At 67.1% G+C, this 56353-nt stretch carries 47 protein-coding genes and 2 riboswitches (1 of these 49 cut by a window edge); of the genes, 31 read left to right on the top strand and 16 right to left on the bottom strand.

The window, feature by feature from the left end; genetic code table 11:
* Positions 1–315, bottom strand: partial view of a GNAT family N-acetyltransferase gene (locus tag ACIPXZ_RS07990; RefSeq protein WP_400592119.1) — the 5' portion only. The gene continues 231 nt to the left of window position 1, outside the view; only the first 315 of its 546 coding nucleotides appear in the window; its start codon is at positions 313–315; its stop codon lies off the left edge, out of view.
* A 239-nt stretch (positions 316–554) separates the two neighbouring features.
* Between ACIPXZ_RS07990 and gatC the strand changes: the two genes are divergently transcribed.
* Genes gatC through gatB form a run of 3 tightly spaced genes read left to right on the top strand, consistent with a single transcriptional unit; the run spans position 555 to position 3904 of the window.
* A complete protein-coding gene (gene gatC / locus ACIPXZ_RS07985; protein ID WP_400592116.1) occupies positions 555–851 on the top strand; it encodes an Asp-tRNA(Asn)/Glu-tRNA(Gln) amidotransferase subunit GatC in 297 nt (98 codons plus the stop codon).
* Between the two features lie 3 nt (positions 852–854).
* Positions 855–2396 (top strand): Asp-tRNA(Asn)/Glu-tRNA(Gln) amidotransferase subunit GatA, encoded by a 1542-nt coding sequence (gene gatA, locus ACIPXZ_RS07980; protein ID WP_400592113.1) that lies wholly within the window; start codon positions 855–857, stop codon positions 2394–2396.
* Entirely contained in the window at positions 2396–3904 is a 1509-nt protein-coding gene (gene gatB / locus ACIPXZ_RS07975; RefSeq protein WP_400592111.1) for an Asp-tRNA(Asn)/Glu-tRNA(Gln) amidotransferase subunit GatB, read from the top strand. The genes gatA and gatB overlap by 1 nt, the downstream gene beginning before the upstream one ends.
* A 96-nt stretch (positions 3905–4000) precedes the next feature.
* Here gatB and ACIPXZ_RS07970 read toward each other — a convergent pair whose 3' ends face one another.
* Positions 4001–4759 (bottom strand): DUF3472 domain-containing protein, encoded by a 759-nt coding sequence (locus tag ACIPXZ_RS07970; RefSeq protein WP_400592108.1) that lies wholly within the window; start codon positions 4757–4759, stop codon positions 4001–4003.
* 237 nt (positions 4760–4996) lie between these two features.
* On the opposite strand from ACIPXZ_RS07970, the gene ACIPXZ_RS07965 reads away from it, so the two are divergent.
* Positions 4997–6010 carry an isopenicillin N synthase family dioxygenase gene (locus tag ACIPXZ_RS07965; RefSeq protein WP_400592105.1) on the top strand — a complete coding sequence of 338 codons (1014 nt, stop codon included), beginning with the start codon at positions 4997–4999 and terminating at the stop codon, positions 6008–6010.
* 16 nt (positions 6011–6026) lie between these two features.
* Here ACIPXZ_RS07965 and ACIPXZ_RS07960 read toward each other — a convergent pair whose 3' ends face one another.
* The gene (locus tag ACIPXZ_RS07960; RefSeq protein ID WP_400592102.1) at positions 6027–6893 is read right to left on the bottom strand and encodes a helix-turn-helix domain-containing protein; all 867 of its coding nucleotides are present in this window, start codon (positions 6891–6893) and stop codon (positions 6027–6029) included.
* Positions 6894–6939: 46 nt separating this feature from the next.
* Here ACIPXZ_RS07960 and ACIPXZ_RS07955 point away from each other — a divergent pair, with 46 nt between their 5' ends.
* The 7 genes from ACIPXZ_RS07955 (at position 6940) to ACIPXZ_RS07925 (ending at position 15840) form a co-directional block, all read left to right on the top strand.
* Entirely contained in the window at positions 6940–7746 is an 807-nt protein-coding gene (locus ACIPXZ_RS07955) for a hypothetical protein (RefSeq protein WP_400592100.1), read from the top strand.
* A gap of 108 nt (positions 7747–7854) precedes the next feature.
* Positions 7855–9540 carry an FAD-binding dehydrogenase gene (locus ACIPXZ_RS07950; RefSeq protein WP_400592097.1) on the top strand — a complete coding sequence of 562 codons (1686 nt, stop codon included), beginning with the start codon at positions 7855–7857 and terminating at the stop codon, positions 9538–9540.
* Positions 9541–9757: 217 nt separating this feature from the next.
* Positions 9758–10735 (top strand): ABC transporter permease, encoded by a 978-nt coding sequence (locus tag ACIPXZ_RS07945; protein WP_400592094.1) that lies wholly within the window; start codon positions 9758–9760, stop codon positions 10733–10735.
* A complete protein-coding gene (locus ACIPXZ_RS07940; protein WP_400592091.1) occupies positions 10735–11718 on the top strand; it encodes a carbohydrate ABC transporter permease in 984 nt (327 codons plus the stop codon). The genes ACIPXZ_RS07945 and ACIPXZ_RS07940 overlap by 1 nt, the downstream gene beginning before the upstream one ends.
* A gap of 60 nt (positions 11719–11778) precedes the next feature.
* Positions 11779–13434, top strand: coding sequence for a sugar ABC transporter substrate-binding protein (locus ACIPXZ_RS07935; protein WP_400592088.1), 1656 nt, complete (start codon positions 11779–11781; stop codon positions 13432–13434).
* A 117-nt stretch (positions 13435–13551) separates the two neighbouring features.
* Positions 13552–14601 (top strand): LacI family DNA-binding transcriptional regulator, encoded by a 1050-nt coding sequence (locus ACIPXZ_RS07930; protein WP_400592085.1) that lies wholly within the window; start codon positions 13552–13554, stop codon positions 14599–14601.
* Positions 14602–14670: 69 nt separating this feature from the next.
* On the top strand, positions 14671–15840 hold the full coding sequence (locus ACIPXZ_RS07925; protein WP_400592082.1) for a Gfo/Idh/MocA family protein: 1170 nt from the start codon (positions 14671–14673) through the stop codon (positions 15838–15840).
* A 103-nt stretch (positions 15841–15943) separates the two neighbouring features.
* On the opposite strand, the gene ACIPXZ_RS07920 is transcribed toward ACIPXZ_RS07925, so the two are convergent.
* The 4 genes from ACIPXZ_RS07920 to ACIPXZ_RS07905 form a co-directional block, all read right to left on the bottom strand.
* Positions 15944–16816: a carbohydrate ABC transporter permease gene (locus ACIPXZ_RS07920; protein WP_400592079.1), complete on the bottom strand. Its 873-nt coding sequence runs from the start codon at positions 16814–16816 to the stop codon at positions 15944–15946.
* Complete coding sequence (locus ACIPXZ_RS07915; RefSeq protein WP_400592076.1) at positions 16809–17882, bottom strand: carbohydrate ABC transporter permease; 1074 nt, start codon at positions 17880–17882, stop codon at positions 16809–16811. The genes ACIPXZ_RS07920 and ACIPXZ_RS07915 overlap by 8 nt, the downstream gene beginning before the upstream one ends.
* A gap of 107 nt (positions 17883–17989) precedes the next feature.
* Positions 17990–19246 (bottom strand): extracellular solute-binding protein, encoded by a 1257-nt coding sequence (locus tag ACIPXZ_RS07910; RefSeq protein ID WP_400592073.1) that lies wholly within the window; start codon positions 19244–19246, stop codon positions 17990–17992.
* A 31-nt stretch (positions 19247–19277) separates the two neighbouring features.
* Complete coding sequence (locus ACIPXZ_RS07905; protein WP_400592070.1) at positions 19278–20300, bottom strand: LacI family DNA-binding transcriptional regulator; 1023 nt, start codon at positions 20298–20300, stop codon at positions 19278–19280.
* 150 nt (positions 20301–20450) lie between these two features.
* Between ACIPXZ_RS07905 and ACIPXZ_RS07900 the strand changes: the two genes are divergently transcribed.
* The gene (locus ACIPXZ_RS07900; protein WP_400592068.1) at positions 20451–22406 is read left to right on the top strand and encodes a glycogen debranching N-terminal domain-containing protein; all 1956 of its coding nucleotides are present in this window, start codon (positions 20451–20453) and stop codon (positions 22404–22406) included.
* On the opposite strand, the gene ACIPXZ_RS07895 is transcribed toward ACIPXZ_RS07900, so the two are convergent.
* Together ACIPXZ_RS07895 and ACIPXZ_RS07890 are read right to left on the bottom strand one after the other, a co-directional pair.
* Positions 22403–23320, bottom strand: a complete 918-nt coding sequence (locus tag ACIPXZ_RS07895) for a LysR family transcriptional regulator (protein WP_400592065.1) — start codon at positions 23318–23320, stop codon at positions 22403–22405. The two genes, ACIPXZ_RS07900 and ACIPXZ_RS07895, sit on opposite strands and share 4 nt — an antisense overlap.
* A 502-nt stretch (positions 23321–23822) precedes the next feature.
* On the bottom strand, positions 23823–25160 hold the full coding sequence (locus ACIPXZ_RS07890; protein WP_400592062.1) for an amidohydrolase family protein: 1338 nt from the start codon (positions 25158–25160) through the stop codon (positions 23823–23825).
* A 179-nt stretch (positions 25161–25339) separates the two neighbouring features.
* Here ACIPXZ_RS07890 and tdh point away from each other — a divergent pair, with 179 nt between their 5' ends.
* The 3 genes from tdh (at position 25340) to hutI (ending at position 29062) form a co-directional block, all read left to right on the top strand.
* On the top strand, positions 25340–26386 hold the full coding sequence (gene tdh, locus ACIPXZ_RS07885) for an L-threonine 3-dehydrogenase (RefSeq protein WP_400592059.1): 1047 nt from the start codon (positions 25340–25342) through the stop codon (positions 26384–26386).
* 93 nt (positions 26387–26479) lie between these two features.
* On the top strand, positions 26480–27694 hold the full coding sequence (locus ACIPXZ_RS07880; RefSeq protein ID WP_400592056.1) for a glycine C-acetyltransferase: 1215 nt from the start codon (positions 26480–26482) through the stop codon (positions 27692–27694).
* A gap of 162 nt (positions 27695–27856) precedes the next feature.
* Complete coding sequence (gene hutI / locus ACIPXZ_RS07875) at positions 27857–29062, top strand: imidazolonepropionase (RefSeq protein WP_400592054.1); 1206 nt, start codon at positions 27857–27859, stop codon at positions 29060–29062.
* 81 nt (positions 29063–29143) lie between these two features.
* Here the strand turns inward: hutI and ACIPXZ_RS07870 are convergent, their stop codons facing one another.
* The gene (locus ACIPXZ_RS07870) at positions 29144–33031 is read right to left on the bottom strand and encodes an endo-alpha-N-acetylgalactosaminidase family protein (protein WP_400592052.1); all 3888 of its coding nucleotides are present in this window, start codon (positions 33029–33031) and stop codon (positions 29144–29146) included.
* 444 nt (positions 33032–33475) lie between these two features.
* Between ACIPXZ_RS07870 and ACIPXZ_RS07865 the strand changes: the two genes are divergently transcribed.
* From ACIPXZ_RS07865 to ACIPXZ_RS07845, 5 genes are all read left to right on the top strand, one after another.
* Entirely contained in the window at positions 33476–34390 is a 915-nt protein-coding gene (locus ACIPXZ_RS07865; RefSeq protein WP_400592050.1) for an SIS domain-containing protein, read from the top strand.
* Positions 34391–34452: 62 nt separating this feature from the next.
* The gene (locus ACIPXZ_RS07860; RefSeq protein WP_400592047.1) at positions 34453–35406 is read left to right on the top strand and encodes an ROK family protein; all 954 of its coding nucleotides are present in this window, start codon (positions 34453–34455) and stop codon (positions 35404–35406) included.
* A gap of 62 nt (positions 35407–35468) precedes the next feature.
* Positions 35469–36389 (top strand): 1-phosphofructokinase family hexose kinase, encoded by a 921-nt coding sequence (locus ACIPXZ_RS07855; protein WP_400592044.1) that lies wholly within the window; start codon positions 35469–35471, stop codon positions 36387–36389.
* Positions 36386–37231, top strand: coding sequence for a ketose-bisphosphate aldolase (locus ACIPXZ_RS07850; RefSeq protein ID WP_400592041.1), 846 nt, complete (start codon positions 36386–36388; stop codon positions 37229–37231). Before ACIPXZ_RS07855 ends, ACIPXZ_RS07850 begins: the two co-directional genes overlap by 4 nt.
* Positions 37231–38073, top strand: a complete 843-nt coding sequence (locus ACIPXZ_RS07845) for a DeoR/GlpR family DNA-binding transcription regulator (protein WP_400592039.1) — start codon at positions 37231–37233, stop codon at positions 38071–38073. The genes ACIPXZ_RS07850 and ACIPXZ_RS07845 overlap by 1 nt, the downstream gene beginning before the upstream one ends.
* Positions 38074–38221: 148 nt before the next feature.
* Here ACIPXZ_RS07845 and ACIPXZ_RS07840 read toward each other — a convergent pair whose 3' ends face one another.
* Positions 38222–38983, bottom strand: a complete 762-nt coding sequence (locus ACIPXZ_RS07840) for an IclR family transcriptional regulator (RefSeq protein WP_400592036.1) — start codon at positions 38981–38983, stop codon at positions 38222–38224.
* Between the two features lie 161 nt (positions 38984–39144).
* Between ACIPXZ_RS07840 and ACIPXZ_RS07835 the strand changes: the two genes are divergently transcribed.
* Positions 39145–39942 carry an Asp/Glu racemase gene (locus ACIPXZ_RS07835; RefSeq protein ID WP_400592033.1) on the top strand — a complete coding sequence of 266 codons (798 nt, stop codon included), beginning with the start codon at positions 39145–39147 and terminating at the stop codon, positions 39940–39942.
* A complete protein-coding gene (locus ACIPXZ_RS07830; protein WP_400592030.1) occupies positions 39939–41186 on the top strand; it encodes an SLC13 family permease in 1248 nt (415 codons plus the stop codon). The genes ACIPXZ_RS07835 and ACIPXZ_RS07830 overlap by 4 nt, the downstream gene beginning before the upstream one ends.
* Before the next feature lie 68 nt (positions 41187–41254).
* Here the strand turns inward: ACIPXZ_RS07830 and ACIPXZ_RS07825 are convergent, their stop codons facing one another.
* Positions 41255–41935 carry a histidine phosphatase family protein gene (locus tag ACIPXZ_RS07825; RefSeq protein WP_400592028.1) on the bottom strand — a complete coding sequence of 227 codons (681 nt, stop codon included), beginning with the start codon at positions 41933–41935 and terminating at the stop codon, positions 41255–41257.
* Between the two features lie 67 nt (positions 41936–42002).
* Between ACIPXZ_RS07825 and ACIPXZ_RS07820 the strand changes: the two genes are divergently transcribed.
* On the top strand, positions 42003–42827 hold the full coding sequence (locus ACIPXZ_RS07820) for a CPBP family intramembrane glutamic endopeptidase (RefSeq protein WP_400592026.1): 825 nt from the start codon (positions 42003–42005) through the stop codon (positions 42825–42827).
* Between the two features lie 43 nt (positions 42828–42870).
* Here ACIPXZ_RS07820 and ACIPXZ_RS07815 read toward each other — a convergent pair whose 3' ends face one another.
* On the bottom strand, positions 42871–43749 hold the full coding sequence (locus ACIPXZ_RS07815) for an alpha/beta fold hydrolase (RefSeq protein ID WP_400592023.1): 879 nt from the start codon (positions 43747–43749) through the stop codon (positions 42871–42873).
* Positions 43750–43759: 10 nt separating this feature from the next.
* Positions 43760–44404 (bottom strand): TetR/AcrR family transcriptional regulator, encoded by a 645-nt coding sequence (locus ACIPXZ_RS07810; protein WP_400592021.1) that lies wholly within the window; start codon positions 44402–44404, stop codon positions 43760–43762.
* 104 nt (positions 44405–44508) lie between these two features.
* Between ACIPXZ_RS07810 and ACIPXZ_RS07805 the strand changes: the two genes are divergently transcribed.
* The 6 genes from ACIPXZ_RS07805 (at position 44509) to ACIPXZ_RS07780 (ending at position 51656) form a co-directional block, all read left to right on the top strand.
* Positions 44509–45468: an Lrp/AsnC family transcriptional regulator gene (locus tag ACIPXZ_RS07805; RefSeq protein ID WP_400592018.1), complete on the top strand. Its 960-nt coding sequence runs from the start codon at positions 44509–44511 to the stop codon at positions 45466–45468.
* A gap of 264 nt (positions 45469–45732) precedes the next feature.
* Positions 45733–47163, top strand: a complete 1431-nt coding sequence (locus tag ACIPXZ_RS07800) for an amidase family protein (protein ID WP_400592015.1) — start codon at positions 45733–45735, stop codon at positions 47161–47163.
* Positions 47160–47441, top strand: coding sequence for a hypothetical protein (locus tag ACIPXZ_RS07795; protein WP_400592012.1), 282 nt, complete (start codon positions 47160–47162; stop codon positions 47439–47441). Before ACIPXZ_RS07800 ends, ACIPXZ_RS07795 begins: the two co-directional genes overlap by 4 nt.
* On the top strand, positions 47441–48907 hold the full coding sequence (locus tag ACIPXZ_RS07790) for a sodium:solute symporter (RefSeq protein ID WP_400592009.1): 1467 nt from the start codon (positions 47441–47443) through the stop codon (positions 48905–48907). Before ACIPXZ_RS07795 ends, ACIPXZ_RS07790 begins: the two co-directional genes overlap by 1 nt.
* Entirely contained in the window at positions 48904–50124 is a 1221-nt protein-coding gene (locus tag ACIPXZ_RS07785) for a CaiB/BaiF CoA transferase family protein (RefSeq protein ID WP_400592007.1), read from the top strand. Before ACIPXZ_RS07790 ends, ACIPXZ_RS07785 begins: the two co-directional genes overlap by 4 nt.
* Positions 50121–51656, top strand: coding sequence for a carboxyl transferase domain-containing protein (locus tag ACIPXZ_RS07780; RefSeq protein ID WP_400592004.1), 1536 nt, complete (start codon positions 50121–50123; stop codon positions 51654–51656). Before ACIPXZ_RS07785 ends, ACIPXZ_RS07780 begins: the two co-directional genes overlap by 4 nt.
* Before the next feature lie 77 nt (positions 51657–51733).
* Here ACIPXZ_RS07780 and ACIPXZ_RS07775 read toward each other — a convergent pair whose 3' ends face one another.
* Both ACIPXZ_RS07775 and ACIPXZ_RS07770 read right to left on the bottom strand, forming a co-directional pair.
* Positions 51734–52372, bottom strand: coding sequence for a VOC family protein (locus tag ACIPXZ_RS07775; protein ID WP_400592001.1), 639 nt, complete (start codon positions 52370–52372; stop codon positions 51734–51736).
* Between the two features lie 183 nt (positions 52373–52555).
* Positions 52556–53020, bottom strand: a complete 465-nt coding sequence (locus tag ACIPXZ_RS07770) for a hypothetical protein (RefSeq protein ID WP_400591998.1) — start codon at positions 53018–53020, stop codon at positions 52556–52558.
* A 178-nt stretch (positions 53021–53198) separates the two neighbouring features.
* Positions 53199–53316: riboswitch (SAM riboswitch) on the top strand.
* Positions 53317–53403: 87 nt separating this feature from the next.
* Here ACIPXZ_RS07770 and ACIPXZ_RS07765 point away from each other — a divergent pair.
* Together ACIPXZ_RS07765 and ACIPXZ_RS07760 are read left to right on the top strand one after the other, a co-directional pair.
* Positions 53404–54723 carry a bifunctional o-acetylhomoserine/o-acetylserine sulfhydrylase gene (locus ACIPXZ_RS07765; RefSeq protein WP_400591995.1) on the top strand — a complete coding sequence of 440 codons (1320 nt, stop codon included), beginning with the start codon at positions 53404–53406 and terminating at the stop codon, positions 54721–54723.
* Positions 54724–54868: 145 nt separating this feature from the next.
* Positions 54869–54983: riboswitch (SAM riboswitch) on the top strand.
* An 11-nt stretch (positions 54984–54994) separates the two neighbouring features.
* A complete protein-coding gene (locus ACIPXZ_RS07760) occupies positions 54995–56152 on the top strand; it encodes a homoserine O-acetyltransferase (RefSeq protein WP_400591992.1) in 1158 nt (385 codons plus the stop codon).
* Positions 56153–56353: the final 201 nt, after the last annotated feature.

The following is a 56353-nucleotide window of genomic DNA, read 5'->3' as shown; positions in this document are numbered from 1 at the left end:
GGTGGCCAGCCCGCGACCCTGCGCGGCGGGCGCGAACCGGTAACCCAGATTCCAATGAGCATCATTCCGCAGGGAGCAACCGCAGTTCCCCAGAAGGCCACCCGTCTCGCGGTCCTGCACCAGCCACGGTCCCAGGCCGCTCTCTTCCCAGCAGCTGAGGAAGAATTCCACGAGAGCCTGTGTGGCTTCGGGCGAGGTGTGACGGCCCTGTGGAGCGTGCCGCCAGACCTCGGGGTCGCTGTAAATCTCGTGGAGGAGCGGAACATCCTCGGGAGTGGGGCGTCGGAGCACGGCGTCATCGATCAGCGGCAGCACGAGCCCATCGTAGCGATCGCCGCCAGGCCTTGGCCGGTCCCGTCCGGTCCCGTCCGCCGAGCTCGCTGATTCAGTGCGAACCCGCGCGGTCCTGGAGCGATTTCGCACGGAACTCGCGATTTCGGCAGGAGAACCGGGTGCAACTAGCGAGTTCGGCGGGTGTGTGGTGGGACGGGAGGCGGTGCGACAAATTGACATAAACTAAACGGGAAACCTTTCACCAATTGCAGGGGAGATCCATGGCTGCAATCAATCGTGACGACGTCGCGCATCTGGCGCGCCTCGCTCACATTGAGATGAGCAATGAGGAGCTTGACCGCATGGCCGGGGAACTGGCCGTGATCGTCGACTCCGTGAAGTCCGTCAGTGAGGCAGCCGGGGACGACGTTCCCGCCACGTCCCACCCGATCCCGCTGAGCAATGTGTTCCGCGAGGACGTCGTGGGTCATGTCCTCACCGCGGAGCAGGCTCTTTCCGGCGCACCTGACGCCGCAGAGAACCGCTTCAAGGTCCCTGCGATCCTGGATGAGGAGTAAGCCATGAGCCAGGAGATCATCCGTTCCTCCGCGGCCCAGCTGGCCGAGAAGCTGGCGGCCAAGGAACTGTCCGCCGTCGAGGTCACCCAGGCGCACCTGGACCGCATCGCCGAGGTCGACGGCGAGGTGAACGCCTTCCTGCATGTCAACACGCAGGAGGCGCTCGGCGTCGCTGCCGAGGTCGACGCTGCTCGCGCCGCCGGCGAGGAGCTGCACGCTCTGGCCGGTGTGCCGATCGCCGTCAAGGACCTCATCGTCACGGTCGGCCAGCCGACCACGGCCGGCTCAAAGATCCTCGAAGGCTGGAACAGCCCGTATGACGCCACCGTCATCAAGAAGCTGCGTGCCGCGAAGATGCCGATCCTCGGCAAGACCAACCTGGACGAATTCGCCATGGGCTCCTCCACGGAGCACTCGGCTTACGGGCCCACCCACAACCCATGGGATCTGGACCGCATCCCGGGCGGTTCCGGCGGTGGCTCGGCGGCTGCCGTCGCCGCCTTCGAGGCGCCCCTGGCCCTCGGCACCGACACCGGCGGTTCCATCCGCCAGCCTGCGTCCGTGACCGGTTCGGTGGGCGTGAAGCCCACCTATGGCGGGGTGTCCCGCTACGGCGCCATCGCAATGGCATCGTCCCTGGACCAGATCGGCCCCGTGTCCCGCACGGTGCTGGACTCCGCCTTGCTGCACGAGGTGATCGGCGGGCACGATCCGTTCGATTCCACCTCTTTGCAGGAATCGTGGGCGGGTCTCGCGGAGGCCGCTCGCAACGGTGATGCCAAGGGCCTGAAGGTCGGCATCATCAAGGAACTGCACGGCGAGGGTTACCAGGCGGGCGTCGAGAACCGTTTCAACGAGTCGCTGGAGCTGTTGAAGGCCGCGGGCGCCGAGATCGTCGAGGTCTCCTGCCCCAACTTCCAGTACGCCCTGGGCGCCTACTACCTGATCATGCCGTCCGAGGCCTCCTCCAACCTGGCCAAGTTCGACGGTGTGCGCTTCGGCCTGCGTGCCCTTCCGGAGGACGGGCCCATGACCATCGAACGCGTCATGGCCGCCACCCGCGCGGCGGGCTTCGGCGACGAGGTCAAGCGCCGCATCATCCTGGGCACCTACGCCCTCTCCGCGGGCTACTACGACGCCTACTACGGCTCGGCGCAGAAGGTGCGCACGCTCATCCAGCGTGACTTCGACGCCGCGTTCGCTCAGGCCGATGTGCTGATCTCCCCGACCGCGCCCACCACGGCGTTCAAGCTGGGGGAGAAGCTCGACGACCCGCTGGCCATGTACCTCAATGACGTGGCCACCATCCCTGCCAACATGGCCGGTGTTCCGGGAATCTCCATCCCCGGCGGCTTGGCGGATGAGGACGGGCTGCCGGTCGGCATCCAGTTCCTGGCCCCGGCCCGGCAGGATGCCCGCCTCTACCGCGCCGCGGGTGCGCTGGAGACGCTGTTGGAAGAGAAGTGGGGCGGCCCGCTGCTGGCGCAGGCCCCGGTACTGGGTTCGACGGCCCTGAATTCAACGGTTCCGGGAGGTGCCAAGTAATGTCCGCAGACGAGATCCTGGACTACGATTCCGCCTTCGAGAAGTACGAGCCCGTCCTCGGATTCGAGGTGCACGTCGAGCTGAACACCAAGACCAAGATGTTCTCCTCCGCACCGAATGAGTTCGGTGACGAGCCCAACACCAACGTCAACGAGGTGGACCTCGGGCTGCCCGGCGTCCTGCCCGTGGTGAACAAGGCCGCCATCGAGTCCTCCATCAAGATCGGCCTGGCGCTGAACTGCCAGATCGCCGAGTCCTGCCGCTTCGCCCGGAAGAACTACTTCTACCCGGACACCCCCAAGAACTTCCAGACCTCCCAGTACGATGAGCCGATCGCCTTCGACGGCTACCTCGACATCGAGCTGGAGGACGGCGAGGTGTTCCGCGTGGAGATCGAGCGTGCACATATGGAGGAGGACGCCGGCAAGCTCACCCACATGGGTGGTGCCGCGGGTCGCATCCAGGGTGCCGATTACTCCCTGGTGGACTACAACCGTTCCGGCGTGCCGCTCGTGGAGATCGTCACCAAGCCGATCGTCGGTGCCGGCAAGCGCGCTCCGGAGCTGGCCAAGGCCTATGTGGCCGCGGTCCGCGAGATCGTGAAGAACCTCGGCGTTTCCGACGCCAGGATGGAGCGCGGCAACGTCCGCTGTGACGCCAACGTATCCCTCAAGCCGATCGGCCAGGAGAAGTTCGGCACGCGCTCCGAGACGAAGAACGTGAACTCGCTGCGCGCCGTCGAGCACGCCGTGCGTTTCGAGATCCAGCGCCACGCCGCCGTCCTGGAGTCGGGCGAGAAGATCGTCCAGGAGACGCGCCACTGGCACGAGGACACGCGCACGACGACGTCGGGCCGGCCCAAGAGCGACGCGGACGACTACCGCTACTTCCCGGAGCCGGATCTGGTGCCCGTCGTCGCTTCTCGCGAGTGGGTGGAAGAACTGCGTGCCACGCTGCCCGAGCCGCCCGCCGAGCGCCGTAAGCGCCTCAAGACCGCCTGGGGTTACTCGGACCTGGAGTTCCGCGATGTCGTCAACGCAGGCGTCATGGACCAGATCGAGGAGACCGTCGCCGCCGGCCTGAAGCCCGCCGCCGCCCGTAAGTGGTGGATGGGCGAGGTGGTGGGCCGTGCCAAGGTCGCCGAGGTGGAGCCGGGTGAACTCGGCATCAGCCCCGCCGTGATCGCGGAGGTCAACGCTCTGGTGGAGGCCGGCAAGATCAACAACAAGATGGCCTCGCAGGTGCTCGATGGCGTCTTGGCCGCTGAAGGCACCCCGGAGGAGATCGTGGCGGCCCGTGGCCTTGCGGTCGTCTCCGATGACGGTCCTCTCCTCGAGGCGATCGACACGGCACTTGAGGCTCAGCCGGACGTCGCGGAGAAGATCCGTGGCGGCAAGGTGCAGGCGATCGGCGCGATCGTCGGCGGCGTCATGAAGGCCACCCGTGGCCAGGCCGACGCCGGCCGCGTCCGTGAGCTGATTCTGCAGAAGCTGGGTGTGGAGGGCTAGACCTCCGGATTCAGAAGCCGACAGCCGGTGTGCGGAGAGATCTCTCCCCACACCGGCTGTCGTCATTCCAGGGCTCTTCCCGCGGTCGGAGAGTGGTCAGCCGACTGTGCCGCGGGTGATCCGTACTCCGGTGCCGACCGGGGTGACGGTGGTTCCGCCTTGGCCGAGGCAGTCACCGTATTCCTTGACCCAGCTGACGGCGCCCGTGAGGCTGCCGGAGGACGGAGCCCCGAAGGTCACGTCGTACTTCTGTTGCTGGCTGCAGCTCGGCACGTCGTAGTACTCGATGAACCCCGATTGGCTCGGTTTGAGGTTCCCTGAACCGGCAGGCAGGGTGTAGCTGCCGATGTGGGTGCTGGTTCCCGTGACCGTGTCCACCGCGCTGCCGCTCCAGGTATTGGTGCCGGTCTGGCTCACGACCATGTTGTAGGTGTGGCCGTACACCGCATTGAATTCCAGTCCGCAGCTGACGCCCGGGCCGCCGTCGGCACCCGGAGTGCAGTTGCGGTCACTCGAGGTGGTGCCGGGGATGAATGAGGAGAATACTCCGCGGAGGCGACCGGATCCGTTGGCGTCCGGCCGCGGCTGAAGACCGGTGTAGCCGAGTTCGGTCTGGCCGGTGAAACCGAACTGCATGGCGAAGTAGGTGCCCGCCCGGCGCGCTGTGGCCGGGGCGACCGTGATGGGGAATGTGGTGGAGCTCAGCCCGCTGCTCGGCGCTCCGCTGACGGACCAGGACAGCAGCTCGTTGCCGCCGAAGGTCTGAGCATGAGCCGGGATGCCCGGCCCCCACGCCACGGCCGCGAGGCCGAGCGCGATCACTGCACTGAGACGTTTATGGATGGTGAACCGCATGTCTTCTCCTGTGTGCTCTGCGTGATGCGGATCGGTTCCGACCCGACGGAGGAATTATCGTCATGGCCTTCGCACGCTTGTCAATCGTTTAACAAAAAGGTCGCGACGGCATCCTGAGTGAACGCTGGCAACTTCATGTCCTTCAATGACGCACGGGTGGGTGTCGCAGGGGCTCGCGCGTAACATTGGAGCCAATACAGGCTTCGGCTTGCAATGTCTTGTGAAAAGGATTATGTGGTGGCTCTTGAAACCTTGCCCGTTCTCGATTTCTCCCGGCTGAGCGCGGGTCCGGAGGAAGCTGCCGGCTTCCGCGCCGATCTGCGGGACGCCATGCATGAGGTCGGCTTTCTCTACTTGTCCGGCCATGGAGTGCCGCAAGAGCTGACGGACGCGATCCTTGAGGTCTCCCGGCGCTTCTTCGAACTGCCGGAGGAGCAGAAGCTCGCCCTGGAGAACACTCACAGCCCGCAGTTCCGCGGATACACCCGGATGGGCGGCGAGCTGACCGCAGGCGAGGTCGACTGGCGCGAGCAGATCGACGTCGGGGCCGAACGGGAGTCTGTCCCGCGCGGTACCGGGGTGGCTGACTACTGGCGTCTGGAGGGCCCGAATCTCTGGCCCGAGGCTCTGCCGGAGATGCGCGAGGTCGTCACCGAATGGATGGAACGGCTGAGCGAGATCTCGATGGAACTCCTGCGAGCCCTGGCGGTTTCTCTGGGGGCGCCTGAGAACGCCTTCGACGCAGCATTCGGCGACAAGGCTTTCCCGGTGCTGAAGATCGTCCGCTATCCGGGGGAGTCGGACCCGGATCCCAAGCAGGGCGTGGGCCAGCATCGCGACGGCGGCGTCATCACGCTGCTCCTGGTCGAGCCGGGCAAGGGCGGTTTGCAAGTGGAGCACGACGGCGCGTGGATCGATGCGCCGCAGGTGCCGGGAGCGTTCGTGGTGAACATCGGGGAGATGCTTGAGCTGGCCACCAACGGCTATCTCAAAGCGACGCTGCACCGGGTCATCTCACCGTTGCGAGGCACGGACCGGATCTCGGTGCCGTTCTTCTACAACCCCGCCCTCGATGCGACGATGCCCCAGCTGGCGGTCAGCCCGGAATTCCAGGAGAAGGCCCGGGGCCTTTCGGTGGATCCGAACAACAGCCCGATCCTTGAGACCTACGGCGACAACGCGTTGCGCTACCGGCTGCGGGCTCATCCGAACGTGGTCGCGGCACAGCACCCGGATCTTCTCGCAGGCTGAGCGGCCCACCCTGGGATCACCAGCCGGAGCCGCGCGCGGCGGAGCGGAGCTGGGAGGCCAGTGCCCGGCCCGCTCCGAGGGGCCATTGGAACATGACGTAGTCCGAGGCGTCCTTGACGCCCAGCTGGCGGGTGGAATTGCCGCTGCGGACCCAGAATTCGTCGTTCTTGCCTTTGCCCGGCGCCAGGAATACAGGCCTGGGTGAACGTGGGCATGTCACCCGGCACACGAAGGTCCGTTCGCCGTCCACTTCGTACGGGGTGAAATCGACGCGAGCCAGGGCGGCGGCGGTCTGCCCGAGGACCGTCGAGAGAAAGTCTCGCAGCCACAGCTCGTAGCGGTCCGGATCGGCTTGTTTGATCAGGCTGAAGTCGCGTGCCAGCCCCACCACGTCCCCGTCGTCGTTGACCCCGATGAGGAGGACACCGCCGTCGGCGTTGAGGAAGCCGGCAACGGTCTTGGCGATGACCAGTTCGATCTTCTCGTCCCGGACTTTGCTGTGCAGGTTGTACCGGGCCGATGACTTGAACTCGACCCGCTGGCTCTCGCCCTGGCTGATCAGGGAGTCGACCTCTTCGACCGTCTTCGAGGGCTGGAAACGCTTGGCCACCAAGGCGAAGAGGGACAGGAGCAGCACGGTCAAGGCGATGGAGAGGAGCAGCACCTCGAGGCTCCACGGCTTGGAGCGGGGGAAGATCACCGTGCTGAGCAGCATTCCCAGTGACATGCCCGCCACGGAGAGGACCACGGTGCTGGGGGTGTTGATGGTCACCCAGTTCCGGGCGATGGATCGGGCGATCTGTCCGATGACGTACGCGACGAGAAGACCCAGAGGCAGAACCAGGGCGGCGGTCAGCATGGACTCGGAAAGCGGCTGGGGCATGAGAACGACCGTACCGCACCGGATCGGCATCCGATTTAATGAAGCCATGACTCATCGCTGGGAGACCGTTGCCCGTGTCCAATCGGAGGGTGATGCCCATCCCCAGGAGGACAGCTGCGGTTTCGGCGGCCCGGACGCTTGGATCATCGACGGCGCCACGGCTCTCCTGGAGCCACTCGATCTGCCCGCGGCGTCCGATCCGCAGTGGCTGGCTCAGGCCCTGTCGACCGCGCTGGCGAGAGTGGCCACCAGCGAAGTGTCCGGATCACTCGGCGCCCGGGAGCGGCTGGCTGCGGCGCTGCGGAGGATCGACGCCGTCGCGCAGCCTCTGGTGGGTGCCGAACGCATCCGGTTCCCGAGCGCGGCCGTCTCCTTGGTTCATCTGGACGGTGACGAGCTGGAGGTCGCCTCCCTGGCGGATTGCCGGGTTCTGATCCGCGACGCGGATGGTGTGACCACTGAGGTCCTGGCCGAGCTGGCGGACCGCAAGGTGAGTGCGGCCTGGGAGGGTCGGGAGGTCTCTCCGGAGGAGAAGCGGCAGGCGCAACGCCGGGACCGCGAGCTGCGGAACACCCCGGGGAACCTCTGGGTGGCACGACGCGAACCCGAGGCGGTGGCGGGGGCGCACCTGACCCGCGTGTCCCGACCCCGGCTCGTGGCGCTGCTGAGCGATGGGGCATGGCGTGCTGTTGATCTGGGCCTGGTGGCATCCGCCGAGGAGTTCCTGGACCGGGCATCGACGCCGCAGGGTGCGCTCGCACTGCTGACCGAGCTGCGTGACGAACAGGCCCGGATCGGCGAGACGGCCGACGACGCCACGATCCTCGTGCTGCGTCCCCTGACGGCGGGCTGAGCGCGGCGCGAAAGAGCACTTCGCGCCCGAATCCCGTGGTTTTTAGGTCGTCAGGTGTTACTTCGCGGGAAAAGAACTGAGAGGAAAGGCCCGGCGTAGACTGCCGACATGGACGCTGACGTCATCGTCGTGGGGCACGGACTCTCCGGGCTCGTCACGGCACGGGAACTCACCAAGGCCGGCAAGCGCGTGATCGTCGTGGACCAGCAAGGCCCTCAGGACCTCGGCGGGCAGGCCTGGTGGTCCTTCGGCGGACTGTTCCTGGTGGACAGTCCGGAGCAGCGCAGGCTGCGGGTCAAAGACTCCTTCGATCTCGCCTGGAGCGATTGGCAGGGCAGCGCCGGGTGGGACCGTCTGGACGGCCCAGGGGATCAGGATGCCTGGGCGCACCGCTGGGGCCGGGCCTATGTCGAGTTCGCCACCGGGGAGAAGCATGCCTGGCTGCGGGAGGCCGGGGTCGGGCTGACGCCGGTGGTCGGCTGGGCCGAGCGCGGTGACGGGCGCCTGGGCGGGCACGGCAACTCGGTGCCCCGCTTCCACATCGCCTGGGGGACCGGCACCGGCGTCGTCGCTCCCTTCGCGCGGGCTGCCCGGGCGGCCGCCGACGACGGCTTGCTCACCTTTCTGCACCGCCGGGCGGTGCGTGGCCTGCTGACTGAGGCCGGCGTCGTCGTCGGTGTGCATGGCGATGTTCTGGCCGACGACGTCGCGCCGCGTGGTGCCGCCACTGGCCACGAGGCGGTGGGAACCTTTGAACTGCGCGCCGAAGCGGTGGTGCTCGCCAGCGGGGGGATCGGTGGGAATCACGAGCTGGTCCGGCGGTTCTGGCCGGCGCGGCTGGGTGCCCCGCCGCGTGAGATGGTGACCGGAGTGCCGGCGTATGTGGACGGCAGCATGCTGGCGCCTGCCGAGGCGGCCGGTGCCCGTCTGGTGAACCGTGACCGCATGTGGCATTACACGGAAGGGGTGCGGAACTGGGACCCGGTCTGGCCCGGTCATGGCATCAGGATCCTGCCCGGCCCGTCCCCGCTGTGGCTTGATGCCCTCGGGCGCAGGCTCCCAGTACCCGGACTTCCCGGACATGACACCCTGGGAACGCTGAAACTGTTGCGGACCACGCCTGAGCTTGCGGAGTTCGACCACTCCTGGTTCGTGGTCAATCGCTCGATCCTGGCCAAGGAGTTCGCCTTGTCCGGTTCGGAGCAGAACCCCGACATCACCAACCGGGACAGGAGACTCCTCTTGAAGACGCGCCTCGGTGGCGGGATCCCCGGCCCGGTGCAGGCATTCGTGGACCATGGTGCGGACTTCGTCTCAGCGGATTCGGTGTCCGCCCTGGTCCGGGGCATGAACCGGGTGGCTCCTGAGGCCGTGTTGGAAGAGGGGACCGTCCTGGAGGCGATCCGGCAGCGCGACGCCGAGTTCCGCAACCCGTTCTCCAAGGACGCGCAGGCCCAGAGCGTCCACAATGCGCGACGGTACCTCGGTGACCGCCTGGTCCGTGTGGCGAAGCCGCGTCGCCTCCTCGACACGGCCGGTCATCCTGAGGACGGGCTCGTGGCGGTGAAACTGCACACCCTCACGCGCAAATCGCTGGGCGGGCTGCAGACGGACCTGGCATCGCGGGTCCTGGGCCTGGACGGCCATCCCGTCTCCGGCTTGTATGCGGTGGGGGAGGCGGCCGGCTTCGGCGGCGGTGGTGCCCATGGCTACAACGCCTTGGAGGGGACGTTCCTTGGAGGCTGCCTCTTCACCGGTCTGAGCGCCGGCCGGGATCTGGCCGCGCGGCTCTGACGACGGCGGCTCGTCAGCTCCTTGTGCCGCTTGCATGCTCAACTATTTGCGGGATGTTCGGTGCCGCATCCCGCCACAACTGAGCACGCAACAAGATGCTCTTGCGGATGAGACCCGCGTCACATACGATCTGTTAATCGATTAAGAATTTAATCGATTAACGATCGTCTAAGAGAGCGAAGGCTGCTGCCGCAGCCGTGGACTCATGAGGAGCCCCATGACACTCGCAGCCCAGCGGAAGGGACCGCCGAAGTCGTCGGACCCGCAGCGCGGAGCCAAGAAGCCATTCCGTGTCCGCTTGAAGCAGGACCGTCAGATGCTGCTGATGATGGTGCCCGGCATCGTCTTCCTGCTGCTGTTCTTCTACATTCCGATCCTCGGCAATGTGATCGCCTTCCAGGACTACCAGCCCTACCTCGGCATCCAGGACAGCGACTGGGTCGGCTGGCAGAACTTCATCGACCTGTTCAACAACCCGGACTTCCTCCACGCTCTCTGGAACACGCTCTACCTCGCCGCCTGGCAGTTGGTGTTCCTGTTCCCGGTGCCGCTGGTCCTGGCCTTGATCGTGGACTCCCTGATGAGCATGCGGGTGCGGCGGATCTTCCAGAGCATCGCGTACCTTCCGCACTTCCTCTCCTGGGTCCTGGTGATCGCGCTCTTCCAGCAGATGCTCGGCGGGGCCGGCTTCATCAACAACACCCTGCGCCAGTTCGGCCTCGACGCCATCCCTTTCATGACCAATCCCGAGTCCTTCCCGGTCCTGGTCGTGGTCCAGATGATCTGGAAGGACGCCGGCTGGGCCATGATCATCTTCCTGGCCGCTCTGGCCAGCATCGATGTCTCCCTCTACGAGGCGGCGGCCGCCGACGGCGCGGGACGCTGGCGCCGCATGTGGCATATCACGCTGCCGGGCCTGCGTCCCGTGATCGTCCTGCTGCTCATCCTCCGCATCGGCGACATCCTCACGGTCGGCTTCGAACAGTTCATCCTCCAGCGCGACGCCGTTGGCGCGGGTGCGGCCGAAGTCCTCGACACCTTCACCTACTACACCGGTGTGGTGGGTGGCGGCTGGAGTTCCGGTGCCGCCGCGGGCCTCGCCAAGGGCGTGGTCAGCCTCCTGCTCATCTGGGCCGCCAACTCCCTGGCTCACAAGTTCGGTGAAGATGGCATCTTCGCCAGGAAGGTCGGCTGATGACCACCCTCACCTCTCAGAACACAGAGACTCCCGACACCGGGATCCCTTCCGGCAGTCTCGCCGCCCGGCGGGCGGCACGCAGCAAGGCCGCACTCGTCCGCGACGGCAAGCGTCCCGCATGGAAGGAGCGGCCGTCGGCCCTGTATCAGACCGTGAAGGCGGTGGTGCTGGTCCTCTTCGCGGCGTCCATCCTGGTCCCGATCCTGCTGGTGGTCGCCACCTCCCTGGCCGACGATCAGCAGCTCGCCAAGGCCGGTGGCTTCGTCCTCTGGCCCGAACGGCCGACCCTGAAGGCCTATGAGACGATCTTCGCCGGTCCGATGGTGCTGAACTCCCTCGGTGTCAGTGCCTTCATCACCATCGTCGGAACACTGCTGGCGCTCTTCGTCACCATCACGATGGCCTACGCCACCAGCCGGCCCGTACTGCTGGGCCGTCCGGTGATCCTCGGCGTGCTGTTCACCCTGCTGTTCGCTCCGGGCCTGATCCCCAGCTTCCTCATGATCCGTCAGCTCGGTCTTCTGGACTCTCTGTGGTCGCTGATCCTGCCGGGCATTTTCGGGGCGTTCAACTTCGTGGTGATGCGCTCCTTCTTCATGAACATCCCGGCGGAGCTGATCGAAAGCGCCAGGATCGACGGCGCGAGCGACTGGCAGATCCTCTGGCGGATCGTCATGCCTCTCTCCAAGGCCGTGATCGCCGTGGTCGGCCTGTTCTACGCCGTCGGCTTCTGGAACTCCTTCTTCAATGCCTTGCTTTACATCAACGACCATTCCAAGTGGCCCATCCAGCTTCTGCTGCGCAACTTCGTCGTCCAAGGCTCCGGTGCGGCGGACAGCCTGGGCGTCTCCTCGGTGCCGCCCAGCCAGTCCATCCAGATGGCCGTCGTCGTGGTCGCCCTGGTGCCGATCCTGATGGTCTACCCGTTCCTCCAGAAGCACTTCACCAAGGGCGTCCTCACCGGCGCGGTGAAGGGCTGATCCTCCGTTCAGAAGTTTTCACTCACTACTCAGCTGTAGCAGTCAATGAAAGGCAACCCTATGAGCACACTCTCATCCTCCGGCGTCAGCCGCCGGGGCTTCCTGGGCCTGGCGGGCCTGGCGGTCGCGACAGTGGGCCTTTCGGCCTGTGGTGGCGGCGGGACCAGCGGGAGCGGCGGCGCTGCCGCCTCCGCGGACGTCAAGCTCCCCACCTACAAGGAGTTCACCGGGGTCACCGCCGACCTTGCCGGTGATGCCAAGGGCCTGCAGGCCGCGTTCTTCAAACTCCCCAAGTCCGTGGTGTCGGTGAAGGACAAGCCGCTCTCCGGCAAGGTCACCGGTCTGACCGAGACCTTCGAGACCATGAGCCCGGGCATGAAGGACAACGCCTTCTGGCAGCGTCTGAACCAGGCGCTGGGCGGTGAACTCAATCTCCAGATCGCCGAGGATATCGGCGACGGGTATCCGGCGAAGTTCGCCACCGTGCTGGCCAGCGACGATCTGCCGGACATGATGTGGGTCCCGCCGAACCAGGGCATCCCGAACATCGGCCCCATGCTGGAGGCCAAGTTCCAGGACCTGACCAAGTACCTGTCCGGGGACGCCGTCCTCGAGTACCCGAACCTTGCCGCCCTGAAGCCGGACTCCTGGAAGACGGCGGTGGTCAACGGCAAGATCTGGGGCGCACCCATCCCGAGCACCCCGTTCGGGCAGGTCATGACCGGCCGTCGCGACGTCTGGGAGAAGGTCGGCGGCCTGACCGCCGCCAATGCCGAGGAGTTCCTCTCCAAGGCCAAGGAGCTCACGCGCCCTGCCGACAAGCAGTACGCCCTGGAACCGGCCTACGTGAACATGCTCCACATGGTCACCGAGTGGTACGGCGCCCCCAACAGCTGGGCGGTGAACAAGGACCGCAGCCTCACCTACATCTTCGAGACGGACGAGTACGCCGCCGGAGTCGAGTTCATGACCAAGATGTTCGCAGCGGGGGTCTTCTACCCGGACACCAACGCTCCGGACATCCGCAACCGCGTAGCCAACGGCACCGTCGGGGCCCAGGTCGTGGTGGGTCCGCACGACCTCAAGGCCTATCGTGCCTTCAACAAGGATCAGAGCTTCGACATCCTGGTGCCGTTCAGCGCTGACGGCAAGGTCAAGCCCACCTATGACATGGGCTACGGCACCGTCGGTTTCACCCCGTTCAAGAAGGCCGATGAGGGCAAGATCCGTGAGCTTCTCGCCCTCATCAACTACCTCTCCGCGCCGTTCGGCACGGCGGAGTACATGCAGAAGAACTTCGGCACGGTCGGCGAGGACTACACCGTGGACGGCGAGGGCAACCCGGCGCTCACCCAGTCCGGGTCGAGCAACATCCCGGGCCTGGCTTCGGCGCTGAACATCATGTCCAGCCCGGAGAACGTGCTTTTCAACCCCGGTTTCGACCAGGACACGAAGTACATCTACGAGCAGGAGAAGAAACTGCTCGAACTGGCCTGGCGCAGCCCCGTCAACGGGACGTACTCGGACACCAACTCGAAGCTCGGCGCCAAGATCACCAAGCAGTTCCGCGACAAGGTGGTGGACATCATCACCGGCCGCGCCAAGATGGACGAACTCAAGGGCGCGGTCACCCGATGGAAGAACGACGGCGGTGACAAGATCCGCAGTGAGTACCAGTCGCAGCTGCCGTCCGACGTCCCGGTCTTCCGGAAGTAAGAACATGACGAGGCTCCGTGCTGTGGCTCCTGTGACTGGATATGACTAGAGTTGCCGCAGGTCCACAGCATGGAGCCAGCCACCACGATCGAGGCGTCCAGGGGAAGAGGTCAGGTCATGAGCGAACGATCAGTAAGCGAAACGTCAGCCAAGGGGTCCGTACAGGCGGCCGTCGTCCGGCCCACCATCCGGATGGTCGCCGAACGCGCGGGAGTCTCCACGGCCACCGTGTCCTACGTCCTGTCCGGGCGAGGGCCGGGAACCAAAGGCCCCGGTGTGAAGGCGGAAACCACCCGGAGGGTGCGGGAAGCCGCGGAGGAACTCGGGTACCGGCCCAACCAGGCCGCTCGCGCGGTCCGCACCGGCAAGACGCAGACCGTGCTGCTCTCCGTGACCATGCTTCAGGACCCCTGGAGCCTCGAGGTGGTGGAGGCGGTCAGCACCGCAGCGCGAAGCCACGATCTGACACCGCTCATCATGGCCGACGACGACTGGACGATTGCCCTGGAACGAACCCAGGCCGACGCCGTGTTCATCGACTCGGTCCGCCCGGAACAGCGTCCGGCGCTGACCAAACTCGCTCGCCGCGGTGTGCGCCTGGTGGTCTTCGACAGCACGGTGGAACCCGACGGCTTCGACGTCGTCCGCTCCGACGATCTGGGCGGCTGCCGCACCCTGGTGGATCACCTGATTGACGAATGGGACGACGTCGCACTGCTGGGTCCCGGAGCCACCGATCCGCGCCGCGGACGAGCCGGCGTGTTCCACGCGGCGCTTGCCGAACGCGGCAGGACGGCGGCAGGGAACAGGGTGGCCGACATCGTCGGCTCCCCGGGTTCCGCCTATGCCGGCGCCCTGCGTCTCCTCGATCAGGAGGACCGTCCCCGGGCCGTCTACGCGAGCAGCGACTACATCGCCATCAATGCGGTGCACGCGGCCCAGAGCCTCGGACTGGTGGTGGGCCGGGACGTGGCCATCGCCGGAGTGGGCAACACCCTGGCGGGGGAGCGGCTCCAGCCGTCGCTGACCAGCGTGGGCCCCCGTGAGCTCCTCGGCACGGTGGCTTCGATCATGGTGGACGTCGCCACGGGTGACAAGCCCGTCGGCGCTCTGCACGACTTCCCCTGGGAAGTCTGGGAGCGCGCCTCAACGCATGGCCCGGCCTGAGGGCCGGGCACCTCAACAGCGCCCCCGCTGATGGCGGGGCACACAGACACGAACAAAGGAATATGTCCCATGGATCTCTCCGTAGCCGTCGTCGGCTTCGGCCTGCGCTCCGGGTTGTGGCGTCACGCCCACAAGCCGGGTGAAGGATCGCGCGTCACCATCGTCTGCGACACGAGCGAGCGCGGCCGTGCCGACGCTGCCAAAGCGCTCCCGGACGCCACCATCACCGGTGAACTGGGGGATGTCCTGGCGTCCGGCGTCGACGCCGTGCTCGTCCTCACCCCGGACAACCAGCATGCCGCCGTCGCCGTTCAGACGCTGAAAGCGGGGATCGCGACCTTCTGCGAGAAGCCGCTGGACGTCACGCTGGAAGCCGCCGACTCGATTCTCAGCACTGCCCGTGAGAGCGGCACCAGGCTCTACGTCGGCCACAATATGCGCCACATGCCGGTGGTCACCCAGATGCGGGACCTCATCAAGCAGGGCCTGATCGGCGAGGTCAAGGCCGTGTGGTGCCGTCACTTCGTGGGCAATGGGGGTGACTACTACTTCAAGGACTGGCACGCCCAGCGCCGAAATGTGAACACCCTGCTGCTGCAGAAGGGTGCGCACGATCTGGACGTCATCCACTGGCTCGCCGGCGGCTACACCAAGCGGGTCTCCGCCGTCGGCGCCCTGGCGGTCTATGGCGAGGTGACCAGCCGCAGGGACAATTCGGATCGCCGGATGGGCGAATGGTTCTCGGTGGACAACTGGCCCCCGGCCTCCCAGACGGACCTGGCGGAGGAGATCGACGTCGAGGACATCTCCATGATGAACATGGTCCTGGACAATGGCGTGCTCGCGTCTTACGAGCAGTGCCACTTCACTCCCGACTACTGGCGGAACTACACGGTGATCGGCACCGAAGGACGCATGGAGAACTTCGGTGACGGGCCGGGCGAGACCATCAAGGTCTGGAACACCCGCTCAAGCTATGGCTTCGCCGAACCGGATCTGGAGGTCGAGATCCAGGACGGCGACGGCGGGCATGGCGGAGCCGATCCGTTGCTGATCGGGGAGTTCCTGCGTTTCGTGCGTGACGGGGGGCAGACCCAGACCTCCCCGGTCGCGGCACGCCAGGCGGTGGCTGCGGGCATCCTCGCAGCGGAGTCGCTGCGGGGCGACGGCTCGGCGCTCACGGTGCCCGAGCTGGACCCGGAGCTGGTCGCATACTTCGAGCGAGGCCAGAGCGCCTAACTCCCTCCTTTTCCTGGTGCTGCGTGCTCAGTTGTGGCGAGTGTTCGAGGAGAACATTCGCCACAACTGAGCACGCAACACCAAGGCGGGTGGACGCCTGGAACTACTCCTTCGCCCCGCCATCGGTGGTGTTCATGATGCGGCGCTGGAAGATGAAGAACAGCACGGCGACCGGGATGGTCATCAGAGTGGCCGCGGCCAGCTTGATGGGGAACTGCGAGCCGGCGCTGAGCGCTCCGGAGGCCAGCTGCGCCGTACCCTTGGTCAGGGTGAACAGATTGGGGTCCTGCGCCGCCACGATCATGTGGGGCAGCTCGTTCCAGGAAGCCTGGAACGAGAGGATCAGCAGGGTGATCACGGCGGAACGCGCCATGGGCAGGGAGATCTGCCAGAAACGCCGGACGACACCGGCCCCGTCGATCCTGGCCGCTTCGTCGATCGAGGGCGGCAGGCCGAGGAAGAAGTTGCGCATGATCATCACGCCGGCGGCGTCGGCCAACAGAGGAATGATCAGGCCCGCATAACTGTCGTACATGCCCAGTTCCTTCAACACCAGGAATTTGGGAATCAGCAGCACCACGGGAGGCACGGCGATCACGGCCACGAAGCCCGCGTAGACCAGGCCGCGGCCCTTCAGCGGAAGGCAGGCCAGGGCATAGCCGGCCAGGCAGTCGAAGAGCATCCGGCCCAGCGTCACCAGCACCGTGATCAGCACGGTGTTGCCCAGCCAGAGGGGCATGTCCGACTGGAAGAGCCGTTCGTAGGCCGCCGTCGTGAAGTTCTGGGGGATCAGCGACATGGGACTGTTGGCGGCCTCGGCGTCCGATTTGAACGAGTTCGCCAGAGAGAGCAGGAACGGGAAGATGTACAGCGCCGCCAGCAGACCGAGGGCCAGATAGGACGTTCCCCGGCCCCAACGCCGCCGGCCGCGGGGAGCGCCGGCGCGGTGCGCTGCGGGGGAGAGGGTCTCAGACATGCTTCTCCTTCCGCCGCCGGGGCTTGCGGTCACGGGTGACCAGGGCCTGCACCAGGGTGAATGCCACGATGATCGCGAAGAGCAGGAAGGCTATCGCAGCGCCCCGGCCCCAGGCGTTGTTGAGGAATGACTGGGAGTAGGAGAGGAAGGCGGGCGTCATGGTCGTCTTCCCCGGGCCGCCCTTGGACCCCACGTAGATCTGGTCGAAGACCTGCCAGGTGCCGATCAGGCCGAGGGTCACCACGGTGGCCGTGGTCTGCTTCAGCAGGGGAGCGGTGATGAACCGGAAGCGCTGCCATGCGCTGGCCCCGTCCATGGTCCCCGCCTCATCCACATCGCGGGCGATCTGCTGCAAGGCCGAAAGGTAGATCAGCATGAACGTCCCGGAGGTGGTGAAGACGGCCATGATGATGAACACCAGCATCGCCGGACTCGGGCCGGCCAGCCAGTCCGTCCAGTTCAGGCCCATGAAACGGCCTCCATCGCCGCCCTTGATCCCTAGGCCTTCCAGCCCGATCTGCAGGACCCCGCGTGTCTCGGTGAACCAGCCGATCCCCGAGGAGCCCATCCAGCCGAGCACGCTGTTCACCACTCCTGAAGTGGAGAACAGGAACAGGAAGATCACCGTGATCGCCACGGAGGACGTCACCGAAGGGAAGTAGAAGGAGGTGCGGAAGAAGCCGCGGCCCTTGAGCCAGGCCTGGTTGACCAGCACCGCCAGGACCATGGCCACCACCGTCTGGACCGGCACCACCAGCAGCACGTACCAGGCGTTGTTGCGCAAGGAACGGGCGAAGTCGGTCTGGGCCAGCCCCGGCTGTCCCAGCAGCGAGCGGTAGTTGGCGTCCCCGACGAAGCCGACCTTGGAGGAGAACGGGCTGCCGAGCCCATTCCAGTTGGAGACGGACACCCAGGCCGCCATGAGGATCGGCAGGACCAGGAAAAGGACGAGGACCAGGATGGCGGGCGCGGTGAACAACCAGGCCACGAGCCCGTCCCGGCCACGGATCCCCGGACCGCGGCGCGTTCGGCGGCCGGGCACAGAGGTGCTTCGCGTGGAGGACATGATCGGTCTTTCGGCTAGGGCGCCCGATCCCGTCTGCCCGGCCCCGGGAGTGCGGCACACGGGGACCGGGCGAGCGGGATCGGACGCCGGGAAGGCGTCAGCCCGGCTCAGGAGAGGCCGGGCAGGGCCTTCAGGTTGTTCTGGACGGAGGAGAGGATGGCCTTCGGATCACCGCTGGCCAGGGACTCCAGCTGGGAGTTGAAATCCTTGAGGATGTCGCTCAGGCCGCTCACGGAGGGGATGGACTTGGAGTCGTTCACTGCGTCCATGAAGGCGGCGTCCTGCGGGAACTGCTTCTTCCAGGTGTCCGTGAGGTCCTTCAGCGAGGGCATGACACCGAAGGCCTTCGCGAAGCCCATCTGCTGATCGGGCTGGGTGAGGAAGTCGATCAGGTCAAGTGCTCCGCCCTTGTTCTTGGACTGGGCCGCCATGCCCCAGCCACCGTCGTACTGGATGGTGGAGGCGCTCTTGGGGCCGGAGGGCAGCGGGATGACCTTGTATTTGATGCCGGGGTAGTTCTTGTCCATGGCGCCCGTGATCCAATTGCCCTCGATCGTCATGGCGGCTTTGCCGGTGCCGAAGGCCTCGCCGCCCCAGCCGGTGCCCAATTGTGCGGCGAACTTGTAGGAGCCCTCGTTCAGCAGCTTCTTGGCGAAGTCCAGGCCTGCTGCGTTGGCATCGCTGTCCGCCGCGGCTTTGCCCTGCTCGTCGGTGAGCCAGCCTCCGGCCTGTGCCATGAAGACGCCGAGGCGCTGGAATTCGGAGGAGGTGCTCAGCCCCACCTTCCCGCCGCTGGTCAGCTTCTTGGCCACGGCTTCGAGCTGGTCCCAGCTCTTGGGCTCATCGGCCTCGCCCAGGCCGGCGGCCTTCCAGAGATCCGTGTTGATGATCAGAGCCAGGGTGGAGAAGTCCTTCGGCGCGGCGTAGGCCTTGCCGTCCACCGTGAAGGCGGAGATCAGTGAGGGGTAGAAGGCGTCCTTGCTCTTCAGGGAGTCGACATACGGCTCGAGGGAGCCATTGCCGGCATACCCTGCCACGGAGTCGTTGGTCAGGTAGAACACGTCGGCAGGGCTGCCGCCGGAGAACCCCTGGGCCAGCTGCTGGTTGAGATCCGAGGCCACCACCACTTTGGCCATGGTGCCGGACTTCTTGCTCCACGCCTCCACGGCGGCCTTGACGGCGGTGGTCTCCGCGTCCCCGGATGAGCCGATCAGCACGGTCAGGTCCTGGTGGTTGTCCGAACCGAGTCCTCCTGACGAGGGAGAGGAGGAGGCGGAGCTGTCGGTGCCGCCGCTGCAGGCGGCCAGCCCGAACAGGGCTGTCATGGCCAGCCCGCTGAGGGCTGAGCGTCGTGTGATGTCCACTGGCTTTCCTTTGCTGCTCAAGGGTGGTGATTCAGTCGAGGGCCCGCGAACTGTCGCGGACCACGAGGGTGGGTTGCAGGACCGCGGGGGCGCCGGGCCCACCGCCGTCGAGCTGGGTGAAGACGGCGTCGAGCACCCGGCTCGCGCAGTCCTGGACGGGCTGGCTCACCGAGCTCAGTCCGATGGCGGCCGCCGTGGGGGAGTCGTCGAAGCCGACGACGGCGGCACCGGAGGCCTGGTACGCGCCGATGGCCAGCGAATCGGAGGCGCAGACGAAGGCGGTGGCGCCGCGCTCGCTCAGAGCACGGGCCGCACGGCCGCCTTCCAGGATGCCGTCGGAATCCCGGGTCACGAGGTTCTGGACGTCGGATGCTCCCAGACCGGTCGCGCTGAGCGTCTCCTGCCAGCCGCGTTGCCGGTCCGCGCCCGTGCCCGAGCCTTCGGGCCAGCCGATGAAGCCGATTCGCCGGTGCCCCAGCTCCAACAGATGACGGGTTGCTGCGGCGGTTCCGGCGGCTCCGTCGACGTCCACCCAGGGGTGTTGGACACCGGCCTCGGGCAGATCCCAGGGACGGCCGAACACGGCGTAGGGGATGCCACGCTCGGCAAGCCATTCGTAGCGGGAGTCGGAGGCATGGGTGCCGAAGAGCACGAAACCGTCGCTGGCGCCTTCCCGGGTGAGGCGTTCGAACTGGCGGCGTTCCGACGCGTCGGAGTCCGCGGTGTAGAGGGTGATCCGGTACTGATGTTCCTCGGCCTGCTGGGCGAGGGAGTGCAGGAAGCTGTCCAGCACGGCCCCGCCGATGCCATCCCGGACAGGTTCCAGGCGGAAACCCAGGGTGCGGGAGCGCGAGGTACGCATCTGGCGAGCGGCCGCGCTACGGACGTAGCCGGTGTCCCGGATGGCTGTGAGTACACGTTCCAGAGTTTCCGGCTGCAGCCGCTCGGGGTTGTTGAGCGCATTGGAGACGGTCTGCCGGGAGACACCCGCGTAGGCGGCGACGCTGGAGACGGTGGGACGTCCCGCCGGGATCGCATCCTTGCCCTGTGCCACGTGAGCCTCCTTGCTGTCGAATCTCAACGTCTCCTTTGAACGATCAAACAGGAGAAGTCGAGATGTGATTTGATTGATCAAATTGCGCGGTGAGACAAGAATTGTCCAGTGACGCCCACCCTGTCAAGACTGCCGAGAGGAACCGAGGACATGCCCGAGACCCTGCAGCCCTTCCTGTCCGGACTGGAGGCGGTGTTCAGTGCCCCCACCCAGGCCTGGTCCGATCCAGACGGCCAGATCGGCGCCCCGGACGACGAACGGCAGACCCGCGAAGGAACCATGGACGGTGTGCTGCACTCCGATGTCCGCGTGCTCAGCCGGGCACGGCTCACGGCTCGCGACGCCGTCCTGGAACCGGCCGGAAGCCACCGGCGTGCCGACGGAGCGTTCGTGTCCGTCGCTCTTCTGCGGAGTGCGGCTTTGGGCGATGGGACGGCCGACCCCGTGGTCCGGCTGCGTCGCATCCGGGCCGTCTCCGCAGGCAGGATGACGGAGGAGCTGGAGCTCAGCAGCGCCACCGCACAGCCCGTCACCGTGCGGCTGCGGCTTGAATTGGCGGCCGATCTCGCCACCATGGAGGAGATCAAAGCCGGACGACGACACCCGCCGCTTCCGGCCCGCGAGGGGGCGGCCCCGAACGTGCTGAGCTGGGGTGACGGCGTGGTGGAGGTCGGCGTTCAGGCTGCCGGCGCCGACGTCGACCTCTCCGACCCCGCGGCCCCCGCGCTGAGCTGGACGCTGAGTGCCCGGCACGGCCACCCCGCCGTCGTGCGATGGAGCCTCGACGCGGAGGACGCCCAGCAGGCGGTGAGCGGCGCCGAACGCCGGATCTCCTGGGCGAAGGCCGAGGAACGATTGTCCCGGACGGTCCCCGACCCGCGGCTCGGCCGGTACCTGCGCCGCTCCTTGGCAGACCTGGACGGGCTGCATCTGCAGCTTCCCGGACGGCCCGAATGTCACTTCCTGGCGGCCGGAGCGCCCTGGTTCTTCACGCTCTTCGGACGCGACTCGCTCTGGGCGGCACGCTTCCTACTGCCGGTGGACCACGAAGTCGCGCTGGGCACCCTCCGTACGCTCGCGGCCTTCCAGGGAACCCGCCAGGACCCCGCTTCCCAAGAGGAGCCGGGGAAGATCATGCATGAACTCCGCCGCGCCGGCCTGACGCTGCATGACGGTGCCGTGAGTCTGCCGCCGGTCTACTACGGGACGGTGGATGCGACGCCGCTGTGGATCTCCCTGCTGCACGACGCCTGGGAGGCCGGGGCGGACCAGGCGGGGATCCGGGAGCTGCTTCCGGCCGCCGTGGCGGCCGTGCGCTGGGTGGAGGCCGGGCTGGGCGACGGGTTCCTCAGCTATGAGGACACCACGGGTCACGGCCTGGCCAACCAGGGCTGGAAGGACTCCGGGGACTCCGTGCAATTCCGCGATGGCCGCCTGGCGGAAGCGCCCATCGCCCTCTCCGAGGTTCAGGCCTACGCCCATGAGGCGCTGCTGAAGGGCGCGACCCTCCTGGAGGCCTTCCCGGAGGAAGAACTGGTGAGCGGGGAGGAGGCAGGGCGCTGGCGGGAGAATGCGCGTGCCCTCGCCCGGCGGTTCCGGGAGGCCTTCTGGCTGGAGGACGAACGCGGCCCCTACGTGGCCATCGCTCTGGATGCTGCGGGGAATCCGGTGGACAGCGTGACATCGAACATGGGGCACCTGCTGGGCACCGGGCTGCTGGGCCGGGAGGAGGAGCGGGCCGTGGCCCGACGCCTGGTGCACCCGGGAATGGACTCCGGTTTCGGGCTGCGGACGCTTGCGGTGGAGAGCGCCGGCTACTGGCCGCTGAAGTACCACGGCGGGAGCGTCTGGGCTCATGACACCGCGATCGCGATCCGAGGTCTGCTGTTGGCCGGTCGGCGTGAGGAAGCCCGGACGCTGGCTGAGGGGCTGCTGCGGGCGGCCGAGTCCTTCGACTACCGGATGCCGGAATTGCACTCCGGGGTGGGCCTGGATGAGTCCGATCGTGCGCTTCCGTACCCCGCGGCGTGCCGGCCGCAGGCGTGGTCGGCGGCCTCCGCCGTCGTCGTTGCGGAAGCTTTGGCCTCGGAGCTATCCCGGGACTAGTCGACCAGCGCGGCCATGACATCCTGGAACGCCTCGGCGACCCGGCGCACGCTGCGTCGTTCGAGCGCTTCGGGGCGTGCGAGGAGGTCGATGCAGCGGCGCGTGTCGAAGCCCGCCAGGGGGCGGAGGACGACGCCGTCGGGCAGTTGCTGGCTGAGGGCGGCCCGCGAGGTGTAGCGGGGGAGAAGGCCGAGCACCCCGCCGCCCGCGACGAGGGCGGCGACGGTCGAGTAATCATTGATGCGGTGCACGATTCGCAGGGGGGTGCTGGCGAGAGCCGCGACGGCGGTGAGGACGTCGTCCGGGGAGTAACCCGGCCGGCTGGTCACCCAGGGTTCTGTGGCGACGTCGGCGGCCGTCAGTTCCCGCTGCCCGGCCAGAGGGTGGCCGGATGGAAGTGCGACATCCAAGGGTTCCCTGGTCAGCTCGATGACGGCGACCCGGTCTTTCGGCCAGGGTGGGCTGTGCTCCATGCGATGGGCAAGGACCAGGTCATGGCGCGCGGTCAGCGCCGGGAAATCCTGTTGCGCAACGTCCTCGTCGGTGAACTGGACCATCGGCTGGCCCGGTCCGGACAATGCGCGGCTGAGCGGGGCGAACAACGCCTGCCCGGCGGAGTGGAATCCGCTGACCGTCACAGCGGCGTCGGGGGCGTCCTGAAACGCGTCGATCGACGCACGGGCCTGTGCCATGGCGGCGACGACGGCGGCACCCGCGTCCGCGAGCACCTCACCGGCCTCTGTCAGGACGAGATTGCGGCCGTCCTTGCGGGTCAGGGGCACTCGGACACTGCGCTGCAGCAGGGTGAGCTGCTGGGACACGGCCGAGGGCGTGACCATCATGGCCTCTGCGACGGCCTTGACGCTGCCGAGTTCGCCGAGTTCGCGCAGGACTTCGAGCTGACGGATATCCATCGGCTCATCCTAAATCGTTCCGGGTTTCGATGAAGTATTCCTGAAGCGTGGACGGGTTCGGCATCGTGATTGAGCCTGGGTTTCACCGGCGCCGAGTCCGCTACTGGTGCCGGGCCCGTCTTCCCGCCGAGTCCGCTACTGCCGGGTCCAGGGGTAGCCGAGTCCGCTATTGGGGGGGGGGGGGGGGGGGCCCCCGGGGGGGGGGGGCCCCCCCCCCCGCCCCCGGGGGGGGGGGGGGCCGCCGGGGGGGGGGGGCGGGCGGGCGCTCTTTCGGGGGGTGCGTGGGGGGGGCCTTTCTTTCCCACCCCCCCGCGCCCGGGGGGGGGGGGGGGGCCGCCCCCCCCCCCCGGGGGGCCCCCCCCCCCCCCCCCCAATAGCGGACTCGGCCCGGTGCAGAACCTTGGATAGCGGACTCGGCGCCGGTGATGGGAGGGCGCCGGCGATGGGAGGGCGGGGGTGCGGGGAGGGCCCGGACGCGCCGGGGCCTGCCCCGCACCTCGTCTCAGAGGCCGTTGCGGACCACGACGCCCTGCGCGACGACGGCTCGGACTTTCTCCAGGGCCGTGCCATCGCTCAGGGGATCGGCATCCACGACGACGGCGTCGGCGAACCCGCCGGGGACGAAGCGCCCGGCCTTGCCCTCGAATCCGAGCAGTCGCGCGGAGTACGTGGTCGCCGCACGCAGGGACTCGAGTGCGGAGAGCCCTGCCTCGTGAAGGCGCCTGACCTCGCGGCCCAGCGGGACGACGTCCGTTCCGAAGGAGTCGGTGCCCGCCACGATCGTCACCCCGGCTTCGTGGGCGGCACGCACCGCGGCCTGGTGGACGGGCGTGTATTCCTTGCCCCGGGCGGCAAGGATCGGGTTGCTGTCGGAAGCCATGCTGTCCACGGCCTCCAGGGTCGGGGTGAAGTAGGTTCCCCGCCGGGACATCTCCGCGATGGTCCGTTCCGTGACGAAGACGCCGTGCTCGATGCTGCGCACCCCGGCCCGGACGGCCCCGTCGATGCCCTCCGCACTGTAGGCGTGGCACAGAACCCCTGCGCCACGCGCGGCCTTGACGATCGAGCCGATCTGTTCCCGGCCGTAGACCAGTTCGCGCGGATCCTGTTCCGGGATCCCGGCCCGCGGGTTCGCCCGGGTCTTGATGACCTTGGCGCCACGGGCCAGGTTGATCCGTGTGAAGTAAGCCAGGTCCTGGGGGTCCCGGATGCCGTTCCTGAGCGAGGCCAGGGGAGCGAGGTCCGGATCGGCGAGGATCGAGTCGCCCTGATCCGGTGAGATGAAGAGTCCCGCCGCCCGCATCCGCGGCGACAGTCCAGGTGCCCAGTCCGGGAGTGCTGCCAGGGTGATGTCCTGGTAGAAGGTGCTGGTCCCGCTCCGCATGCTGGTGGTGCCGTTCTGCAGGTGCAGCCGGACGTCCTCCAGCCCGTTGGCGTGCACATGCGCATCCACCAGGCCAGGCACCACCCAGCGGCCGTGCGCGTTCAGCACCGTGGCGCGCTTTGCGACCGCGGCTACCGCCCTGCGGGTGGTATCCCGGCTTCCGACGGCGGTGACACTGCCGCCGTCGAGCACCAGGACGCCGTCCTCCAGGGCGTGGCCCGTGAGCGGATCGACGATGGTGCCGCCTTCAATGATGACCGCGCCCGCGGTCCGGCGCCTTCCGGGATAGGACGGAACGGCGCTTGCTTCTGAAGCCTGGGCTCCTGGTGCCAGTGCCAGCTGGGAAGCGACGGTCGCGGCGGAGATGCCGGCCAGGGCTGCGGCTCCTGCGAGGATGCCTCGTCGGGGGAGCCCGGACGGAAGTGCCGGTCCGCTGTCGTGGTCATGGGTGCACATGGTCTCTCCTGTGTGGCTGGGGAATTCGGGGAAATGAAGACACCATATTTGGGATACCAAATGAGAATCAAGTCACGCGGCAATGTGACGCGTCTCGCTCTAATGATGAAGCGATCCTTAATTGTTGAGTGAGACACTTGAGCTTGTTCTAAGCCTTCAGAGGGCATGTAATGGGACTCATGAAGGCTCTCTACAAGTCCGGCGCGCAGCCCGGCTTCGAACTGGTGGATCGTCCCGAACCCGGCACCGGCGCCGGCGACGTGAAGATCCGCGTCCACACCACCGGCATCTGCGGCACCGATCTGCACATCCAGTCCTGGGACGCCTGGGCGGCCAGCACGATCAACGCGCCCCTGATCGCCGGACACGAGTTCTACGGTGAGGTCGTGGAGGTCGGCGAAGACGTGCGCGACGTCAAGGTCGGAGACCGGATTTCCGGCGAAGGCCACGTGGTCTGCGGCATCTGCCGTAACTGTCGCGCCGGCCGCCGCCAGATGTGCATCCACACCTCCAGCGTGGGTGTACAGCGCGACGGCGCCTTCGCCGAGTACGTGGTGATCCCGGAGGAGAACGTCTGGGTCCATCAGGACCCCAGTGTGACCGCCGAACTCGGCGCCGTCTTCGACCCCTTCGGCAACGCCGTGCACACCGCGCTCAGCTTCCCCTTGGTGGGAGAGGACGTCCTCATCACCGGCGCCGGCCCCATTGGTCTGATGGCCATCTCGGTGGCCCGCCATGCGGGTGCTCGCAAGATCGCCATCACCGATGTCTCGGAGAGCCGTCTGCAACTGGCCCGTGACATGGGCGTCGATCTCGCCGTCGACGTCTCCAAGATGCGCATCCGCGACGCGCAGCGTGAGCTCGGCATGCGGGAGGGCTTCGACATCGGCCTGGAGATGTCCGGCCACCCCACGGCCCTGCCGGAGATGATCGAGAACATGAACCACGGCGGGCGCATCGCCATGCTCGGCCTGCCCAGCCAGTCCATCGACATCGACTGGGGCAAAGTGGTCACCCACATGCTGACCCTCAAGGGCATCTACGGCCGGGAGATGTTCGAGACCTGGTACGCCATGAGCGCCATGCTCTCCTCCAACCCCACGCTGCACCGCAACATCTCCGCCGTCATCACCGACGTGCTGCCCGCCACCGACTGGGAGAAGGGCTTCGAAGCCGCCCGTGGTGGACACGGCGGCAAGGTCGTGCTCGACTGGCGGAACATCTGACCGCCGGCTTCTTCGCGGACGACGACGGCGGCGCGGCTGAGCGCGCCGTCGTCGGCCGTCGACTCGATCCTCCTGCCTGACGAAAGGACCACTATGTACGGTCTCATCAAGGACCAGCTCGCCACCGAACTCGACGAGATCCGCGGCGCCGGGCTCTTCAAGGAAGAGCGCAACATCACCTCGGCACAGTCCAACCGCATCACCGCGGGCCCTCTGGGAGCGCCCGTGCGCGAGGTCCTGAACTTCTGCGCCAACAACTATCTGGGCCTGGCCGATCACCCGGAGATCATCGCGGCCGCCAAAGACGCCATGGACAGCCACGGCTTCGGCATGGCGAGCGTCCGGTTCATCTGTGGCACGCAGGACCTGCACCTCGAGCTGGAACGCAAGGTCTCCGCGTTTCTCGGCACCGAGGACACGATCCTCTTCTCCAGCTGCTTCGACGCCAACGGTGGTGTGTTCGAGTCCCTCTTCGGCCCCGAGGATGCGATCGTCTCGGACGCCCTGAACCACGCCTCGATCATCGACGGCATCCGGCTTTCCAAGGCCCGCCGCTTCCGCTATGCGAACCAGGACATGACGGATCTGGAAGCCAAGCTCCGCGAGGCGACCACCGCCACGGACTCCCAGGCCGCCGCCCGCCGCGTGGTCGTTGTGACCGACGGCGTGTTCTCCATGGACGGATACCTTGCACCGCTGCGCGAGATCTGCGATCTGGCGGACAAGTACGGCGCGCTGGTGATGGTGGACGATTCGCACGCGGTCGGTTTCATGGGCGCCACCGGCGCAGGCACTCCGGAGCATGCCGGTGTGAGTGACCGCGTGGACATCTACACCGGAACCTTCGGCAAGGCCCTCGGCGGAGCGTCCGGCGGCTACGTCTCGGGCCGCTCCGAGATCGTGGCCATGCTGCGGCAGAAGGCCCGGCCGTACCTCTTCTCCAACTCTCTCGCCCCGGCCATCGTCGCCGCGACCCTCAAGGCGCTGGAGTTGGTCCAGGACTCCGCGGAGCTGCGGGAGCGCCTCTTCGAGAATGCGGCGTTGTTCCGCCGCCGGATGACGGAGGAGGGTTTCGAGCTGCTGGACGGTGAGCACGCGATCATCCCAGTGATGTTCCACGACGCGGTGCTGGCTGCCAAGGTCGCCGCGTCGATGCTGGAGCACGGTGTCTTCGTGACCGCGTTCAGCTTCCCCGTGGTGCCTCGCGGCGCGGCCCGCATCCGGGTCCAGCTTTCCGCCCGGCACACCCCGGAGGACGTGGAGGCCTGCGTTCAGGCGTTCGTCGCCGCCCGCGCCGAGTCCGCCTGAGGCCTGGCCAGGATCGACTGCTCCGTAAGTGTCGTTTTGAGGGGTCAGAACGACACCTACGGAGCAGTCGATGGTTAAGGGCCGCGTTAGGTCCGGGATCCCGGACACGGCTCGGCACGGAGGTGGAGCGGTGGACACGGCTTCACCGGAAGAATGGGAAGCATGAGCCTCCTGATCACCAACATCGCCGAACTCATGACCCAGGACGCCGAGCGCCGGGTCCTGAAGGACGCCGCCGTCGTCATCGAGGGCGAGCGCATCTCCTGGATCGGACAGGCCTCTGAGGCCCCCGCCGCGGACACCGTTCACGATGCCCAGGGACGCGCTCTGCTCCCTGGCTGGGTCGACTCCCACACCCACCTGGTCTTCGCCGGGGACCGGACCGCCGAGTTCGAAGCCCGCATGGCAGGGGAGAGCTACAGCGCCGGCGGCATCGGCGTCACCATGAACGCCACCCGGGCCGCTTCGGATGAGGAGCTCCTCGAGCTTGCCCGGGCCCGCCGTGCCGAGGCCCTGCAAGGCGGCACCACCTATCTGGAGGCCAAGACCGGCTACGGCCTGTCCACCGAGCACGAGGAAGCGCTCGCCCGCGTGACCGCGCAGGTGGCCGACGAAGTCACCTTCCTCGGCGCGCATCTGGTCCCGAAGGGCACTGAACCGGAAGCCTATGTGAACGAGGTGGTCGGGCCGATGCTGGCCGCCGTCGCGCCGTACGCGCAATGGGCCGATGTCTTCTGCGAGCGCGGCGCCTTCGACGAGGCTCAGTCCCGCCGCGTGCTGGAGGCCTGTGCCGCGGCCGGGCTCAAACTGCGCGTGCACGGCAACCAGCTGGGCCCGGGCGCCGGCGTGCGCCTCGCCGTCGAGCTCGGCGCCGCGAGCGTCGACCACGTGAACTACCTTGAGGACGCCGATGTGCTGGCGCTCGCGGAGAGCTGGGATGCGTACGACGGCGGCCGCGGCCCCCGTGGCACCGTCGCCACCTGTCTGCCCGCCTGCGATCTCTCGACGCGCGAACCGCTCGCGCCGGGCCGTCGCCTGCTCGACGCCGGGGTCCAGGTGGCCATCGCCTCGAACCTGAACCCAGGCACCAGCTACACGAGCGCCATGAACTACTGCGTCACAACGGCCGTGCTCCAGATGGGTCTGAGTGTGCACGAGGCCGTGCGCGCCGCGACCTTCGGCGGCGCTCTCGCCCTGCACCGTGAGGTGGGTGAGGATGTGGATGGCCGCCGCGCGGTCGGTTCCATCGCCGTCGGGCACCGTGCCGATCTACACCTGCTCAACGCCCCGAGCGCCACCCACCTGGCCTACCGCCCGGGCATGCCCCTGACCCACGCCGTCTGGCAAGCCGGCGTGAAGGTGGTCTGAGCCGCCCACCCTCCCCGCGAAGTAACAGCTGACGCCCCAAAAACCAGGTTTTTGGGGCGTCAGCTGTTACTTCGCGGGGGGTCAGCAGCTGAAGCGCGCCCCACCCCAATCGGCGTGGTCGTTACCGTTGCCGTCGGCCGTGGGATCTGCCACGAGTTCGACGTACTGCGCTCCGCTCAGATCCACATCCAGGTGAACGGTGGCCGAATCCGGACGCATGACCGGGGTGCTCACCTTGCTCTGGCCGTCGGCCACCACGCTGAAGATCACCGAGCCACGGCTCTTCTGCACGTCGTCGATGCCGACATCCGCTGTGAAACGGGTGCACTGGCCACCGAGGAAGTACTTGATGGTGGACGGTGCGTGCGAACCCAGGCCTTTGGGGTAGACGACGCCGTTGAGCGTGATCGGCGTGCCGTCGCCCGCGCCCTGCTCGCCATTGGACAGATCCTTCTCCACCGGTCCCCAGCCGTTGCTCGCGCTCACCCAGTCGTGGCCACTCGCGTAGACGTCACCCTGTGGGGGCTTGGGCAGCGTTTTGACGCCGACGTCGGCGCTCGCCGCCCGTGCACCCACCGGGTCCACAGTGGTCCGGTAGCCTCCGGTGACGCCGATCGTGTAACTCCCGTCGGCGTCGAGCGGGGCCGTGACCGACCAGGTGGTGGTGAGCTTGCCACCGGCAGCGACGGTGGCGGCCGTGGCGGGGGTCTTGGCCTCCGCGGTCCAGCCGGCCGGCAGTTTCAGTGACACGGTCACATCACTGATCGCTGCGGGCTCGTTGTTGTTCAGCACCGTGGTGAACTCGCTGGGCTTCCCCTGCTGGAACACGTCGCCGCCGAGCTTGCCCGAGACGGTCGCGCAGGCCGGGACGTCCTGAGCCGGTCCGAGGTCCTCGATCCGGAAGTCGTCCAGCACGAAGTCGGCGCCGTCGGCGGAACCGGTGCGATTCAGACCCGTGAAGTAACTGCCGCATGAGCCCGTGGCGAAGTCCTGGCTGAATCGGGTGGTGCTGGTCCTGGACGGCAGCGGCACGCTGTTCGAGGTGACGGGTGAGGCGGCATCGTAGCCCCAGACCCAGGCGTATTCGCCGGCCTTGGAGTTCTGGTAGTCGAAGGAGACCCGGTAGTTATGGCCGGGACTCAGTTTCACCGTGGAGTCGCTCGTGCGGTACACCAGCCCGCTGTTCTCCTCGTGGGCCACCAGGGAGAAATCACCGTTCAGGGTCTTGTCCACCACATTCTGGTACCAGCCCTTCTGAGTGTAGGGAGCGTTGCGGATGCTCAGGTGCGTGCGAGGGTCATTGGCACCGCCCGCAGCACCTTTGACGAACGGTCCCCAGCCCTGGTCCACGTGTTCGAAGTCCTCGCTGACCAGTGCCTTCCCGTTCACGACGTCTGCCGGGACGGCAGCGGTGCGGACGACCCGGAAGTCGTCCACCCGGATCTTCGCATCCCCGGCTCCGGCACTGAGGCGGACCGTGGGACGAACCCCTGCAGGAACGTCCACGGGAACGGAGACACGCTGGAAGTAGCTGTCCCGCTTCTCGTCTGCGCCCACATAGTTGCGGGCCGTGGAGCGTTCGATCACGTAGTCACGGACGGTCCCGTTGCCGAGATCCACGGACAGCTTCGCCGGGCGCTGCTTGCCTGGTTCGACCTCCACCCAGGCACTGACGGAATAGCTGCCGGGCTCCAGCGAGCCGAGACGCTGAGAGATCGAAGACGTGCCGCTGCCGAGTTCGGCGTAGCGGCGTCCCTTGGCATCGCGGATCTGCTGGACGGCCCCCTGGGGGTGCCAGGCGGTGAGATCAGAGCCGTTGAAGCCGGGATCCGTGAACGGGGTGCCGGTGCCGAAGGATGCCGTGGCGGGCAGCGAGGTGGCCTTGCCGCGGGGCACCAGGACATAGGGCTGTCCGGCGTCGGCGCTGAGGGTCACCGAACCGTTGACCACGGGGACCGTGGCGACGCGGGTGCGCCCGTTGTCGCCGAGCTTGTAGACCGTCAGCTCCTTGGCATTCGCGAAGCCCTTTCCGAGCTGCCACGTGCTGCTGCCACCGGCCGGGTTGTAGTGGTAGAGCTTGTCATCGTGGCCATTGGCCTTCGAGGACCAGGGCAGCAGGTAGCTGCCGCCGTTCAGGACGGTGACGCCGCCGGCCATGATCTTGCGGGTGTCCGCGCTGCTGCCGGTGACGGTCACGCCGTCGCTGAGGTCGATGGCCTCGGGGGTCCAGCGCATGATCTCGTGGTGCTGCAGGAACTTGGTGGGCAGATCGGCCTCCCAGATGTTCTTGCTGAAGGCGTTGTAGTCGTTCTGACCGGTCCATCCCTCGAACTCCACGATGTGGCTTCCGCCCAGCCGGACATCCGGATTCCAGACATCGGCCTGGCTGTTGTTGACGAAGCGCAGCACCTGGGAGTTGATGCCCTTGTTATCGGTGCCGCCGTAGTTCTCGTCATTGGCCCAGTGGGACCAGGTGTTGTTCCGGTTCAGGGAGTATGCCCATTCCGAACCCACACGGAAGCCGTTCTTGACCAGCTCGTCCTGGATCTTCTGCGCCACCCAGCCATAGGAGTAGTAGACGTCGACGTAGACGAAATCGAGGTTCTTGTCCGTGGCCTTGCGGAGTTCCTTGATCCTGGCGGCCAGTTTGCCGCTGTTGATGTCGGCCCGCTGGTCGATCCCGTACGACTGGTCGAGCCAGTTCCATCCCTTGCTCTTGCCTGCGGTGAGCAGCTCGTCGGTGAAGGACTTCGCCTCGGGATAGATCTCTGTGGCGTTGACATGGACCCCGAGACGGGCGTTCCACTTCGCCCCTTCCGAGGCCAGGGTGTTGAGGTCTTTCAGGCCTCCGGCGCGCTGGTTGAAATTGTCCCCGTAGTCGGTGTTCGCGGAGTCGTGTCCTTCGGAGGTGTAGCCCTTGAGCATGGCCACCTGACCTAGGCCATCGGTGGCCAGGGAGATGCGCTTGACGTCGTCCAAGGTGCGCAGGAACGGGTGCGTGGCCTGGGAGGCGAAGTTGAACGGGATGTGCGTGATCACATTGTCGGCTGTCTGCTCGCCCTTGTTGGGCCGCACGGCGATGGACCGCAGGGCGACGGCGGCATCCTGCCAGTCGACTTTGGCGTCAGCGTTCGCGTCGGCGGTGATGGCGACCTTGGCCCAGGGCAGCTCCTCCGTGGTGCTGGAGCCCTGAGCCCGGTAGAGCCAGGATCCGCTGGTGATGGAGGCGCGACGGCTTCCGTCCGCGGCGGCCGTGACCTGGCTGAGGAAGCGGTTGCCATCCAGATTCGCGGGACCGGAGGAAGCGTCGTAGAGCGAATTGCTCTCCACGGCCGCCGCCAGGGAGTCGGTGGTGGCGAGCGCGTAGGCCGAACCCTTCGGGGCGGCGTCCACCGGGGTGGTGGAGGTGATGGGTGTGAAGCTGTCGCCGTTGCCGTTCCGGTTGGTGGACAGCCTGGTGGTGATCAATTGCGCGCCCGGTTCGGCGGACGTGACGCTGACCAGGCTCAGCCCCGGGATCTCCAGGCTTGCGACCCGGTTGGCGGCTGTGTCCCGGATGGCCGTGACACGGAAGCTCAGCTGATTCTTCTGGACGCTGAGAACCGCGTCGAGGGAGACCCCGGGAAGCGCTGTGGGGCGGAGAGTGTAGGTGATGCTGGAACCGTTGATCTTCCTGGAACTGACGATGACGGCCTGCTGGGTCCCGTTGATCTTGAGACTGCTGACGGCCTGATCGTTTCCTGCCAGCCGGGCTCCGGTGGCCCGGTCGAGATAGGACACGACACGGGGGAAGTCCTTGGCGACGGTGACCGCCAGGGCCCCGCTGACCAGGACTTCCTCGCCTGGCTTGGGGACTGGTGGCCGGGTGGTGGTGGGCTGGACCGCGGCGATGTCCGACGTCGGTGTGGAACCCCAGGCGGGCACGGTGCCCACCATTCCGGCAAGGGGGAGTGCGAGTGCCCCTGCCATGCCTAGGGCAACCCCGCGTCGCGTGGGTGCGTGAATCCTCAAAGGATGCTCCTCTCTGAGCGAAAAAGTGCGGTAATGATTACTATTGTTCAAAGTGGCGTGGATCACAAGGAGAATCCGATCCTTTTTGATCGAAGTGACGCTTCGCGCTCAGAAGTGGGCATGCCGACAGGCGGGCGGGCTGAGCGCCGAACCGCGCGTGAAGGACTCCCGGCGAGAGGTGTCCAGGGGTGGCGACGCCCCGCCGTCAAGCCGATCCGGGTGTTCGCGAGCGTCCGGACCGCGAAAACGGGGCTGCGGATGTAGACGTTTCGCCGGGGATGCAGTAGCGTAAAACTGATTGATTTGGTCCGAGTCCAAGCATGTTTGATCACGAGTTTCGTGATTACCGCTCAGCCCCGGGATCGAATACTCAGACGACACGCACTAACAAGGAGTCACACGATGACGGAGTCCGTTCTCGGCGCCTACATGGACGAGGAACTCAGCTCTCAGCCCCAGGTCTGGGCGCAGGCGCAGGCGCAGAGCCGCGAGGAGGAGCTTCTTCCCGCCAAGGGGCAGAAGATCGCCGTCATCGGCTGTGGAACGTCCTGGTTCATGGCGCAGAGTTATGCGACCGCCCGCGAAGCGGCGGGCCATGGAGTGACGGATGCCTTCGCGGCCTCGGAGTCCTTCCTGGCGCACAACAGCCCGGAACGGGGGTACGACGCGGTCATCGCCATCACCCGCTCCGGCACCACCACGGAGGTGCTGGACGTTCTGACCCAGCTCAAGGGCAAGGTCAGGACCATCGCTTTGATCGGCGACATCAACTCCCCGATCGTGGAGCTGGCGGACGTCGTCATCGGCCTGCCCTATGCCGATGAGCGTTCCGTCGTGCAGACCCGCTTCGCCACCACGGCCCTGGTCTATCTCCTCAGCAGCCTCGGCGAGAGTTTCGATCTCGCGATCGAACAGGCCAAGACGGCCGTCAGCGAGCCTGTGGATCAGGAACTGCTGGACGCCGAGCAGTTCACCTTCCTCGGCCGCGGCTGGACCGTCGGCCTGGCTCACGAAGCGGGCCTGAAGATGAGGGAAGCGGTCCAGGGCTGGACGGAGTCGTACCCTGCGATGGAGTACCGTCACGGCCCCATCTCCATCGCTGCTCCCAACCGGGTCACCTGGCTGTTCGGTGAGGAGCCCGAGGGGCTCTCCGGCGATGTCGCCAAGACCGGAGCCCGTTACATCAATTCCGGGCTGCACCCGCTGGCGGACCTTGCCCGTGTTCACCGGGTCACCCTGGAACGGGCCCGCGTCCGCGGCCTGAATCCGGATCTTCCGCGCAACCTGACCCGATCGGTCATCCTCGACGAGGCCTGAAACCTCATCGCGTCCGGTCTCCGCCGGACGCGATGATCTCCGGCGAGATGCCGGCGCAGAACATGGCACGGACAGAACAGGACAGCATGGCACTGGGATTCGCGGACGCGGGAGTACTCGCCTTCGACGTGGGCGGAACGGACATGAAGTCCGGGGTGGTCACGGCGGACGGTTCGGTGCTGGGTCTGAAACGGCATAAAACCCCTCTGGACCCGGCTCGACCCGGCGAGGCCATCCTCGAGCGGATCGCCGAACTCTTCGCGGAGTACAGCCGGCAGTATCCGGCGGGAACTTTCGAAGCCGTCGGGATCACGGTGCCCGGGCTGGTGGACGAGGCCAACGGCATCGGAATTTACTCGGCCAACCTCGGTTGGAGGGACTTCCCCTTCCGCGAGCGGGCCGAACAGCTCCTGGGCCTTCCGGTCGCCTTCGGCCATGACGTCGCCAGCGCCGGTGCCGCGGAGATGGAACTCGGCGCCGCTCAGGAGTTTCAGGACGCCATGATCATGGTGGTCGGCACCGGGATCGCGGCCGCCATCTTCACCTCGGGACAGGCGGTGAGCGCGGGAGGGTTCGCCGGGGAGATCGGCCATGCCATGGTGCCGGACCCGGACGGGAGCGGTGCCGTGATCCTCGAATCGGTGGGCAGCGCCGGGGCCATCGCCAAGCGGTACCGGCGACACACGGGGACCGAGGTGGATGGCGCGCGCGAGGTGCTGGAACGTGCGCTCACCGGCGAACCGGAAGCGCTGAAAATCTGGAATCAGGCGGTGGAGGCGCTCGCCTTCAGCATCTGCCAGTGCGTCTCGATCCTCGGCACCGAGGCCGTGGTGATCGGCGGAGGACTCTCCGCAGCGGGCGAGGCCCTGCTGGATCCCCTGCGTCACGCCGTCGACGACGCGCTGGACTTTCAGCGCAGGCCCGTCATCCGTGCGGCCAGCCTGGGACAGGACGCCGGAATGCTCGGCTCCGCCCTCCGGGCGAGGGCGAGGCTACTGGAAGCGAGGCTTCCATGACGGCACCGGAGCCGGTCGAGAGGGAGAGCCTCCCCGTGGGGAGGCCAGGCAGAGTCCTCACCGTGACACCGAACCCGGCCATTGACACCAGCTACTTCCTGCCGAAGATCGAACACGGTGCAAGCCATCGGGTCCAGGCGCCGGTGATCCGGGCCGGAGGCAAGGGTCTCAACGTCTCCAGGGTCGCCCACCAGCAGGGGTACGCGACGCTCGCCGTGGCGCCGGTGGGCGGGGCTGCGGGCGAAGCGTTCCGTGCAGAGCTGAAGAGCAGCGGAGTCCCGTACGCTCTGGTTCCCGTGGCCGCTGAAACCCGGCGCAGCATGGCCTTCGTCGAAGAAGAACTGGGCGACACCACCATCTTCAACGAGGGCGGCCAGCCGCTCGACGCCGGTGAATGGCAGCGGCTCGCAGCCGCCGTCGTCGACGGCCTTCAGGACGCGGCTGTCCTGGTCGGTTCCGGCAGTCTGCCGCCGGGAGCGCCCGCCGACTTCTATCCGGCGCTCGTGACGCTGGCGCATCAGCACGGGGTGCCCGCCATCATCGACACCTCTGGACCGGCGATCCTCGCCGCCGCTCGCGCAGGAGCGGACCTGCTGAAGCCGAACCATCACGAACTCCTGGAGGCTTTCGGCGGAAACGACACGGGTGCCGCGGCGCGCAAACTCCTGGAGCTCGGCGCCCGCATGGTGGTCGTCAGCTCCGGAAGCGAGGGCATGCGACTCTACTCAGCCGGGCATCCCGGGAGCAGCTGGTCCGCGCGGCTCCCCGAAGCATTGTGGGGCAACCCGACCGGTGCCGGTGACGCCGGCGTCTCCGCGCTGGCCACGTGTCTGGCCGAAGGGATCGAGGATCCTGAACAGCTGCTGAGGCGTGCCGCGTCCTGGTCTGCCGCCGCCGTTCTGATGCCCGCCGCCGGCGAGATCTCACCGAGCCACACCGAAATCGAACAACGCCTGATCGTCACCCTGGAGGAAACCGCATGAGCCTGGTCAGCACTCGAAGCATCATGGAGCGCGCCGTCGGGCGGGGCAGCGGACAGGGCGCTTTCAACGTGATCCATCTGGAGACCGCGGAAGGACTGATCGCGGGGGCTGAGATGGCCGGACTGCCGTTGATCCTGCAGATCTCGGAGAACTGCGCCACGTATCACGGCGGACTTGAACCTCTGGCCCTGGCCTCCCTCTCCGCCGCGCGTGCGGCGGGCGTGGACATCGCGCTGCACCTCGATCATGCCGAGAGCGAGGACTTGGCCCGCCAGGCGGTGGACCTCGGCTTCGGCTCGATCATGTACGACGGCGCGCACCTCGAGTATGAGGAGAACGTCGCCTCGACAGCCCGGGTCCGGGAGTACGCACACGCCGCGGGCGTCTACGTCGAGGCGGAGCTCGGCAAAGTGGGCGGCAAGGACGGGGCGCATGCACCGGGAGTGTTGACCGATCCTCAGGAGGCGCGGGACTTCGTCGCCGCCACCGGGGTGGACGCACTCGCCGTCGCCGTCGGTTCCTCGCATGCCATGACCAGCAGGGATGCCCGGCTGAATCTGGAGCGGATCGCCGAGCTGCACGCTGCATTGGAGGTTCCGCTCGTGCTGCACGGCTCGTCCGGGGTTTCAGACGAGAACATCCAGGCGGCGATCCGGGCCGGTATGACCAAGATCAACGTCTCGACGCACCTTAATGGTTTCTTCACCCGGGCCGTGCGCGAGTACCTTGGATCACATCCGGATATCGTGGATTCCCGGAAGTACCTGGGGGCGGGTCGAGCTGCACTGATTCCTGAGGTGGCCCGACTCCTGACTCTCTTCGACACTGCGGAGCGTGCTTGATGAACCGGACAGACCGTCTGACAGCCATTCTCGACCTTCTGGCCGAACACGGCCAGATCGAGGTGGAGGACATAGTCACCCAGCTCGGCGTCTCGCCTGCCACCGCGCGGCGCGACCTCGATTCGCTGGCCAAACAGCGTCTTCTCAGCCGTACCCGGGGCGGTGCCACCACGGGAGCCGTCTCCTACGATCTGCCGGGCCGGTACAACCGTGACGACAATGCCGAAGCCAAACAGCAGATCGCGCTGGCGGCCTCGGCACTCGTCCAGCCCTACATGGTGGTCGGCCTCGGCGGTGGGACCACCAGTACGGCCCTCGCTCAGGTCCTCGCCACCCGGGACGATCTGAACGCGCCGTCGAACCGTCCCACGCTCACCGTGGTCACCAACGCCATCAACATCGCCACGCAGCTGGCGGTGCGCCCGAACATCAAGATCATGGTGACCGGCGGGATCCTGAATCCGCGGTCCTACGAACTGGTGGGCCCGTTCACGGACACCATCATGCAGAAGGTGGCCCTGGACATCGCATTCATCGGCGTCAACGGGGTGGACCCGGTGCTCGGTCCCACCATCAACGACGAAGGTGAAGCGCAGGTCAACTCGCTCATGGCCAAACGTGCCCTGGAGGCCTACATCCTGGCCGACTCGTCCAAGGTCGGCAAGCGGGCCTTCGCCACCATGCATGGTTTCCAGATGCGTAATCTGATCACGGACGAGGGCATCGCGCCCAAGGATCTCAAGGCGTTCCAGGACCGCGGGACTCAGGTGCTCGTGGCCCAGGCGGGCTCCGTGGAGCAGGCCGCTGCCGTGGAGCCGGTCGACGCACTGCTGGGGGACTGACCCGCCCAGTTCGCCGAGTCCGCTACCGAGGGCGCGAGTCCGCTACCCGGGACAGCGGATTCACGCCCTCGGTAGCGGACTCGGCTGGCTGTCCGGACCGGTTCTTTGCAACGAGCAGCGGTTCTGGCGATGGAACGACGGCGACGATCTACAGACCCAGTGCCCGGCTGGCGCGTGTAGCCGCCTGCCGGACCAACGGCACAAGGCGTGTGATGTCCTCCGGAGCGAGGCGTTGCGTCGGCGCCCCGATGCCGATCACGGCGGCAAGTTCACCCTCATGATCGAAGACCGGCGCGCTCACTGACCCGGCCCCATCGTCCCGCTCGTCGAGCGCCACGGCGTATCCGTCTTGTTTCGCCTTCGCCACCTGGGAGTCCAGCATGTCGACGTCCGTGGGCGTGGACGTCGTGTAGGGGTGCAGACCTGCCGCCAGGGCGTCGGCCCGGGCGCCCTGATCGAAGGCGAGAAAGATCTTCCCGGGAGCGCCGGCGTGCAGTGGCATCACCATGCCCACGCGGAAGAGCCGCACGACGACGTGCCTGCTCTGAGCGACCCCGACCACCGTGCGGAGGCCGCGGTCCCGGACGTAGAGGCAGGCGGTCTCTCCGCTCTCCTCGCTGAGACTCACCAGTGCCGGGCGGGTTTGCGTCACCAGGTCCAGACCCAGGGTGCCCGGTGCGGCCCACCGGACGAAAGCCAGGCCGATCCGATGTTTGTCGCCCGTTCGGTCCAGGAAACCTTCCCTGACGAGGTTGTGAACGAGCCGTTGGCACGTGCTGCTCTGGACGCCTGACATTCTCGCGATCTCGCTGAGCGTCAGTTCCGGTCTCTCGACGGAAAAGCATCCCAGAATGCTTTTGATCTTGCCGAGGACGAGCAGCGGCGGGGTGCCACCGGGTCGCTCAGTCATAGTGCTCCTTCGAGATCGGCCCCATGGAATCCGCCGGGGTCGAGGGGATTGACGCATGCCGGCGATCAGTATATAAAACTCACATTATGATTTTGACAATCACAATGTGAGTTTCACTGTCGACCGCAAAGACGCGAGAAGACCACCTCGAAGGAGCCCCGATGCCAGATCTCGCCGCAATGTGTTCCGTCCCCTCCGCCCGTGCTGCGGACCTGTCCAGGATCGGACTGATCGTGCCCAGCTCGAATACGACGATGGAGACCGAACTCCCGGAACTCTTCAGGCGTCAGAGCGAAGCGACCGGTCATCGGTTCACCTTCCATTCCGCCCGGGCGGTGATGAAGACCGTCAACCAGGCTGAACTTGCGGCCATGGTGGACAAGGCGCACGACTGCGCCGTTGCCGTCTCCGATGCTGCGGTGGACGTGATCGGCTACGCCTGTCTGGTTGCGGTGATGGCTCAGGGGCGGGGTGCTCATGCGGAATCCGAACGGGTGATTTCGGAGGCCGCCGCCGGCAACGGGCACCCGGCGGAGGTGGTGAGCAGTGCGGGCGCCCTGGTTCGTACCCTCCGGAGGCTCGGAGCACGGCGAATCGCCATGGTGACGCCGTACATGCAGCCGTTGACGGATCTGGTCCGCGCCTATATCGAGGCGGAAGGCATTGAGGTGATGGACGCCGTCGCCCTGGAGGTCGCGGACAATCTGGAAGTGGGCCGACTGGACCCGGCTGCTCTGCCCGGGATCGTGAGCAGGCTCCGGCACGAGGGGGCCGACGCGCTGGTCCTGTCCGCCTGCGTGCAGATGCCGTCGTTGGCTGCGGTGCAGCCGATCGAGGATGCCTTGGGGTTGCCTGTGATCACGGCGGCAACCGCCACGGCTCACGAAATTCTCCTCGCGCTCGGACAGACACCGCAGATCACCGGTGCGGGCCGGCTTCTGTCGGGGACGACGGCATGATCACGGTCTGTGCGTTCGGGATCTTGATACTGGCCTTCGCGATCGGGTCGCTGACGAGTATCAATGCCGGTCTTGTCGCCATTGTCGCGACGTTTGCCGTCGGCCTCACGGTGTCTGAGCTGAACGGCAAGCAATTGTTCGCGCTCTTCCCCGCTGAGTTGTTCTTCACGCTCGTCGGGACGACGCTGCTGTTCGGGATCGTCCGTGCCACTCAGACCATCGATCTGCTGGCTCAAGGGGCCGAACGGCTTGCCCGCGGCCGTCGGGGGCTTGTGCCGGTGCTGATGTTCCTGCTCACAGCGGCATTGGCTTCGTTCGGTGCCTTCACGCCGGCAGCCGTGGCGATCGTGGCGCCGGTCGCGCTTCCGTTGGCCCGCCGATTCAGGGTCCATCCATTGGCGATGGGCCTGGTCATCGTGGAGGGAGCCAACGCAGGAGCTTTCTCGCCGGTCAACCCGTTCGGCGTGGTGGCCAACCGCATGCTGGCCGACGCCGGTGCCGCGGGGGCGAGCCTGCAGCTGTACCTTCAGTGTCTTGCCGCGAATGCCGTGCTCGGTCTGGCCGGCTACCTCGTCGTGCAGTGGTGGGCACGACGTCGGGGGAGGATCGAGGATCCCGCCCTCAGTGAGACGGACGAGGTGAAGACGGTCGGGTTCAGCCCCATGAGGATCCTGTCCTTGACGGGGATCCTCGCTCTGTTGATCCTGACGCTCGGTTTCGGGCTCAATGTGGCCGTGGCCTCGCTGGGCATCTCCTTGGTGCTCATCGTGGTGAAGCCTTCGGTCCAGAAGCAGGCGCTTGCGGAGCTGCCTTGGTCGGCGATCCTTCTGGTGTCCGGAATCGTCATGTACGTCGGCCTGCTTGAGGCGATGGGAGCGGTCGGAAAACTGGAAGAACTCGTGGCCGGGGCAGAGCAGGGGTCGGTAGCCGCCTTGCTGACGAGCTACATCGTCGCAGTGGTCTCGGCCTTCGCCTCGACGACCGGCACCTTGAGCGCAATCAGTCCGTTGGTCGCATCGATTCTCGCCGGTGGCTCCTTGTCTGCTCTCGGAGTGGTCACGGCGATCTCGATCTCCTCGTCGGTCGTCGACGTGAGCCCCATGTCGACGACCGGAGCGCTCCTCATGGCCAGCGCCAAACAACAAGACGAGCGCTTGTTCTTCCGCATGCTGCTCGCTTGGGCCCTCGTCATGGTTCTGATCGTCCCCGTGCTCGGCTGGGTCGTTTTCGTCCTGATGGGTTGAGCGGCCCGGCCCGAGGCACTGCCGGGGGGAGTAGCGTCGAGGGTCCGATCGCGTCTGGGAGGCGCCGTTCAGAAGCGCAGCTGAGGTGCGTCCAGAACGGTCGCCGTCTCGCGGCAGTCGGTCCATTGGCTGAACGGTGTGTCCAGGCGGTACTTGCCATCGCCCTGGCGCATGAGGGTCCGGATCTCCGCGTTACCGGGGTTGTTGAGGGATTCGAAGTACTCCACCGACCAGTGGAACCAGCGCATGCAGAACAGGCGCATGGTCAGGCCGTGCGTCACCAGCAGGGTGTTGGGTGCGTAGCTGGGCTTGGACCAATGGCGGTACAGCGTCTCCATGAAACTGGAGATGCGGTCGTAGACGTCCGAGCCTGATTCCCCCTCCCGGAAACGGTAGAAGAAATGACCGTAGGCATTGCGCAGTTCCTTCTGATCCGCGATGTCCCCGGCGATCTGGAAATTGGCCCAGTCCTGTTCCCGCAGGCGAGGCTCTTCGATGACCCGCTCGGTGAGGTCGCCCAGAGCCAGCGCCTCCAGCGTCTGGTATGCGCGGAGGTACGGGGAGACGTAGACGCAGACCTGCTGGCCGTCCAGCTGACGCCGGATGCGTTCGCCGGCCTCCCGGGCCTGGGCGAAACCCTGTTCGGTGAGCGGGATGCGGTAGTCCGGCACACGGTTGTAGATGCCGGTGTCCACATTGGCCGCCGATTGGCCGTGCCTGATCATGATGATTTGCTGCGGCGCGCTCATGGGTACAGCCTAGGTCCCCGGCCCGCCGCGGCGCGCGGGACACAGGTGCCGAAACTACAGTGGTGACATGGCCCGCCTGAAGTCGCTCACGCCGTCGTCGTCCCTTGACGTGGAACCGCTCGCTCTTGGGGCTCAGCGCAAGCGGCTCGGCTGGGAGATCGGCCTCCTGTTCGCCCTCTCGCTGGGGCAGTCGGCGGTGTACTCGGTGGTGCAGCTCGCCGACAAACTCAGCCGTGGCCCGCTCGTGTCCGCGACCTCGACGCTCAACGCCCCGCAGAGCACGCGCGAAGTGTTCGATCTGATCTATCAGCTGCTCGACATCGTGTTCTCCCTGGTCCCGGTCTTGCTTGGTTTCTACCTGCTCATGACCTTCCTGCCGTGGGCCGGCGCGGCGCGGCTGCGTCCCTGGCGGGGCATGGGCCTCGACTGGCGACGCCCGGTGCGCGACGGAGGTGCTGGACTTGCGCTTGCGGTGGGGATCGGTGCGGGGACGCTTGGTCTCTATGCGGTGGGCCGTGCTTTGGGGATCACGACGGCGATCATTCCGGCGGCGCTCGACGCCTACTGGTGGACGGTTCCCGTGCTCGTGCTCTCCGGCATCCGTCACGGAATCCTGGAGGAGACCCTGGTGGTGGGCTACTTGTTCCGCAGGCTGGGCCAGCTGGGGGTCCGGCCGGGATGGATCCTGCTCATCAGTGCGGTGCTGCGGGGCAGTTACCACCTGTACCAGGGGTTCGGGCCGTTCCTGGGAAACGTGGTCATGGGGCTGGTGTTCGGCTGGGTGTACTTGCGCTGGGGCCGGGTGATGCCGCTGGTCATCGCCCACGCGCTCCTGGATGTCGGAGCCTTCGTGGGCTATGACCTGCTGGGGAAGGCCACAGGCCTCGGCTAGCCCGCGGCGACGACGTCCCGGTCACCTTCTCAGAAGGCGCCGGTCACCTTTTCAGGAGGCGTCGGACGAAGGCGATGACCTCCTGGGGGTGGGACTCGGCCATGAAGTGCCCCGCCGTGACGGGAGTGAATTCGAAGTCCGGGGCCCAGACCCGCCAGAGTGCTTCGGGGTCGAAGCCGAGCTGTCCGCCCCAGTCCTGGGCGATCGAGGCGACCGGCATGGCCAGCGTCCGGCCCGAGGAGCGGTCCACGCGGTCATGTTCGAGGTCGATGCCGGCCGATGCCCGGTAGTCGGCCACGATCGACGGGACCGCGTTCCGGGAGGCATCCAGATAGGCCTCTCGGATCTCGGGCGACATGGCGGCTTCATCGGCTCCCCACGCCGAGAGGAATGAGCCGAAGAACTCATCCGCCGTGGCCGTGATCATCCGTTCCGGCAGACCGGCCGGCTGGGCCATCAGGTAGAGATGCCAGGCGACGGCCGCGTCGACGCCGTGCAGCACCTCCCACATGTCGAGGGTGGGAAGTACGTCGAGGATGCCCAGGTGAGTGACGGTGTCCGGGTGGTCGAGCCCGGCACGGACGGCGACAAGGGCCCCGCGGTCGTGGCCGATCAGGGCGAAGCGTTCGTGCCCCAGGGCTTTGGCCACGGCGACGACGTCGGACGCCATGGTGCGTTTGGAATAGGTTTCGGCCGCTGCTGCGGGGGGTTTGCCGCTGTCCCCATATCCGCGCAGATCGGGGACGATTACGGTGTGGGCGGTGGCGAGTCCGGCGGCGACGTGACGCCACATCAGATGGGTCTGCGGGAAGCCGTGCAGCAGGACGACCGGTGAGCCGGAACCTCCGACGGCCGCCTTGATTCCGATGCCTTCGTGCCCGGGGATTGTCGCGTACCGGAAACCGGGAATGACGGGTGACACTTCTGACTCCTCAGTGGATGCGGCCGGAGAAGATCCCGGCGTAGTGGGTGGGGGTTGCGGCGGTGCGGAGCGCGGGAAGCAGAACCGAGTCCACCAGTTGTTCCCGGTACCCCTCGTCGTAGGGGAGGGCGTTGAGCGCGCGGGTGACCATCGTGGCCCCGACGACTTCGTCGTAGGCGAACGAGCCGGCGTCGCGGGGGAGTTCCCCGCGTTCCGCCGCATGCCGGAGGACCTCGGCGGGCAGTCGGGCGCCGCTCGGGCCGGTGGAGACTTCGAGATGTTCGCAGAGTTCCGGATCCGACAGTCCCGCCTGCAGGAGCGTCGACACCAACGCGGTATCGCTCGAGGCGAGGGTCTCCGCGAGAATTCCCAGCAGCTCCAGCAGATCACCGCGGAGCGATCCGGTGTCGATGGTCCGGCCGTTTCCCGTTGCGGGCATGGCGCGGATCGCTGCGACCACCATGTCGCGTTTGGTGCTCCAGCGCCGGTACAGCGTGGGCTTCGACGCCCCCGCGCGGCGGGCCACGAGCTCGAAGGTGAGCCCCTCATAGCCGACGTCGGCGAGGAGTTCCGTCACGACGGCCAGAATCGCCGCCTCGCGGTGAGGATCGCGGGGCCGACCCGGAGGGCGGGACTCTTCTTTTAGATACGACACGGAAAGTATCGTAATCGGAACGATCTGGTGCGACAAGCTCTCGGAAGCGGCCGGCGGCGCCTTCGGGGGCGGAGGAGCGCCCCCGGCATAATGGGGGGATGGTCATGCTCACACCCGCACATGAGCTCGATGAACTGGACCGGCGCATCGTCACCGCACTTCAGGTCAATGGGCGCGCTTCGTGGCGTCGGATCGCGGAGGTCCTGGGTGAGCCGTTCCGCACCGTGACCCGCCGGGGGATCGCCCTGCTGGACTCCGGCGCCGTTCGCATCGCGGGGCTGGTCTCCGTGGCGGCCACGCATCTGGTGGAGGTTCAGTGCGCACCGGCCTGCCTCGTTGAGATCGCGGGAACGCTCGCCGACGGGCCGGATGTGACCTTCCTGTATGCGCTGACCGGCCCGACGCGCATCATCATGGAGGTCCAGGAGAGCCCCGGACGCTTGTCGGCCCTGGTGCTGGACGAGCTTCCGGCCGTGGAGGGGGTCACCCAGGTGGACGCCTCTCCGGTGCTGGAGTACTTCCGCACCGTCGCCGACTGGCATCCCGGCCTCATCGCCCAGCCGGAGATCGAAGCCCTGCTGGATACGCGCCCGCCCCCGAGCAGAGGCCCGATCGCCGCAGCCCTTGATGAGACGGACCAGATTCTCGTCAGTCTCCTGGTGGCCGATGGCCGGGTGCCCACCTCGGAGTTGTGCGAAGCGGTCGGCCTGTCCGCTCCGGCCGTCCGTCGGCGCATGACGGCGCTTCTGGAGGAAGGCAAGCTCAGTGTGCGGGCGATCGTGGAGCCGGCGGACATCGGGCTCCCCATCGAAGCGGTCATCTGGATCCGCACGGCCCCCAATGATGTGGCCGCCGTCGGGCGCCTGGTTTCGGCCGAGCCGGGCGTGCGTTACGCCGCCATGACCATGGGTGAGTTCCAGCTCATGGTGAATGTGACGCTCTCCGGCCTCCCGGAGCTCCGGGCCTTCATCACCGAGTCCGAGTGGGCCTCGCGTGCTCATGCGATGCGCACTTCGGTCGTGGTCCGTGCCTATAAGCGAGGCGGCGTGCGCGCCAGGGCCTGACGCTCTTCTCGCAGTTCAGCGCGGCTTTTCTGCCGCATCCCCGGTGTGATGAGAGCCGGCCCCTCGAGGGGCCGGCTCTCATCGTCCATGCCCGGATGGTCCTCTCCGTGCGATGCCCGGGCGCTCCGCTGCGGACTCTCGGCGATGAATTGTCTGAGGCAAGCCTCTGGTCAAAAGTGATCTACACCACTAGTGTGGTCCACATCGCTCTTGAGTTCGCGATTATGTGGCTCAAAATAAAACTATTCCAAAGGTAAGTGACTCATGACGAACGAGTTGGTGTACACCGGTGCTGTGGAGCTTGCCACCATGATCCGCAGCGGAGAGGTCTCCGCCGTCGAGGTGCTTGAAGCTCACCTCGAGCAGATCCGGGCAGCCAACCCGCTGGTGAACGCCGTGGTGACCCTCGATGAAGAGGGCGCACGTGCCGCCGCCGTGGATGCCGACCGCAGACAGTCCGCAGGCGAGGCACTCGGCCCCCTGCATGGCCTGCCGATCAGCTTCAAGGACACCGCGTCCACCGCCGGTCTGCGAACCACCTTCGGTCACCCGCGGACCCGGGACTTCGTCCCCGAAACCAACGATCTGCACGTCCAGCGGATCCTGGACGCCGGCGCCATCCGCTTGGGCAAGACGAACGTGCCCGAGTACGCCGCCGGGTCCCACACCTTCAATCGCGTCTTCGGCGTCACCCGGAACCCCTACGCCCTCAGCAAGTCCGCCGGAGGCAGCAGCGGCGGTGCGGCGGCCGCGCTCGCTGCCGGATTCCAGCCGATCGCCGACGGCAGCGACATGGGCGGCTCGTTGAGGAACCCGGCGTCGTTCTGCAATGTCGTCGGACTCCGGCCGACGCCGGGCATGGTGCCCAACGCGGAGAACAGCAACGTCTTCTTCCCGCTGGGCATCGCGGGCCCCATGGGCAGGAACGCGGCGGACACCGCGCTCTTGTTCTCGGCGATGACGGGCCGGCACGACAGCGACCCGTTCTCAGACTTCCCACTGAATGCGGCGGACTGGTCCACGGAGCCCCGGCCCGAGGACTTCGCCGGTCTGCGCATCGCTTTCGCCCCAACCCTCGGCGGCCGCGTTCCGGTGGAGCGCCAGGTGCTCGACGTCGTCGAGGCGCAGGCCGCGGCACTCGCAGCAGCGGGCGCGACCGTGGAGATCGCGTGCCCCGATCTCGACGGCTCGGATGAGGTCTTCCGTACGCTCCGTGCGGCGTCCATGGACGCTGCGTGGGGTGACGACCTGGCAGCCGACCCTGGGCTGTTCAATCACTTCCTCGCCTGGAACATCCGGGAAGGCTCCCGGCTCAGCGGTCGCGACGTCTACCGGGCGGAAGAGACGATGACCCGTCTGATCCGCAACGCCGGCGAGTTCTTCACCCGCTACGACCTGGTGATCGCACCCGCCTCCCAGGTGGCACCCTTCAACGCCGATCTCGAATACCCCACCGAGATCGAGGGCGAGCAGCTCGAGACCTACCTGGACTGGATGCGCGCACCCTACCTCTTCACCCCGCTGGGCCTCCCCGCCCTGTCGGTCCCGGCTGGTTTCACGCCCGCCGGTCTTCCCGTCGGCCTCCAGATGATCGGAGCACGTGGCAGCGACGCCAGGCTGCTCCGTCTCGCCGCCGCCTTCGAGAAGATCTCTCTCTGCTCGACCATTCGTCCTCAAGGAGTTGCAGTCCTGTGAGCACTGCCCTGGCATCCCCGAAACGACTGACCATCGCGCTGACACCCGTCGTCGGCATCATCATCACCCCGTTCCTGCCTTTCGTCTCGACTCCCACCTTCTGGTTCGGGATCCCCGCCGCCGCCGTCTGGATGACCGGCATGGTCATCGGGGCTGTCGCGGCGCTGCAGATCGTCGAGCGGAGCTATCTCCGAGACGGCGGGGATGTGCTCGACGCTGCGGAAGCCGCCGTCGACGCCGAACGTCTTGCGGCGCTCTCCGAGAGTGAGGCCCGCTGATGCTCACCGTCTTGATCATTCTCGGCATCGTCCTGATCGGCGCCATCGGCGTCTGGTCCCGCGCCCGGCAGACCTCACTGTCCGGCTGGTCGGTGGGCAAGCGCGACCTCCCTCGCTGGACCACCTGGTTCCTCCAGGCCGGTGAATCGCTGACCACTTTCAGTTTCCTCGGGCTCGCAGGCATCGCCTTCGGAGGCGGTATGAGCGCCCTCTTCGCGGTCGGCTATCTGACGATCGCCTGCGTACTGCAGTACTTCATCCTGCCGCGTCAGCGGCAGCTCGGAGCCAACCGTGGGTACCTGACCATGGCGGACTTCTTCCAGGACCGCTTCGGCAGCCGCACACTGGGCAAGACCGTCGCGCTGGTCGGCGCCGTGTTCCTCATCCCGTACCTCCAGCTGCAGATCACCGGGCTGGGACTCATCGTGCAGCTCGCCACCGGAAGCTCCGACGCGAGCGGTTACAGCATGATCGTGGCCAGCGTCCTCGTGGTGGTCTTCGTCATCTGGGCCGGTCTGCGAGGGCTGGCCCGTGTGGCGATCTTCAAGGACTTCATCATGGTCGCGGCCCTGGTGATCGTCCTGGCCGGGGTCATCGCCGGCGTCGGAGCTGTTCCGGACGTGGTGGCCAAGGTCAACGCGATCTCTTCCGGGTACTTCACCATCTCCCGCCCCGGCCTGGACGCGACCTTCTGGGTCAGCTCCGTCATCGTGACCGGCCTCGGCGCGGGATTCAACACCTTCCCTCACCTGTGGCCACCGGTTCTGGCTGCGAAGAGCGGCGCGATCCTGCGGCGCAACAACAGCTGGCTCGCCCTCTACCAGCTGAGCCTGTTCATCCCGATCTTCGCAGGCCTGGCCGGGATCCTCATCCTCAAGCCGAAGACGACCGGCAACACCGTGTTGCTCAGCGTCGCGCAGCAGACCCTGCCTGATCCGCTCCTGGCCGTCATCGCCATCGGTGGCGCAGCTGCGGCCATGGTGCCCGCGGGGGCGATCGCGATGGGCATCTCGATGCTCGTCTCCAACAATCTGCTCCCGGTCAAGAATCAGCGGCTCCGCTTCCGTCTCAACCACCTGATCGTTGCGGTGGCGGTGGGCCTTGCGCTCGCCTTCGGTCTGGCCAAGTCCGACATCGGTGCACTGCTGCTCCTGACCTACGGCGGTCTCACCCAGATGGCCCCCGCCGTCGCTTTCGCCAATGCCAAGCGAGTCCGGGTCCACGGCATCCCGGTGGTGCTGGGCATCCTGGCGGGCGTCCTCTCGGTGGCCATCATCACCTTCGGCAACATCAAGACCGGCGGGATCGACTCGGGCCTCGTCTCGCTGCTCCCGAACCTCGTGGTCCTGGCCATCGCCGAGGGTCTGCGCCGGGTGTTCTTCAAAGGTCAGCCCCCGGTCCCTGCGGAAACGCAGGCGCACCCCGCGAGTCCTGCCCGCGGCACTGTCGAAGGAGCCGCCGCATGAGCGGGACGAATCCGGCCCAGACCTCTGACGGGCAGCCGGGGCCGCTCACGGGAACCCTCGTCGTGGATCTGTCCCGCGCCCTCGCTGGGCCTCACGCCGGCATGATGCTGGGTGACCTCGGCGCCCGGGTGATCAAGGTGGAGAATCCATCCGGTGGAGACGACACCCGTGGTTGGGGACCCCCGTTCATCGACACAGCGGGAGGCCGGGAGTCGACCTACTTCCTGTCCTGCAACCGGAACAAGGAATCCATCACCCTGGACCTGAAGGACGAGGACGACAAGGGTGTGCTCCGCGAACTGCTGCGCCGCGCGGATGTGCTGGTGGAGAACTTCCGTCCGGGAACCCTCGACCGGCTCGGTTTCGATCCGGTCACCCTGGAAGAGCTGAATCCTCGGCTGGTGATCCTGTCCATCAGTGGATTCGGGCATGACGGCCCGGAAGGGCAACGAGCCGGCTACGACCAGATCGCCCAGGGGGAGGCCGGCCTCATGTCGCTCACCGGCTCCGGTCCCGATGACCCGCAGCGGGTCGGCGTCCCGATCGGCGATGTTCTTGCTGGTATCCACGGAGCCTACGGTGTCCTGGCGGCGCTTCTGCAACGGGAACAGACCGGACGCGGACAAGTGGTCAGGACCTCGCTGCTCTCCTCGATCGTGAGCGTCCTCGCTTTCCAGGGGACCCGCTGGACGGTCGGCGGACAGGTTCCGCAGGCCCAGGGAAATCACCATCCCTCCATCGCACCGTACGGACTCTTCCGCTGCGCCGACGGCGCCGTGCAGATCGCCGTCGGCTCGGAAGGACTGTGGAAGCGTTTCGCGGATGCGTTCGGTCTTGACCGCGACGATCCGCGCTGGGACGGCAATGCGCAACGCGTGGAACACCGGAACGAGCTCATCGCCGTGATCGAGGACGCCTTCTCCGCTTACGGTTCCGAGGAACTGCTCGGCCGCTTGGAGGAGGCAGGCGTACCGGCCGGAAAGGTCCGCACGCTGGACGAGGTCTTCGCCTGGGAACAGACCCGTAGCCAGCACCTCCTGCTGGGCATGGAACACCCGACTCTGGGACACCTTGAGGTCCCCGGCGGGCCACTGCGTTACTTCCAGCCGGACGGCACGGAGACCACCAGACTCCAGCACACGGCGCCTCCGCGCCTCGGAGAACACGATGAGGGCGTCAGGGCCTGGCTGGACCAGCTGTTGGTGGGACGCGGATGACGGACGACGTCGGGGCCGCGGGAGTTCTCACCGTGCAGGGGACCCGCGAGCGGCCGCAGACTCCACGGCCGGGTGCCCGTGAGCTGATCGACGCCCTGCTCGACCCGGGCAGCCATGTCAGCTGGGATGTCACGCCGCGCGGAGTCGACGATGCGGCCTACGCGGCCACCTTGGAGCGTGCCCGCGAACGCAGCGGCTCGGACGAGGCGGTGCTCACCGGTGAGGGGGCCATCGGCGGCCATCCCGTCGCCGTCGTCGTCAGTGAGTTCGCCTTTCTCGGGGGCTCCATCGGTGAGCGCACCGCCGATCGGATCGTCGCCGCGATCGATTCCGCTGGACGACGAGGGCTGCCGCTCATCGCGGCCCCCGCGTCGGGCGGCACCCGCATGCAGGAAGGCACCCCCGCGTTCCTCCAGATGGCCCGCATCACGCGCGCGTTGAGCCGTTACAAGAAAAGGAGACTGCCGTACCTGGTGTACCTGCGGAATCCCACCACGGGAGGCGTGTTCGCCTCCTGGGGTTCGCTGGGGCACGTCACGGCGGCCGAGCCTGCGGCTTTGGTCGGGTTCCTCGGCCCGAAAGTCTACGAGGGGCTGCGAGGCGAAGCCATGCCGCCGGGGATCCAGACCGCGGAACATCTCCTGCACCATGGGACGGTCGACGCCGTCCTTGACCTCCCGGGATTCCGCCGCCTGGCGGGCGACGTCCTCACCGTCCTGGCGGGACAAGGTGTCCGGCGCGGTTCTGACGTCGCCAAGAGCGTCGCATCACCCGGCAGGGAGCGCGCGGGTGAATCGGCTCCCTGGGACAGCGTGCTCCGAAGCCGTGACCCGGAGCGGCCCGGGCTGGACGAACTGCTTGCCGCGGGCTTCGGGCGCACCGTCCGTCTGCACGGGACCGGGCGGGGGCGACGCTCCGCCAGCACGGTGACCCTCCTCGCTGAACTGTACGGACGTCCCGTCGTGGTGGTCGCTCAAGACCGTGCCGCACAGCGCGATGGTGCAGTGCTCGACGTCGCAGGGCTGGCTCAGGTGAGGCGCGGGATCGCGCTCGCGGAGGCACTCGGCCTGCCGTTGGTGACCGTCGTGGACACCCCGGGGGCTGAGCTGTCGGTCCGGGCGGAGGAGGACGCCATCGCCGGGGCCATCGCGGACTGCATCGCCGAGCTCACGATGCTCACGGTGCCCAGTGTGGCGATCCTCCTGGGGGAGGGGACCGGAGGGGGAGCGCTCGCCTTGGCCGCCACCCACCGGATCGTCGCGGCAGCCGATGCGTGGCTCGCACCACTTCCTCCCGAAGGTGCCAGTCTGATCGTCCAAGGAGACCTCGAGGGTGCTTCGCGGCTGGCTGCATCCCAAGGCATCACGGCTGCGGCGCTCGCGGAGGCCGGTCTGGTGGATGCGGTGGTGCCCGAGGGGCCGGGGCTTCTCAGAGGACTGGCCCAGGCGGTGGCGGCCTTGCTTGAGGCCGATGTCTCCGAATCGGGCGCGTCCGCTTCCGGTGAGGCGGATTCAGACCGCCGGGCGCAGTGATGAGAAAGGCCGGGAGACCACGCCCTCCGGAGTGATCCGATGGCGTGCTCTCCCGGCCTTTCCGGCGGTGACTGAGGTCAGAGAGTGACCGGCCCCTGAGCTGTCTCGAAGGTCACGGACATGATGCCCGGGGTGCCGTGCGGGGCGACCCACTCGACGGCGACGTCTTCGAGAGGATGTCCGACTTCCTCTCCGAGCCATTCCGTGACGCGCTGGGCGGACCCGGCGATGGTCAGGCTGGAGACCTTGACGTCACTGGTGTAGACGAGGGACGGGTGCAGGCTGGGATCGCCGTCCCACTTGAGCATGTACGGGACCTGGGGATCGGCGATGAGGCCCAGGATGCCGATCTGCTTCCAGATCAGTTCCCGGCCGTCCGGGAACTTGCGATTGCCGGGTACGGCCTCTCGGCCGAGCCGGGATTCGAAGGGGGCCAGGTCGTCCACGGCGACGCACCAGCCCATCCACCCACCGCCCATTTCAGAGCGGGCGCGCACGGCCTGGCCGAAGGGAGCCTTATCCGATGCGGGGTGATTCAGGACCTCCACGACCTCAAGGTACTTGTGGTCGGCCAGGGGGAAGATCATGTTGCGCGTGCCGAATCGGGGGTGCACCCCGCCGCGCACCGCGTGCAGTCCTAGAGCGGCAGAAATGCGCTCTGCAGTGGCCTCCAGGCCGTCACTTTCACAGGCGTAAGAAACGTGGTCCATCCGCATGGCTTCATCCTTGCACTTTGTGACGTGGCACTCAGCTTAGGGTTGCCTAACTAGCTCTGGAGGCTGTGAACGCCTGGTTTTCTGTGCGGTCGAGTGGAATGCGCCGAGGGCTCCGGCGGCGTTGTTTCGTGCCACCGAAGCCCTCTTAGAGTTGTTGTCCGGGTCAGTTGCAGACCCTGCGGATCACTTGTTGCAGATGGTGGCGCTCTTGAAGCCCAGGACCTTCGAGTATCTCGTCTTCGAAATGTCGGCGTAGACATACACGCACTTGCCCTTTGTATTGGTGAGCTGTGCGCCGCCGGCGTAGTACTCGTACAGGCCGTAGTCGAAGGATCCCTGGCCCGTCTTCGGCCTGAGGCTGACGTACATGGTGTTTTTGCCGGAGACGTTGTCGTACACCATGGCGCAAGAGGTGCCACCGTTCTTGGTGGAGTACCAGTACTGCAGGGTCGCCTTGGTGCCCGGCAAGGTCCAGCTCTGTTTCTTGATCCCAGTGCACTGCTTGACGACCGTGCCGGCCTTGCCGTAGGTCGCGGCTTCGGCCGGAGCGCTGGCGGCCAGGAGGCCCGCGAAGGCGAGGCCTGCGGTCGCCAGTGCGGCGGTTGCCCGGCGGATCAGTTTCGGAGTGGGGTTCATTCGGGTGCTCATGATCAAACTCCTTGAATGGGTGCATCTGCATGTCTTGCAGATGTACTACATTTACCCACCGAATTGCTGAAGTGGGAATGGGGAGAGGTGCCCATCCGGTGATCGGAGGCATGGCGCCGCGACGTATTGTGACGCCGTCCTTTTCGCGTCGACGGGCCGCGCCCTACTCTGGGTTCCAGGTCATGAGTGCCAGCATTGAGCCCCGGCTTGCTGGCCGGCAACCCTCCGTCCGCGGCGGGGTGCCCCGGGTGAGGACCAGGCGGACCGGCGCCAAGGCCGGTGCGCAAGCGCGGGCCGTGGGCGCCGTCTACCTTCCTCCGGGCAGGCTGACGCCAGCGATGGTGGGGGAGACCGTACCTGGCCCTTGAAATCTAAGGAAAGCCATGAGCAACAACTGGTCCTTCGAAACACGCCAGATCCACATCGGTCAGGAACCGGACGCCGCCACCGGGGCACGGGCGCTGCCGATCTACCAGACCACCTCCTTCGTCTTCCCGAGTGCCGAGAGTGCCGCGAACCGCTTCGCCCTCGCCGAACTCGCACCGATCTACACCCGGATCGGCAACCCGACGCAGGACGCCGTCGAGCAGCGGATCGCGAGTCTGGAAGGTGGCCTGGCCGCCCTTCTGCTGAGCTCCGGTCAGGCCGCGGAGACGTTCGCGATCCTCAACATCGCTGAGGCGGGCGACCATGTCGTCGCGAGCCCCAGCCTCTATGGCGGAACCTACAATCTGCTCGCCAACACCCTGAAGAAGTTCGGCATCCAGGTGACCTTCGTGGAGGACCCGGACGACCTGGAACAGTGGCGTGCCGCAGTTCAGCCGAACACCAAGCTGTTCTTCGCGGAGGTCGTCTCCAACCCACGCCAGGACGTGCTGGACATCGAAGGCGTCTCGGCAGTGGCTCACGAGTCCGGAGTCCCGCTCGTCGTGGACAACACTCTGGCCACTCCGTATCTGATCCGCCCGTTGGAGTGGGGCGCCGACATCGTGGTCCACTCCGCCACGAAGTACCTCGGCGGGCACGGTGCGGCCATCGCGGGCGTCATCGTGGACTCCGGCAAGTTCGACTTCGCTGCCGACCCCGAGCGTTTCCCGGGCTTCAACACCCCGGACCCGAGCTACAACGGTCTGGTCTATGCCCGGGACCTCGGCGCGGACGGCGCATTGGGCGCCAACCTCAGCTACATCCTCAAAGCCCGCGTTCAGCTCCTGCGCGATCTCGGTTCGGCTGTCAGCCCCTTCAATGCCTTCCTCATCGCCCAGGGGCTGGAGACGCTCAGCCTCCGCGTGGAGCGGCACGTGGAGAACGCTCAGAAGGTGGCCGAGTTCCTTGAGGCCCGCGACGACGTCGAGCGCGTCGCGTTCGCCGGGCTTCCGAGCAGCCCGTGGTTCGAGCGCGGACGGAAGTACGGGCCCAATGGCATCGGCGCGGTGGTCGCGTTCGAAATCGCGGGTGGCCTGGAGGCGGGCAAGGCTTTCGTGGACGCGCTGGAGTTGCACTCGCATGTGGCGAACCTCGGGGATGTCCGCTCGCTCGTGATCCACCCGGCCTCCACGACGCACGCGCAGCTCGGGGAAGCCGAGCAGCTGGCGGCCGGGGTCACGCCGGGCCTGGTGCGCCTGGCCGTGGGTATCGAGCACATCGACGACATCCTCGCCGACCTCGACGCCGGCTTCCGCGCCGCGAAGGGCGCTCGTTGATCACCTCTCCCGCCGGGAGCGGCCCGCCGATTCTTCGGGATCGGCGGGCTGTTCGGCATTCCGCTGGAACATTGTTCCGAAGATGACTCCTCATGAAGCGTCATCTTCGCAATGTGCCGTTTCGTGTCCTTTAGACTGGACGAAGAGTCACGAGTGTCAGCGTCAAACCCCGGTTTGCTGGCCGGCAACCCTCCATCCTGCGGTGGGGTGCCCCGGGTGAAGACTCGGCCCTCGCCGTCCGGCCTGGGCAAGCGCAAGGAATAGAGGCTTCATGACCATCGCTGCATCCCGCCCGCACCCTGCCGCTCAGCGCGCCACGCAGGCGCCGGCCAGCCCCACGACGGGCCACGACGGCGTCGTCCGTGCCCTTTCGGTCGGTCCGCTGGGTCTCGAAGCCGGGGGCAAGCTGCCTGATGTGACGCTCGCGTACGAGACGTGGGGGACACTCGACGCCGACGGCGGCAACGCCGTCCTGATCCAGCACGCCTTGACGGGCAGCACTCATGTCGCTCAGGGGGACTCCGAGGAAGAGGGCTGGTGGGACGGGCTCGTCGGTCCCGGCCGGGCCATCGACACGGACCGCTACTTCGTGGTGGCGGTGAACATCCTCGGAGGCTGCAACGGCAGCACCGGCCCGGGGAGTCCTGCCCCGGACGGAAAGCCGTGGGGATCCCGCTTCCCCTTCGTGACCCTGCGGGACGCGGCCGCGGCCGAGGCCCGGCTCGCTGACCGGCTCGGCATCGGCCAGTGGTTCGCCGTCGTGGGCGGGTCCATGGGAGGTGCTCGGGCCCTGGAATGGGCCGCGGGTTTCCCAGAGCGCGTCCGCAAGTGCGCAGTGATCGCCGTCGGCGGCCACAGCACCGCCGAACAGATCGCCCTCGCACAGGCCCAGACGCTCGCCATCCGGCAGGACCCGGAGTTCCGCGGCGGTGACTACTACGGTGCTGCGGCCCCGGACGCCGGTTTGGCCCTGGCCCGCCGGATCGCGCACATCTCCTACCGCAGCGAGGCCGAGCTGGAGGCGCGTTTCAGCCGGAAGCCTCAGGACGGGGAGGAACCGCTGAGCGCGTCCGCGCTGGCCGAACGCGGCCGTTATCAGGTGGAGAGCTACCTGGATCATCAGGGCGGGAAACTGGTTCAGCGCTTCGACGCGAACAGCTACATCGCCCTGACCGAAGCGCTCATGAGTCACGACGTCGGCCGGGGTCGCGGGGGAGCGAGCGGAGCATTCGCGGGGAGCCCGGTGGAGTTCTTCCTGGCCGCGGTCGAAAGTGACAGGCTCTACCTGCCCGTTCAGTCGGAGGCGCTGGCGGAGGCCCTCCCGGGAGAGGTCCCGGTGCACCGGATCGTCTCTCCGATCGGTCACGACGGGTTCCTGACGGAGGCCGGCCAATTGGGCGCGCTGCTGTCCAAGACCTTGTTCCGCTGAGCCGGGCGCCTGCCCCGCTTGCCCGGCCCGGCGCAGCATCGAATGTGAACCACTCTCCCCGCCGAGTCCGCTGTGCCGGGGGGGGGGGGGGGGGCCCCCGGGGGGGGGGGGCGCCCCCCCCCCCCCGCCCCGGGGGGGGGGGGGGCGCCCCCGGGGGGGGGGGGGTGATGCGGGGGGGGGGCATCGAGGGGGTGGAGAGGC

Source organism: Arthrobacter sp. NPDC090010, from assembly GCF_044748305.1.
Lineage (GTDB): Bacteria > Actinomycetota > Actinomycetes > Actinomycetales > Micrococcaceae > Arthrobacter_E.
This window is presented reverse-complemented; position numbering and strand designations above follow the sequence as displayed.

Coding starts and splice junctions, on each gene's coding strand:
- gatC (WP_400592116.1), top strand. CDS start 555: ATGGCTGCAATCAATCGTGACGACGTCGCGCATCTGGCGCGCCTCGCT.
- gatA (WP_400592113.1), top strand. CDS start 855: ATGAGCCAGGAGATCATCCGTTCCTCCGCGGCCCAGCTGGCCGAGAAG.
- gatB (WP_400592111.1), top strand. CDS start 2,396: ATGTCCGCAGACGAGATCCTGGACTACGATTCCGCCTTCGAGAAGTAC.
- ACIPXZ_RS07970 (WP_400592108.1), bottom strand. CDS start 4,759: ATGCGGTTCACCATCCATAAACGTCTCAGTGCAGTGATCGCGCTCGGC.
- ACIPXZ_RS07960 (WP_400592102.1), bottom strand. CDS start 6,893: ATGCCCCAGCCGCTTTCCGAGTCCATGCTGACCGCCGCCCTGGTTCTG.
- ACIPXZ_RS07955 (WP_400592100.1), top strand. CDS start 6,940: ATGACTCATCGCTGGGAGACCGTTGCCCGTGTCCAATCGGAGGGTGAT.
- ACIPXZ_RS07950 (WP_400592097.1), top strand. CDS start 7,855: ATGGACGCTGACGTCATCGTCGTGGGGCACGGACTCTCCGGGCTCGTC.
- ACIPXZ_RS07945 (WP_400592094.1), top strand. CDS start 9,758: ATGACACTCGCAGCCCAGCGGAAGGGACCGCCGAAGTCGTCGGACCCG.
- ACIPXZ_RS07940 (WP_400592091.1), top strand. CDS start 10,735: ATGACCACCCTCACCTCTCAGAACACAGAGACTCCCGACACCGGGATC.
- ACIPXZ_RS07935 (WP_400592088.1), top strand. CDS start 11,779: ATGAGCACACTCTCATCCTCCGGCGTCAGCCGCCGGGGCTTCCTGGGC.
- ACIPXZ_RS07930 (WP_400592085.1), top strand. CDS start 13,552: ATGAGCGAACGATCAGTAAGCGAAACGTCAGCCAAGGGGTCCGTACAG.
- ACIPXZ_RS07925 (WP_400592082.1), top strand. CDS start 14,671: ATGGATCTCTCCGTAGCCGTCGTCGGCTTCGGCCTGCGCTCCGGGTTG.
- ACIPXZ_RS07920 (WP_400592079.1), bottom strand. CDS start 16,816: ATGTCTGAGACCCTCTCCCCCGCAGCGCACCGCGCCGGCGCTCCCCGC.
- ACIPXZ_RS07915 (WP_400592076.1), bottom strand. CDS start 17,882: ATGTCCTCCACGCGAAGCACCTCTGTGCCCGGCCGCCGAACGCGCCGC.
- ACIPXZ_RS07900 (WP_400592068.1), top strand. CDS start 20,451: ATGCCCGAGACCCTGCAGCCCTTCCTGTCCGGACTGGAGGCGGTGTTC.
- ACIPXZ_RS07895 (WP_400592065.1), bottom strand. CDS start 23,320: ATGGATATCCGTCAGCTCGAAGTCCTGCGCGAACTCGGCGAACTCGGC.
- ACIPXZ_RS07890 (WP_400592062.1), bottom strand. CDS start 25,160: ATGTGCACCCATGACCACGACAGCGGACCGGCACTTCCGTCCGGGCTC.
- tdh (WP_400592059.1), top strand. CDS start 25,340: ATGAAGGCTCTCTACAAGTCCGGCGCGCAGCCCGGCTTCGAACTGGTG.
- ACIPXZ_RS07880 (WP_400592056.1), top strand. CDS start 26,480: ATGTACGGTCTCATCAAGGACCAGCTCGCCACCGAACTCGACGAGATC.
- hutI (WP_400592054.1), top strand. CDS start 27,857: ATGAGCCTCCTGATCACCAACATCGCCGAACTCATGACCCAGGACGCC.
- ACIPXZ_RS07870 (WP_400592052.1), bottom strand. CDS start 33,031: ATGGCAGGGGCACTCGCACTCCCCCTTGCCGGAATGGTGGGCACCGTG.
- ACIPXZ_RS07865 (WP_400592050.1), top strand. CDS start 33,476: ATGACGGAGTCCGTTCTCGGCGCCTACATGGACGAGGAACTCAGCTCT.
- ACIPXZ_RS07860 (WP_400592047.1), top strand. CDS start 34,453: ATGGCACGGACAGAACAGGACAGCATGGCACTGGGATTCGCGGACGCG.
- ACIPXZ_RS07850 (WP_400592041.1), top strand. CDS start 36,386: ATGAGCCTGGTCAGCACTCGAAGCATCATGGAGCGCGCCGTCGGGCGG.
- ACIPXZ_RS07845 (WP_400592039.1), top strand. CDS start 37,231: ATGAACCGGACAGACCGTCTGACAGCCATTCTCGACCTTCTGGCCGAA.
- ACIPXZ_RS07840 (WP_400592036.1), bottom strand. CDS start 38,983: ATGACTGAGCGACCCGGTGGCACCCCGCCGCTGCTCGTCCTCGGCAAG.
- ACIPXZ_RS07835 (WP_400592033.1), top strand. CDS start 39,145: ATGCCAGATCTCGCCGCAATGTGTTCCGTCCCCTCCGCCCGTGCTGCG.
- ACIPXZ_RS07830 (WP_400592030.1), top strand. CDS start 39,939: ATGATCACGGTCTGTGCGTTCGGGATCTTGATACTGGCCTTCGCGATC.
- ACIPXZ_RS07825 (WP_400592028.1), bottom strand. CDS start 41,935: ATGAGCGCGCCGCAGCAAATCATCATGATCAGGCACGGCCAATCGGCG.
- ACIPXZ_RS07820 (WP_400592026.1), top strand. CDS start 42,003: ATGGCCCGCCTGAAGTCGCTCACGCCGTCGTCGTCCCTTGACGTGGAA.
- ACIPXZ_RS07805 (WP_400592018.1), top strand. CDS start 44,509: ATGCTCACACCCGCACATGAGCTCGATGAACTGGACCGGCGCATCGTC.
- ACIPXZ_RS07800 (WP_400592015.1), top strand. CDS start 45,733: ATGACGAACGAGTTGGTGTACACCGGTGCTGTGGAGCTTGCCACCATG.
- ACIPXZ_RS07790 (WP_400592009.1), top strand. CDS start 47,441: ATGCTCACCGTCTTGATCATTCTCGGCATCGTCCTGATCGGCGCCATC.
- ACIPXZ_RS07785 (WP_400592007.1), top strand. CDS start 48,904: ATGAGCGGGACGAATCCGGCCCAGACCTCTGACGGGCAGCCGGGGCCG.
- ACIPXZ_RS07780 (WP_400592004.1), top strand. CDS start 50,121: ATGACGGACGACGTCGGGGCCGCGGGAGTTCTCACCGTGCAGGGGACC.
- ACIPXZ_RS07775 (WP_400592001.1), bottom strand. CDS start 52,372: ATGCGGATGGACCACGTTTCTTACGCCTGTGAAAGTGACGGCCTGGAG.
- ACIPXZ_RS07770 (WP_400591998.1), bottom strand. CDS start 53,020: ATGAGCACCCGAATGAACCCCACTCCGAAACTGATCCGCCGGGCAACC.
- ACIPXZ_RS07765 (WP_400591995.1), top strand. CDS start 53,404: ATGAGCAACAACTGGTCCTTCGAAACACGCCAGATCCACATCGGTCAG.
- ACIPXZ_RS07760 (WP_400591992.1), top strand. CDS start 54,995: ATGACCATCGCTGCATCCCGCCCGCACCCTGCCGCTCAGCGCGCCACG.